The sequence below is a fragment of the Amycolatopsis sp. WAC 01376 genome (genome assembly GCF_003947415.1).
Lineage (GTDB): Bacteria > Actinomycetota > Actinomycetes > Mycobacteriales > Pseudonocardiaceae > Amycolatopsis.
In genome coordinates this window covers 57672-114169 of sequence record NZ_QHKL01000012.1, presented here as the reverse complement: position 1 = coordinate 114169, position 56498 = coordinate 57672, and the positions used below count along the sequence as shown (strand labels likewise).

At 68.9% G+C, this 56498-nt stretch carries 51 protein-coding genes (1 of these 51 only partly in view); 23 read left to right on the top strand and 28 right to left on the bottom strand.

Annotated features, from left to right (window positions below; translation table 11 throughout):
- Window positions 1-67 precede the first annotated feature (67 nt).
- Window positions 68-889 carry a PaaX family transcriptional regulator C-terminal domain-containing protein gene (locus tag DMH03_RS39675; protein ID WP_125797148.1) on the bottom strand — a complete coding sequence of 274 codons (822 nt, stop codon included), beginning with the start codon at window positions 887-889 and terminating at the stop codon, window positions 68-70.
- 48 nt (window positions 890-937) lie between these two features.
- Here DMH03_RS39675 and DMH03_RS39670 point away from each other — a divergent pair, with 48 nt between their 5' ends.
- Genes DMH03_RS39670 through DMH03_RS39655 form a run of 4 tightly spaced genes read left to right on the top strand, consistent with a single transcriptional unit; the run spans window position 938 to window position 4675 of the window.
- Window positions 938-1663, top strand: a complete 726-nt coding sequence (locus DMH03_RS39670; protein ID WP_125797147.1) for a creatininase family protein — start codon at window positions 938-940, stop codon at window positions 1661-1663.
- Window positions 1660-3162, top strand: a complete 1503-nt coding sequence (locus tag DMH03_RS39665) for a benzoate-CoA ligase family protein (protein ID WP_125797146.1) — start codon at window positions 1660-1662, stop codon at window positions 3160-3162. Before DMH03_RS39670 ends, DMH03_RS39665 begins: the two co-directional genes overlap by 4 nt.
- Window positions 3159-3851, top strand: coding sequence for an SDR family NAD(P)-dependent oxidoreductase (locus DMH03_RS39660; protein ID WP_125797145.1), 693 nt, complete (start codon window positions 3159-3161; stop codon window positions 3849-3851). The genes DMH03_RS39665 and DMH03_RS39660 overlap by 4 nt, the downstream gene beginning before the upstream one ends.
- Window positions 3848-4675, top strand: coding sequence for an enoyl-CoA hydratase family protein (locus tag DMH03_RS39655; protein WP_125797144.1), 828 nt, complete (start codon window positions 3848-3850; stop codon window positions 4673-4675). Before DMH03_RS39660 ends, DMH03_RS39655 begins: the two co-directional genes overlap by 4 nt.
- A gap of 227 nt (window positions 4676-4902) precedes the next feature.
- Here DMH03_RS39655 and DMH03_RS39650 read toward each other — a convergent pair whose 3' ends face one another.
- Entirely contained in the window at window positions 4903-5859 is a 957-nt protein-coding gene (locus DMH03_RS39650; protein WP_125797143.1) for a YafY family protein, read from the bottom strand.
- A 62-nt stretch (window positions 5860-5921) separates the two neighbouring features.
- Here DMH03_RS39650 and DMH03_RS39645 point away from each other — a divergent pair, with 62 nt between their 5' ends.
- Entirely contained in the window at window positions 5922-6392 is a 471-nt protein-coding gene (locus DMH03_RS39645; RefSeq protein WP_125797142.1) for a VOC family protein, read from the top strand.
- On the opposite strand, the gene DMH03_RS39640 is transcribed toward DMH03_RS39645, so the two are convergent.
- From DMH03_RS39640 to DMH03_RS39620, 5 genes are all read right to left on the bottom strand, one after another.
- Window positions 6384-7301: an SMP-30/gluconolactonase/LRE family protein gene (locus tag DMH03_RS39640; RefSeq protein ID WP_125797141.1), complete on the bottom strand. Its 918-nt coding sequence runs from the start codon at window positions 7299-7301 to the stop codon at window positions 6384-6386. The two genes, DMH03_RS39645 and DMH03_RS39640, sit on opposite strands and share 9 nt — an antisense overlap.
- Window positions 7302-7321: 20 nt before the next feature.
- Window positions 7322-7978, bottom strand: coding sequence for a histidine phosphatase family protein (locus tag DMH03_RS39635; RefSeq protein ID WP_125797140.1), 657 nt, complete (start codon window positions 7976-7978; stop codon window positions 7322-7324).
- On the bottom strand, window positions 7979-9040 hold the full coding sequence (locus DMH03_RS39630) for a phosphotransferase family protein (protein WP_125797139.1): 1062 nt from the start codon (window positions 9038-9040) through the stop codon (window positions 7979-7981).
- Window positions 9037-9789: an SDR family oxidoreductase gene (locus DMH03_RS39625; RefSeq protein ID WP_125797138.1), complete on the bottom strand. Its 753-nt coding sequence runs from the start codon at window positions 9787-9789 to the stop codon at window positions 9037-9039. The genes DMH03_RS39630 and DMH03_RS39625 overlap by 4 nt, the downstream gene beginning before the upstream one ends.
- A 99-nt stretch (window positions 9790-9888) precedes the next feature.
- Window positions 9889-11139: a S8 family peptidase gene (locus tag DMH03_RS39620; RefSeq protein WP_125797137.1), complete on the bottom strand. Its 1251-nt coding sequence runs from the start codon at window positions 11137-11139 to the stop codon at window positions 9889-9891.
- Between the two features lie 261 nt (window positions 11140-11400).
- Between DMH03_RS39620 and DMH03_RS39615 the strand changes: the two genes are divergently transcribed.
- Window positions 11401-12351, top strand: coding sequence for a hypothetical protein (locus DMH03_RS39615; protein ID WP_125797136.1), 951 nt, complete (start codon window positions 11401-11403; stop codon window positions 12349-12351).
- Window positions 12352-12408: 57 nt separating this feature from the next.
- On the opposite strand, the gene DMH03_RS39610 is transcribed toward DMH03_RS39615, so the two are convergent.
- Window positions 12409-14046, bottom strand: a complete 1638-nt coding sequence (locus tag DMH03_RS39610; RefSeq protein ID WP_125797135.1) for an acyl-CoA synthetase — start codon at window positions 14044-14046, stop codon at window positions 12409-12411.
- Between the two features lie 150 nt (window positions 14047-14196).
- Between DMH03_RS39610 and DMH03_RS39605 the strand changes: the two genes are divergently transcribed.
- Window positions 14197-15903 (top strand): bifunctional 3'-5' exonuclease/DNA polymerase, encoded by a 1707-nt coding sequence (locus DMH03_RS39605; protein ID WP_199749203.1) that lies wholly within the window; start codon window positions 14197-14199, stop codon window positions 15901-15903.
- Between the two features lie 203 nt (window positions 15904-16106).
- On the opposite strand, the gene hrpA is transcribed toward DMH03_RS39605, so the two are convergent.
- From hrpA to DMH03_RS39575, 6 genes are all read right to left on the bottom strand, one after another.
- Window positions 16107-19937 (bottom strand): ATP-dependent RNA helicase HrpA, encoded by a 3831-nt coding sequence (hrpA, locus tag DMH03_RS39600; RefSeq protein WP_233611867.1) that lies wholly within the window; start codon window positions 19935-19937, stop codon window positions 16107-16109.
- Window positions 19938-20127: 190 nt separating this feature from the next.
- Window positions 20128-21291, bottom strand: a complete 1164-nt coding sequence (locus DMH03_RS39595) for a lactate 2-monooxygenase (RefSeq protein ID WP_125797132.1) — start codon at window positions 21289-21291, stop codon at window positions 20128-20130.
- A 13-nt stretch (window positions 21292-21304) separates the two neighbouring features.
- Window positions 21305-22522 carry a cation:proton antiporter gene (locus DMH03_RS39590; protein WP_125797131.1) on the bottom strand — a complete coding sequence of 406 codons (1218 nt, stop codon included), beginning with the start codon at window positions 22520-22522 and terminating at the stop codon, window positions 21305-21307.
- Window positions 22523-22733: 211 nt separating this feature from the next.
- On the bottom strand, window positions 22734-23045 hold the full coding sequence (locus DMH03_RS39585) for a hypothetical protein (protein ID WP_125797130.1): 312 nt from the start codon (window positions 23043-23045) through the stop codon (window positions 22734-22736).
- 49 nt (window positions 23046-23094) lie between these two features.
- On the bottom strand, window positions 23095-23655 hold the full coding sequence (locus DMH03_RS39580) for a GNAT family N-acetyltransferase (RefSeq protein WP_125797129.1): 561 nt from the start codon (window positions 23653-23655) through the stop codon (window positions 23095-23097).
- On the bottom strand, window positions 23652-25127 hold the full coding sequence (locus DMH03_RS39575; protein ID WP_125797128.1) for an APC family permease: 1476 nt from the start codon (window positions 25125-25127) through the stop codon (window positions 23652-23654). Before DMH03_RS39575 ends, DMH03_RS39580 begins: the two co-directional genes overlap by 4 nt.
- A gap of 188 nt (window positions 25128-25315) precedes the next feature.
- Here DMH03_RS39575 and DMH03_RS39570 point away from each other — a divergent pair, with 188 nt between their 5' ends.
- Both DMH03_RS39570 and DMH03_RS39565 read left to right on the top strand, forming a co-directional pair.
- On the top strand, window positions 25316-25957 hold the full coding sequence (locus tag DMH03_RS39570) for a GPP34 family phosphoprotein (protein ID WP_125797127.1): 642 nt from the start codon (window positions 25316-25318) through the stop codon (window positions 25955-25957).
- A 19-nt stretch (window positions 25958-25976) separates the two neighbouring features.
- Entirely contained in the window at window positions 25977-27152 is a 1176-nt protein-coding gene (locus tag DMH03_RS39565) for a trans-acting enoyl reductase family protein (RefSeq protein ID WP_125797126.1), read from the top strand.
- A 7-nt stretch (window positions 27153-27159) separates the two neighbouring features.
- On the opposite strand, the gene DMH03_RS39560 is transcribed toward DMH03_RS39565, so the two are convergent.
- A complete protein-coding gene (locus DMH03_RS39560) occupies window positions 27160-27564 on the bottom strand; it encodes a hypothetical protein (protein ID WP_233611860.1) in 405 nt (134 codons plus the stop codon).
- 154 nt (window positions 27565-27718) lie between these two features.
- Between DMH03_RS39560 and DMH03_RS39555 the strand changes: the two genes are divergently transcribed.
- Window positions 27719-28666: a helix-turn-helix transcriptional regulator gene (locus DMH03_RS39555; protein ID WP_233611859.1), complete on the top strand. Its 948-nt coding sequence runs from the start codon at window positions 27719-27721 to the stop codon at window positions 28664-28666.
- A gap of 429 nt (window positions 28667-29095) precedes the next feature.
- On the opposite strand, the gene DMH03_RS39550 is transcribed toward DMH03_RS39555, so the two are convergent.
- Genes DMH03_RS39550 through DMH03_RS39540 form a run of 3 tightly spaced genes read right to left on the bottom strand, consistent with a single transcriptional unit; the run spans window position 29096 to window position 31269 of the window.
- The gene (locus DMH03_RS39550) at window positions 29096-30088 is read right to left on the bottom strand and encodes a PHP domain-containing protein (RefSeq protein ID WP_125797123.1); all 993 of its coding nucleotides are present in this window, start codon (window positions 30086-30088) and stop codon (window positions 29096-29098) included.
- Between the two features lie 18 nt (window positions 30089-30106).
- Complete coding sequence (locus tag DMH03_RS39545; RefSeq protein ID WP_125797195.1) at window positions 30107-30610, bottom strand: metallophosphoesterase family protein; 504 nt, start codon at window positions 30608-30610, stop codon at window positions 30107-30109.
- Window positions 30610-31269, bottom strand: coding sequence for a GntR family transcriptional regulator (locus DMH03_RS39540; RefSeq protein WP_125797122.1), 660 nt, complete (start codon window positions 31267-31269; stop codon window positions 30610-30612). The genes DMH03_RS39545 and DMH03_RS39540 overlap by 1 nt, the downstream gene beginning before the upstream one ends.
- A 35-nt stretch (window positions 31270-31304) precedes the next feature.
- On the opposite strand from DMH03_RS39540, the gene araD reads away from it, so the two are divergent.
- The 4 genes from araD to DMH03_RS39520 all read left to right on the top strand — a co-directional run bounded on the left by araD (window position 31305) and on the right by DMH03_RS39520 (window position 37680).
- On the top strand, window positions 31305-33023 hold the full coding sequence (araD, locus tag DMH03_RS39535; RefSeq protein ID WP_125797121.1) for an L-arabinonate dehydratase: 1719 nt from the start codon (window positions 31305-31307) through the stop codon (window positions 33021-33023).
- Window positions 33024-33123: 100 nt separating this feature from the next.
- Window positions 33124-34977, top strand: a complete 1854-nt coding sequence (locus DMH03_RS39530) for a VanW family protein (RefSeq protein ID WP_125797120.1) — start codon at window positions 33124-33126, stop codon at window positions 34975-34977.
- A 136-nt stretch (window positions 34978-35113) separates the two neighbouring features.
- Complete coding sequence (locus DMH03_RS39525) at window positions 35114-36325, top strand: MFS transporter (RefSeq protein WP_125797119.1); 1212 nt, start codon at window positions 35114-35116, stop codon at window positions 36323-36325.
- 140 nt (window positions 36326-36465) lie between these two features.
- The gene (locus DMH03_RS39520; protein ID WP_233611858.1) at window positions 36466-37680 is read left to right on the top strand and encodes a GGDEF domain-containing protein; all 1215 of its coding nucleotides are present in this window, start codon (window positions 36466-36468) and stop codon (window positions 37678-37680) included.
- A gap of 79 nt (window positions 37681-37759) precedes the next feature.
- Here the strand turns inward: DMH03_RS39520 and DMH03_RS39515 are convergent, their stop codons facing one another.
- Window positions 37760-39112, bottom strand: coding sequence for a TrpB-like pyridoxal phosphate-dependent enzyme (locus DMH03_RS39515; RefSeq protein WP_125797118.1), 1353 nt, complete (start codon window positions 39110-39112; stop codon window positions 37760-37762).
- Between the two features lie 76 nt (window positions 39113-39188).
- Here DMH03_RS39515 and DMH03_RS39510 point away from each other — a divergent pair, with 76 nt between their 5' ends.
- The 3 genes from DMH03_RS39510 (at window position 39189) to DMH03_RS39500 (ending at window position 44488) form a co-directional block, all read left to right on the top strand.
- Window positions 39189-40073 (top strand): arginase family protein, encoded by an 885-nt coding sequence (locus DMH03_RS39510; RefSeq protein ID WP_125797117.1) that lies wholly within the window; start codon window positions 39189-39191, stop codon window positions 40071-40073.
- Entirely contained in the window at window positions 40070-40759 is a 690-nt protein-coding gene (locus DMH03_RS39505; RefSeq protein WP_125797116.1) for a dienelactone hydrolase family protein, read from the top strand. Before DMH03_RS39510 ends, DMH03_RS39505 begins: the two co-directional genes overlap by 4 nt.
- A 123-nt stretch (window positions 40760-40882) precedes the next feature.
- Complete coding sequence (locus DMH03_RS39500) at window positions 40883-44488, top strand: serine protease (protein WP_125797115.1); 3606 nt, start codon at window positions 40883-40885, stop codon at window positions 44486-44488.
- Between the two features lie 6 nt (window positions 44489-44494).
- Here the strand turns inward: DMH03_RS39500 and DMH03_RS39495 are convergent, their stop codons facing one another.
- The gene (locus DMH03_RS39495) at window positions 44495-44860 is read right to left on the bottom strand and encodes a CU044_2847 family protein (RefSeq protein ID WP_125797114.1); all 366 of its coding nucleotides are present in this window, start codon (window positions 44858-44860) and stop codon (window positions 44495-44497) included.
- A gap of 74 nt (window positions 44861-44934) precedes the next feature.
- On the opposite strand from DMH03_RS39495, the gene DMH03_RS39490 reads away from it, so the two are divergent.
- Window positions 44935-45729, top strand: coding sequence for a PIG-L family deacetylase (locus DMH03_RS39490; RefSeq protein WP_125797113.1), 795 nt, complete (start codon window positions 44935-44937; stop codon window positions 45727-45729).
- Window positions 45730-45732: 3 nt separating this feature from the next.
- The gene (locus tag DMH03_RS39485) at window positions 45733-46197 is read left to right on the top strand and encodes a YfbM family protein (RefSeq protein ID WP_125797112.1); all 465 of its coding nucleotides are present in this window, start codon (window positions 45733-45735) and stop codon (window positions 46195-46197) included.
- 97 nt (window positions 46198-46294) lie between these two features.
- Here DMH03_RS39485 and DMH03_RS39480 read toward each other — a convergent pair whose 3' ends face one another.
- Window positions 46295-46702, bottom strand: a complete 408-nt coding sequence (locus DMH03_RS39480) for a RidA family protein (protein WP_233611857.1) — start codon at window positions 46700-46702, stop codon at window positions 46295-46297.
- A 48-nt stretch (window positions 46703-46750) separates the two neighbouring features.
- Between DMH03_RS39480 and mtnA the strand changes: the two genes are divergently transcribed.
- Complete coding sequence (mtnA, locus tag DMH03_RS39475) at window positions 46751-47716, top strand: S-methyl-5-thioribose-1-phosphate isomerase (protein WP_125797110.1); 966 nt, start codon at window positions 46751-46753, stop codon at window positions 47714-47716.
- On the opposite strand, the gene DMH03_RS42755 is transcribed toward mtnA, so the two are convergent.
- From DMH03_RS42755 to DMH03_RS39450, 4 genes are all read right to left on the bottom strand, one after another.
- Window positions 47688-48575, bottom strand: a complete 888-nt coding sequence (locus DMH03_RS42755) for a nuclear transport factor 2 family protein (RefSeq protein WP_233611856.1) — start codon at window positions 48573-48575, stop codon at window positions 47688-47690. The two genes, mtnA and DMH03_RS42755, sit on opposite strands and share 29 nt — an antisense overlap.
- An 84-nt stretch (window positions 48576-48659) precedes the next feature.
- Entirely contained in the window at window positions 48660-49880 is a 1221-nt protein-coding gene (locus DMH03_RS39460) for a GNAT family N-acetyltransferase (protein WP_125797109.1), read from the bottom strand.
- A 53-nt stretch (window positions 49881-49933) separates the two neighbouring features.
- Window positions 49934-50149 carry a ferredoxin gene (locus DMH03_RS39455; protein WP_125785759.1) on the bottom strand — a complete coding sequence of 72 codons (216 nt, stop codon included), beginning with the start codon at window positions 50147-50149 and terminating at the stop codon, window positions 49934-49936.
- Window positions 50150-50151: 2 nt separating this feature from the next.
- Entirely contained in the window at window positions 50152-51342 is a 1191-nt protein-coding gene (locus DMH03_RS39450) for a cytochrome P450 (protein ID WP_125797108.1), read from the bottom strand.
- Between the two features lie 112 nt (window positions 51343-51454).
- Between DMH03_RS39450 and DMH03_RS39445 the strand changes: the two genes are divergently transcribed.
- The gene (locus DMH03_RS39445; protein ID WP_125797107.1) at window positions 51455-52021 is read left to right on the top strand and encodes a TetR/AcrR family transcriptional regulator; all 567 of its coding nucleotides are present in this window, start codon (window positions 51455-51457) and stop codon (window positions 52019-52021) included.
- 41 nt (window positions 52022-52062) lie between these two features.
- On the top strand, window positions 52063-52977 hold the full coding sequence (locus DMH03_RS39440; RefSeq protein ID WP_125797106.1) for a phosphotransferase family protein: 915 nt from the start codon (window positions 52063-52065) through the stop codon (window positions 52975-52977).
- Here the strand turns inward: DMH03_RS39440 and DMH03_RS39435 are convergent.
- Together DMH03_RS39435 and DMH03_RS39430 are read right to left on the bottom strand one after the other, a co-directional pair.
- Entirely contained in the window at window positions 52958-54160 is a 1203-nt protein-coding gene (locus tag DMH03_RS39435) for a cytochrome P450 (RefSeq protein ID WP_125797105.1), read from the bottom strand. The genes DMH03_RS39440 and DMH03_RS39435 overlap by 20 nt on opposite strands.
- A 77-nt stretch (window positions 54161-54237) precedes the next feature.
- Window positions 54238-54792, bottom strand: coding sequence for a TetR/AcrR family transcriptional regulator (locus DMH03_RS39430; protein WP_125797104.1), 555 nt, complete (start codon window positions 54790-54792; stop codon window positions 54238-54240).
- 51 nt (window positions 54793-54843) lie between these two features.
- Here DMH03_RS39430 and DMH03_RS39425 point away from each other — a divergent pair, with 51 nt between their 5' ends.
- Window positions 54844-55398 (top strand): hypothetical protein, encoded by a 555-nt coding sequence (locus tag DMH03_RS39425; protein ID WP_125797103.1) that lies wholly within the window; start codon window positions 54844-54846, stop codon window positions 55396-55398.
- Window positions 55399-55434: 36 nt separating this feature from the next.
- Here the strand turns inward: DMH03_RS39425 and DMH03_RS39420 are convergent, their stop codons facing one another.
- On the bottom strand, window positions 55435-56498 hold the 3' portion of the coding sequence (locus DMH03_RS39420; protein WP_125797102.1) for an FAD-binding and (Fe-S)-binding domain-containing protein. The gene runs 1702 nt beyond the window's last position; the window shows 1064 of its 2766 coding nt (coding positions 1703-2766); its start codon lies off the right edge, out of view; the stop codon is at window positions 55435-55437.

The following is a 56498-nucleotide window of genomic DNA, read 5'->3' as shown; positions in this document are numbered from 1 at the left end:
ATCACGGGGCCTGGCGGCCGAGAACGGCGCGACCCCGAAAAGATCAAGAGCCCCTCGGGGTCGCCTGTCATTTTTCTGTCACCTCATCGAAATGGCGTTGCGCGGCCCGGGCCAGTGCCTGGTAGAGATCGTGGAACAGTTCGACCGCGGCCGCCCGGCTCGGCGGAGCGGGTACCAGCTCGACCGGGAGTTCCGGATCGAGCGACGGGAAGGCGCGGAAGGTGTGCGTCAGCCAGGTCCGGACGGCGAACGCCTCCGCGTCGGGTAAATCACCCGAGTACCCGCCGAAATCCCGGACGAACGCGTCGTACCGCGCGGCGAGGCCGTCGAGGTTCCAGGCCCGGTCGGCGAACCGCCGGACGTCGAGGCCCGCCGACGGTTTCCCGAGCATCAGCCCGGCGTACTCGGAGACGTCCAGTTCGGCCAGCAGGGCGAGCACCTCGGCCTCGCGGTCGTGCGGAGCGATCCAGGTGCCGTCCTGCACCGGCCCGAAACCGAGGAAGCGCAGACGGCGCACCAGCCGTTCCCGGGCTTGGCGGCGGCTTTCGGGGATGCTCTGCCACAGCACGGTCCACTCCCCGGCCTCGCGTTCGCGCCTGCCGAGGGAGAAGATCCGGCGGTCGCCGTCCTCCAGCAGCGCGATCGTGCGGCGGGTCAGTGAGTAGTGGGTGAGCCTGCCCGCCTTGTGTCTCGCGAGCAGGTCGCGGCGGGCGAGCCTGGCCAGCGCGATCCGCGCGGCGCCATCGGAGAAGCCCAGCCCGGCGAGCACGGCGACCAGGCCGCCGGACCAGACACGACGGCTCTCGCGCGGCGACACGTAGCTGCCGAGCAGCGTCATCACCAGTTCCTGGGGACCTGGCTCGCCGTGTGGTGTGGCCGATTCGGGCATGCGCGCAACTCTATACACCTCAGGCCGCTGCGGTGTAGCTTGATTCGGGTGACGTACTTCGCGGAGTTGAGCTCGCGTCAGGTGGCCGCGCTCGCGTCCGATGCGCGCGTCCCCGTGCTGCTGCTGCCGGTGGGCGCGGTCGAACCACACGGGCCGCACGCGCCGCTGGGCACCGATCCCCTGATCTCAAGGGGGATGTGCGAGCGCGCCGCCGCCCGGCTGGCGGGTGACCCCGGCGTCCGCGTGCTGATCCTCCCCGAGGTGCCCTACGGCGTGACCCGGTTCGCGGCCGGGTTCGCGGGCGGCATCTCGATCGGCGAAGAGACCCTGTACGCGCTGCTGACCGAGATCTGTGGAGCGCTCGCCGAGCAGGGATTTTCCCGCATCCTGCTGGTCAACAACCATTTCGAACCGGCACATCTGGCCGTGCTGCGGCGTGTGGCCGAGACCGGCGGCGCCGGCTTCGTCGACCTGGTCCGCCGCCGGTACGCCACCCGGCTCACCGACGAGTTCCGCTCGGGCGAGTGCCACGCCGGGCAGTACGAGACGTCGCTGGTGCTCGCCGACCGGCCGGACCTCGTCGACGCCGCCGTCCAGCGCGCGCTGCCCGCGGTCCACGTCGACCTGGCGCGCGGCGGGGTCACGGACTTCGCCTCGGCCGGGATGACCGAGGCCTACTGCGGCACCCCTGCCCAGGCGAGCGCCGAAGAAGGCGAGAAGACCTTCTCTGTGCTCACCGACATCCTGGTCGAAGCGATCCGGGAGCTGGTATGACCTTCAACCTGGCGACCCATTTCGTGGACCGCCTCCCCGGCGAGCGGACGGCGTTGCTGTGCGGCGACGAGGAGGTCACGTACGCGGAACTGGCGGCATTGGTGAACCGCGCCGGGAACGTGCTGCGCGACCTCGGTGTCCGAAGTGGACAGCGGGTCCTGCTGGCGCTGAACGACAGCGTGGAGTTCGTGGCCGTCTGGTACGCGGCGCAGAAGATCGGCGCCGTCACCGCCGAGGTCTATTCCTTCCTCCAGCCCAAGGATTACGCGTACTACCTGGCCTACACCGAGGCCGTCGTCGTCATCGCGGACGGTTCGACGTTGCCCGCGCTGCGCGAAGCCGGGGCACGGAACCTGCTGGTCATCGGGGATGTCTCCCTGGAGCCTGGCGAGCACTCGTTCGACGCGCTGGTCGCGTCGGCTTCCCCCGGCCTGGAAGCCGCTCCGACCACTTTGGACGATGTCGCGATCTGGAAGTTCACCACCGGGAGCACCGGCTCGCCCAAGGCGTGCGTGCACCCGGCGCGCAGCGCGCTGGAGAGCTTCGACCGATACGCGCTCGGCGTGCTCGGGCTCCGCGAGGACGACCGCGTTCTGGCCGTGCCGAAGCTGTTCTTCGGCTACGCGCGGGACCTGACCGCGTTGTTCCCGTTCGGCGTCGGCGCGTCCGGGATCGTGTTCCCGCAACGCAGCACCGCCGAACTGCTGTTCTCCCTGATCGAGCGCTACCGGCCGACGATCCTCGTCAACGTGCCGACCATGATGAGCGCGATGATCGCGCATCCGGCGGCGTCTACTGTGGACATGAGCTCGCTACGGCTCTCGACGTCGGCGGGCGAGGCACTGCCGTCGGAGCTGCATCGCAAGTGGGACAACGCGTTCGGTGTCCCGGTGATCGACGGGATCGGCTCGTCGGAGGCGTACCACATCTACCTGTCCAACGTGCCCGGCGCGCAGCGGGCCGGCAGCCTCGGCCGTGAGGTCCCCGGTTACACCGCTCGCGTTCTCGACGAAAGCGGCGATCCCTTACCGGATGGGGAGATCGGCACCCTGGAGGTGACCGGCCCGACCATCGCGCGCGAGTACTACGGCGACGCGGAGAAGACCGCGCGGACGTTCCACGGCGACACCCTGCGCACAGGTGACCTCTTCAGCCGCGACACCGACGGGTACTTCCACCACCACGGCCGCGCCGACGACCTGCTGAAGGTATCCGGCGTGTTCGTCGCGCCGAGCGAGATCGAAGACTGTCTCATCGGTCATCCCGCCGTCGTCGACTGCGCGGTGCTGGGGGTGACCGTCGACGGCCTGGTCGTCCCGCGGGCATGCGTCGTCCTGGCGGAGGGCGCTTCCGTGACCGCCGACGAGCTGAAGGACCACGCGCGGGCGCAGCTGGCGAAGCACAAGTATCCGCGCGAGGTGGTGTTCGTGACCGGACTTCCCCGCACGGCCAACGGAAAACTCGATCGGCGCGCGTTGCGCCGGGTGGAGGCAGAGTGAGCAGGATCGTCGTCGTCACCGGCGGGACGCGCGGGATCGGCGCGGCCATCGCCGCCCGGTTCCAGGCCGCCGGGGACAAGGTGCACGCACCAGGCCGGGCCGACTGCGACGTCACCGACGAAGACGCCGTCGCCCGGTATTTCGACGGCCTCGGCCCGGTGGACGTGCTGGTGAACAACGCCGGGATCTCGGCGAGCGCGCCGCTGGCGAAGACGTCGCTGGAGCAGTGGCGGAGCCAGTTCGAAGTCAACGCGACCGGTGCTTTCCTGTGCACACGGGCGGTTCTGCCCGGTATGCGGTCGCGTGACACCGGCCGGATCGTCACCGTCGCCTCGACCGCGTCGCATATCGGCTACCGCTACACGGCCGGATACACCGCGTCGAAGCACGCCGCCGTCGGCCTCATGCGGGCCACCGCCGCGGAACTGGCGGGGACCGGCGTCACCGCGAACGCCGTCTGCCCGGCCTTCGTGCGCACGGACATGACCGCCGCCTCGGTCGCCCGGATCCAGGAACGGACCGGCCGCGACGAAGCCGGCGCGGAAGCCGCCCTCGCCGCCGCGTCCCCGCTCGGCCGCCTGCTCGAACCCGACGAGGTCGCCCACGCGGTGACCTTCTTCGCGGCGCCCGAAGCCGCCGCGATCAACGGACAGACACTCGTCCTCGATGGAGGTGGGATCCAGTCATGAGCCCGTTCCGCGCCACGCCGCCGATCACGACGGACTGGGAGCACTTCGAGTTCACCGTGGACGACGGCGTCGCCACGGTCACCTTGGACCGCCCCGAAAAACTGAACGCGCTCACCTTCGACGCCTACGCGGACCTGCGCGATCTGCTGGCCGAATTGCCGCACCGCGGCGACGTCCGGGTGCTGGTCGTCACCGGCCGCGGGCGCGGCTTCTGCTCCGGCGGCGACGTCGAAGAGATCATCGGCGAACTGCAGAAAATGGAGTCCGCGGAACTGCTGGACTTCACCCGCATGACCGGCGCGGTGGTGAAAGCGCTGCGAGAGTGCCCCATCCCGGTGATCGCCGCGGTGAACGGCATCGCGGCCGGCGCGGGTTCGGTGATCGCGCTGGCGAGCGACTTCCGGCTGATGGCGTCGTCGGCGAAATTCGCTTTCCTGTTCACGAAAGTCGGCCTGGCCGGCGCCGACATGGGCTCGGCGTACCTGCTGCCGCGGCTCGTCGGTCTGGGCCGCGCGACGGAACTGCTGATGCTGGGCGACAAGATCGACGCGGCCCGCGCGGAGGCGATCGGCCTGGCTTCGAAGGTGGTGCCCGACGCTGAGCTCGCTTCCGAGGCTTCCGCTTTGGCCCGGCGGCTCGCCGACGGACCCGCGTTGGCCTACAGCACGACGAAGGTGCTGTTGACGCGGGAGCTCGACATGGACCTGGCGAGTTCCATCGAGCTCGAGGCGATCACGCAGGCTTTGCTGATGACGGCGAAGGACCACGGGGAGTTCTACGCGGCCTGGTCGGCCGGGCGTTCGCCTAAGTGGACCGGGCGGTGAGCTCCGCTGGTGAAGTCAGTTGCGAGTGACGATTCGGGGCCTGGTAACGGTGGCGGCCCGTCACAGTGGCCGGATTCGGGCGTTATGTGAAGGGGTCGTGAGTGGCAAAGGTCGTTCTAACGACCATTACCACTCACGACCCCCCTCGAGTAGCTCACGACCCTCAACCGAACAGCGATTATGCGACTTTGCCGGAACCCTGACCCTGAAGGCAGGGAAGGAGGCCATTAGTCACCTACTTGCGCAGGAGCCGCGGCCCCGAGTAAACGTTCGGCCAGGACCCGGCACCGCTCCCCCAGCTCCGCCGGTTCGAGCACCTCGAACGCGTGCCCCAGCACCACCACATGCATCAGCAGGAAGTCGAGATCCCCGGCCCCGCTCAGCACCTCGCACCGCGAAGGCCCCCGCTCCCGCACCACGGCCGCCGAAGCCGGGATCTGCGCCCGCACGACCGGAGCGGGCGCGTGCACCAGGAACCGCGCCTGGTGCCGGTAGACCCGGCTGGCGATGTTCTCCTGCACGTAGGCCGCCGCGTCGGGCGCCGGGCGCGGGCGGAAACGCCATGACCGCGCGGAAACCTCGGTCATCCGGTCGACGCGGAAGGTGCGCCAGTCGTCGCGGTCGAGGTCGTAGGCGAGCAGGTACCAGCGCCGCCCGGAGGCCACCAGCCGGTACGGCTCGACCCGTCGCAGCGTAGATCCCGAAGAGGACGGATACCCGAAGCCCGCCTCGACCTCGTCGCGGCAGGCTCGGGCCAGTGTCATGAGGACGTCAGGGTCGATCGGCGCGCGGCTTCCGTCGAAGGCGACCACCGAGCCGGACAGCGCGCTCACCTCGTGCCGCAGTCTGGTCGGCAGCACGCGGTCGAGTTTCGTCAGCGCGCGGAGGGTGGCTTCACCGCTGCCCGCGCCGGCGAGCAGCGAGACCGCGGTGGCGATCGCCTCCTCGTCGTCCAGCAGCAGCGGCGGCATGTCGTGACCGGGGCCGAGCTGATACCCGCCGCCGACGCCGTTGCTGGCCTGCACCGGATAGCCGAGCGCACGCAGCCGTTCGACGTCTCGCCGGATCGTGCGCGGGGTGACGCCGAGCCGTTCCCCCAGCTCCGGGCCGGTCCACACCGCACGCTGCTGGAGCAGCCCGAGCAGGGTGAGTACCCGCTCGGTCGTCCCGCGCTCGTCCTCCATGTCACCCACTGTGCCAGAGATAGCGGACCGATCCTGTCCGCTAGGCATGACAGAGTGGTCCCATGAACCGCAAGAGCCGCGAATTCCAGGTCAGCTTCGACGCCCTCGACCCGAAAGCCCTCTCGATCTTCTGGCGTGACGCCTTGGGCTACGTCCACCCCGGTCCTCCCGGGGTCGAGGTGCCCGAGGGCACGGATCCGCTGGACGCGTGGGCCGAGTTCCTCGAGCGGGTCGGCGTGCCCGAGGATCAGCGCAACACCAGGTCGGCCCTCGAAGACCCGGACGGCGAAGGGCCGAAGATCTTCTTCCAGCAGGTCCCGGAGGACAAGATCGCGAAGAACCGCGTCCACCTCGACATCCGCGCCGCTCCCGGACTGGTGGGCGACGAGCGCATGGCAGCGCTCGAAGCCGAGTGCGACAGGCTCGTCGCGCTGGGGGCGAAGCGAGTTCAGCGCTTCGAGCCCGAGGAGCCCTTGAGCCTCGGCTTCATCGTGATGAACGACCCGGAGGGCAACGAGTTCTGCCTAGACTGAGGTGACGGCGATCGCGTTGTCCTCCAGGGAGCCGAAGTAGAGGGTCCCGGCCCGCTCGCGGACGCCGACGAGCAGGTGGAACCCGTCGATCTCCCCGCGTAGTTCGCGGACCTGTTTCCCGTCCGGGGTCACGCCGCGCACCCCGCATTCCCGTGCGGGTGCGGGTTGCAGGGCCGTCGGCAGCGCCCGGACACCGGCCCGCAACGGCGCGGGGAGCTTCCGCACCAAGGAAAGCGCGGGCACCTTCGGACTCGCCACGGTGATCCAGATCAGCCCGTCGCTGCCGGTCGAGATGTTGTCGGGATACCCCCACAGATCGTCGACGAGGTAGTCGCGCGTACCAGCTTTGTCGCCAGTGAGCCACACTCGCGCGACCCGGCAGGCGCCGGTCTCGGCGACGGCCACATAGGACTCATCGGGCGGCAGTGCGACGCCGTTGGCGAACTGGAAACCGTCGGCGAGCTGCTCGATCTTCCCGTCCGGCGTGCGCCGCAGGAGCCTGCCGCCGCCGGTCTGCTCGATCAGGTCGTCGCGCCAGTTCTCGATGCCGAAGCGGCGCGACGAGTCGGTGAAGTACACCGTGCCGTCGGAGGCGACGGCGGCGTTGTTGCAGAACACGAAATCGAGGCCCACGGCCGAAGTCGCCAGCGTGGTCACGGGACCGCCCGCGAGCGGCATGGTGAGCAGACCGGCCTTGGCGTCGCAGATCAGGAGGTCGTCGCCGTAGAACTCCAGCCCCAGCGGACGGCCGCCGGTGTCGCCGAGGACGTCGATCCGCTTGCCGTCCGGCGTGACGCGCAGGATCCGCCCGTCGTCGACGCCGGTGTAGATCCGCCCCTGGTCGTCGACCACGACGTCCTCGGGACCGTGCCCGTTGACCGGGATGACCGTGACCTCGCCGAACACCATCGGGTTTCTCCTAGTGTCGCCTAGCGATAAGTGAGTAGTTCCGCGGCTTCCGCTTCGAAATGCGGATGTTCGTTGAACGACAGCAGGGTCACGCCGCCGCGGCCGGACACCAGTTTGGTGATGCCCGCGTTCACGGTGACCCGGTTCAGTTTCAGCAACCCCACCTCGGGCGTGCCCATGAGCGCGCCGCAGACCGTGGCTATCACGCCGCCGGAGCTGAAGACGACGGCGTGCTCACCCTTGCCCAGCGACGCCACGACGTCGGCCAGCGCACCCTTGACCCGCTCCAAGAACCGCGGCCAGGTTTCCGCGCACGGACTGTCGTCACCGGCGGAGACCCAGGCGTTCAGCGCACCGTCCAAAGCGGCCTGATACGCCCGCGAATCGGTCTGCTGGACGCCGGCGGCGTGGTACTTCGCGATGTCGACGTGGTCGTACTCGTTCCAGCGCTCGTCCTCGACGACGGCGATCCCGGAGCCGAGCACCTTCAACGCCGTCGCGGCCGTGTCCCGTTGGCGGGCAAGGGAACCCGCTCGCGCCTGGGTGAATGCGACACCCCGCCGCAGCAGTTCTTCACCGACCACAGTGGACTGTTCGAAGCCGCGCGGCGAGAGCTGGTCGTAGTTCTCCGCGCCGAACGACGCCTGCCCGTGCCGGACCAGGTAGATCGCACCCATCTACGCGTGTCCTCCTCCGATGATCCGGCGGCAGCGGCCGTCCAGATAGCCGACGAACTGCCACAGATCCTTGAACGCCGGATTGGTCGTCTGTCCACTGTGGAACCGGTAGTAGATCTGCTGGATCACCACCGCGAGCCGGAACAGGCCGTACACCTCGTAAAAGGTCCAGTCGCCGATTTCGAGCCCGGATCGCTCCGCGTACCGCCGCACGAACTCCTCGCGCGTGTACATCCCGGGCACGTGCGTCGGCTGACGACGGCTGAGCTTCATGACGTCGTCATCGTCGTCCTGCACCCAGTACGCCAGGGTGCTGCCCAGTTCCATCAGCGGATCGCCGAGGGTGGCCATCTCCCAGTCGAGCACGCCGATGATGTCGAGGTCGTCGTCGAGCACCAGGTTGTCGAGCCGGTAGTCGTTGTGGATCAAGCAGATCTTGACCTCGGACGGCTGGTTCTCCTTCAGCCACGCCATCACCTCGGCGCAGTCCGGGACGTTCTCCGTGCGTGCCTTGAGGAACCGCTCCGACCAGCCGCGCACCTGACGCTCGACGTAGCCGGCGCCCTTGCCGAGGCCGGCCAGCCCGGCGGCCTCGACGTCGACGGCGTGCAGTTCGACCAGTCTGTCGACGACCTTGCCGCACAGCTCGCGCGCGCCCTCGGGCGGCAGTTCGAGACCGGCGGGCAGATCTCCGCGCAGGATCAGGCCTTCGAGGCGTTCCATCACGTAGAAGTCGCCGCCGAGCACGGTTTCGTCGTCGCAGAAGGCGAGCATTTCGGGCACGTAAGGAAAGACCGGCCGCAATCCTTGCTGAACCCGGAACTCGCGGCGCATGTCGTGCGCGGACGCGGCCTTGTGCCCCAGCGGCGGGCGCCGCAGGATCAGCTCGCGATCCGGATAGGTCAGCAGGTACGTGAGATTCGAGGCGCCGCCGGGGAACTGCCGGACCTCGGGCGGTGAGTCGCCGAGCCCGGGCACCTGACCGGCCAGCCAGGCGTGCACCGCGGCCGGGTCGAACGAGTCCTCTCCGCGTACCTCGACGGTCTTGTCCGCAGTGGTCATCCGAACTTCTTCAGCAATCGCGCCGGGACGAACGGGAAGAGCTTCGAGAGCACGCTCCACGGCCACGTCGGCACGAACGCCTTCGCCGTCTCGGATTCGATCGCCTTCACCAGCGCCTGCGCGCCGGCCTCCGCCTTGACCGCACCCGGAAGCTTCGAGATGTCCGGGTTCATCCCCGATTCGATGAACCCGGGATGCAGCGTGGTGACCTTGATCGGCGTCTTCAGCAGCTCGATCCGGGTGCCCTCGGCGAACGCCGAGATCCCCGCCTTCGAGGCGGCGTACGCGGTGGTGTTGCCGGGGACACCGCGAAGCGCGAGGAAAGAGGAAACGACCACGAGGTGGCCGTTCTTCTGCTTGCGGAAGATGCCGACGGCGGCCTCGATCTGGGCGGCCGCGGCGAGGAAGTTCGTCTGGAGCGTCTGACGGTTGGCGTCGAAGCGGCCGGTGCCGACCCGCTGCCCCTTGCCGAGCCCCGCGTTGACGATCACGCGGTCGAGGGAGCCGAGTTCCTCGCGGAACTCCTCGAAGACGGCGAAGACCTGGTCGTGATCGTTCACGTCCAGCTTCCGGGTGACCACCCTGATGCCGGGATAGGCCTTCTTGAGTTCCGCGGCGAGGGCTTCCAGCCGTTCGACACGGCGGGCGGCCAGCGCCAGGTCGCGGCCTCTGGCGGCGTACTGCCTCGCCATTCCCTCGCCGAGTCCGGAGCTCGCCCCGGTGATCAGGATGTTCTTCCGCAGGACCATGGGCTGGAGCTTACCGGTTGGTAACAAGTCTGGTACCCCTCGGACAGGGGCTGCCCCCGGCGCCTGGAGTACGCCGGGGGCAGCCTGTCCGAAAGGGTCTTACTTGACCTGGAGCAGCTTGTTCGCCGTTCCGCCCGTCGGGTTGGTGATCTTGCCGTCCGCGGCGGCGCCGACCAGGCCTTCGGCGACCTGGGCCGGGGTGGCCTCGGGGTTCGCCGCGAGGTACAGCGCGGCGGCACCGGCGACGTGCGGCGCGGCCATCGAGGTACCGCTGATGGTGTTGGTGGCGTCGTCACCGGTCGCCCACGACGAGGTGATGTCGACACCCGGCGCGTACAGGTCGACGACCGAACCGTAGTTCGAGAAGCTGGCCTGCTTGTCGGTCTTGTCGCTGGCGGCCACCGTGATGGCCTCCTTCACCCGGGCGGGCGAAGTGGTGCCGGCGTCGGAGGACTCGTTGCCCGCCGCGAGCGCGAAGGTCACGCCCTTGTCGATGGCTCCCTTGACCGCCGCGTCCAGGGCGTCGTCCGCGCCGCCGCCCAGGCTCATGTTGGCGACCGACGGGCCCTTGGCGTTCGCCGCGACCCAGTCGACACCGGCGACGACACCCTCGGTGGTGCCGCTGCCGTTGGCGTCCAGCACGCGGACGCCGACGATCTTCACGCCCTTGGCAAGGCCGTGGTCCGTGCCGCCGATGGTGCCGGCGACGTGCGTGCCGTGGCCGTGCTCGTCGTTGGGGGTGTCGTCGTTGTCGACGAAGTCCTTGCCGCCGGTCGCGCGGTCACCGAAGTCCTTGTGCGAGCCGCGGACACCGGTGTCGATGACGTAGGCGGTGACGTTGTCGGCCTTCGTCGGGTAGGTGTACTTGTTGTCGAGCGGCAGGTCGGCCTGGTCGACGCGGTCAAGGCCCCACGAGGGCGGGTTGTCCTGGGTCTCGCTGATCTTGAACTTCTTGTTCTGGACGACGTACGCGACCTGCGGGTCGGCGGCGAGACGCTTCGCGGCGGCCTCGTCGGCCTTGATCGAGAAGCCGTTCAGCGCCGAGCCGAACGTGCGGGACAGCGTGGTGCCGTACTGACCGGTGAGGCCCTGCGCCTTCGAGGCGACGTTCGCGGTGATCTCGCTCGCCGCGGCCACGCCCTGGCCGACCGCGGTGGGCTTGAGGACGACGATGTAGCTGCCGCCGACCGCGTTGGCCGCACCCGCGCCGCGGATCTCGCCCTGCTGGTCGGCGTTGGCGGCGCCCGCGCCGAACGTGGCGACCGCCGCGGTCACACCGGCGAGGGCGACTCCCGCCACCAGGCCGCTACGGGTCTTTCGGGACTTCAGGTTCTTCCGGGACTTGCTCACTGGTTCCCTTCCTGCCGCGCCATGCGGATCACCCGGGAGGATGATCGTTGCTGAGAGCCATGCAAGCCGGTGCGCTGGTGGCCGGGCAATGATTCACAGTTACCAGTACTAGGCCATCCGGCGTAACGGCGCTCGTCCGGAAAGTCGTTTTCTCCTGGCAGAAGGCGCCCCTGAAGCGTTACCTCAGACTGTTAAAGTTATTCGTGTTGTTATCAACCGGGCGGTGTCAGGGAACGGCAGACGGGGGCGGTCGGGCAGCATATGGTGGCGGGGAGCGCGGCGGACCGAGTGACCACGGACGATGAAGACCAGCCGCGTACCGCGTTCGCCACCGCGTTGAGATCGGCCATCGCCACCAGCGGCCTGAGTCTCGACCGTATCCAAGCCCGGCTGCTCGCGCGCGGCGCGTCGGTGAGCGTGACCGCGCTGAGTTACTGGCAATCGGGCAAACGTCAGCCGGAACGGCAGAGTTCGCTGTCCGCGGTCCGGGTCCTCGAAGAGGTCTTGGCGATCCCCGCCGGTTCGCTGCTCAGCCTGCTACCGCCGCCGCGTCCGCGCGGGGCGTCGTCACGCCGCAGCCGGGCCACCACCGAGCAGCCGCTGACCTTCCCACTCGAAGCGCTCCAGGCGTTGCTGGAGAAGGTCGGCGCGCCCAACGCGCTCGAACAACACCATCAGCTGAAACTGGTCGGCCTGCACGACCTCTGCGAGATCGCCGAGGACGGCGGGCAACGCGCGGTGACCGCGCGGGCGGTGTTCCAGGCGGGCGCGGACGGGCAGGACCGCTGGCTGCTGGTCTACGCCCAGGGTGATCCGGAGGCCGGGCCACCGGCGCTGAACACGCTCCGCAACTGCCACGTCGGCCGCGCCGAAGTCGACGACGAACACGGGCTCACGGTGGCCGAACTGCTCTTCGACCGGCCCATCGACCGCGGCGAGACACATCTGATCGAGTACTCGCTCACCAATCCCGGGCCGCCGTACCCGGAATGCCGGAACACGCATTACCGCGAGTTCCGGCGTCCCGTCCGCGAGTACCTGCTGGAGGTCCGGTTCGACCCGGGCACCGTCCCGGCGAAGTGCTGGCAGTACTCCAGGCAGGGGACGTCGCCGCTGGACCGGAAGGAACTGAAACCGGACCAGGGCAACGGTGTCCACGCCGTCGCGCTGGACTTCGGACCCGGCGTCTTCGGCATCGACTGGGAGTACTGATCGCCTCGTGAGTGGGCGGCTAGCCGTGACCGTCCTCACCGCTCACGAGACCGGCGTTCAGTGCAGCTTGTTCCGGAGCACCTTCCCGGTCGCGTTGCGCGGTAGCTCGTCGAGGAACTCCACATCGCGTGGCACCTTGTACCGGGCGAGGTTGGCCCTCACGTAGTCCCGCACCCCCTCGACGTCCAGATCCGACTTCTCGGCCCGCACCACGAACGCCTTCAGCCGCTGCCCGAATTCGGGGTCCTCGACGCCGACGACCGCCGCTTCGAGCACGTCCTCGCGTTCGACCAGGAGGTTCTCCACCTCGATCGGGAAGACGTTCTCGCCGCCGGAGACGATCATTTCGTCGTCGCGGCCGTCGATGAACAGCAGGCCGTCCTCGTCGAAGTGCCCGACGTCGCCGCTGGAGAGCAGCCCGTCGATGATCTCCTTGTTACGCCCGTCGGTGTAGCCCTGGAAGCTCAGCCCGCTGCCGACGAACACCCGGCCGGTGACATGCGGCTCGGTGATCTTGCCGCCCTTTTCGTCGTACAGCGCCACCTTGCAGCCCACCGGGGCGCGGCCGACCGTGCCCGGCGCCTTGCGCCAGTCCTCGGGGGTCGCGACCGTCGCGACCGCGACCTCGGTCGAGCCGTAGAGGTTGTGCACGACGTCGCCGAACGCGGCGGTCGCGCGGTTCCCGAGGTCCGGGGACAGCGCGGAGCCGGCGACGAAGATGATCCGCAGGCACGAGGTGTCGTACTTGGCGCGGACCTCCTTGGGCAGGTCGACGATCCGCTGGAGCATCGTCGGCACGAGGACCAGCGTGGTGCAGCGGTTCTCCGCGACGCCGCGCAACGTCTCCTCCGGCACGAACTTGCGCCGCATGACGACCTTCGAACCGAGCGCGAAGGACAGGATGAACTGCGACAACCCGGTGCCGTGGAACAGCGGCGCGCCCATGTAGGTCGCCTCGCCGGTCCGCAGCGGGATGCGGTCGAGGAACTGCGCGGAGGCCAGCGCGGAAGTGTGCGGCCGCGGAGCGCCCTTCGGCGTCCCGGTGGTGCCGCTGGTCAGCAGGATGAACCCGCCCGGTTTGGCGGGCGCGGGCCACGGCCGGTCGTCGGTGCTGGCGACCAGTTCGGTGACGATCGGGATCTCGTGCCCGGAGAGCTCGGCGTCCGAATCGACCCAGGCGAGGTAGTGGTCGACGTCGCCCTCGACCGCGTCCAGCAGATCGGTGAACTCCTGGTCGTACACGAGCGCCGTGACGCCTTCGCGTTTCGCGACGTCCGCGAGCTGCGGTTTGGCGAACCCGGTGTTCATCAGCAGCAGCTTCGCGCCGAGCTTGCCCGAGGCGAGCATCGTCAGCACGAGACCGCGGTGGTCGCGGCAGAGCGCGGCGATCACCGAGCCCGGGCCGAGGCCGCGTTCGGACCATGCCCTGGCCAGCGCGTTCGACTGCGTGTCGAGCTGCTTGAAGGTCAGCGGGCCGAGTTCGTCGATGATGCCGGTCGCGGTCGGGTCCCGGCGGGCGGCGATCATGTTCGCCCCGGCGAACGGACCCCACTTCCGCACCATGACCAGCGAACGCAGGCCCTCGTCGACTCGCGGGATGGGGAGCAGGCCCGCTTGGCGCATCACGTCGATGCTGCGCACGGTCTCGGTCACCTTGCCCGCCACCAGGGTGGCGAGGCCGGTGGGGTTTCTCATCCGGGCACCTCCGTTGCTGCTGCGGCGAGACACCATGCCGACGGCGGTTCGCGTACCGGCGGTATGGGGTTGCTACTCGACAGTAGCCGACCGATAGCGCAGGCGCACTAGCCGTCTGGTGACAGAAATGTCGGGGGGAACCACCACAATGTGAGTGTGCAGGCGATCGCAGGTCAAGAGGAGGACGGCGACTTCGTGATCGCTCTTTCCGGGCAGCCGCCGCGGCGGGGTATGAAGCTCCCGGCGTTCGTCGACGAGGTACGGAGCCTGGAAGCGGAGCACTCACCCCGTTGGGTGTTCCCGTCGGTCGAAGGGACGTACCCGGCGTTGATCAAGGCCGGCGTCCGGGTGCGGCGCTGTCATGACCTGGCGCTGACCGAGGGATTGCTCCTGGCCCACGAAGGCCGTCCGCAGGAGTCGCGGAGCCTGCGTGCCGCGCTGGCCAGGGCGAACGGGCAGGAGGCGCCCGCCGACGAGGCGCCGCTCTGGGCCGAGGACGACCAGCCGACGCTGTTCGAGACACGCGGCCCGCGGCTGCCCTCCGGCGTCACGGTGCTCGACGCGGCGCGCCGGGTGCTGGCCGAGCAGGAGAAGCGGGTCGCCGTCACCGATCATCCGGAGCGGTTACGCCTGCTCTTCGCGGCGGAGTCGGCGAGCGCGCTGACGGCCGCCGAGATGTCGGCCGACGGGCTGCCGTGGCGGGCCGACCTGCATCTGGCGTTGCTCGCCGACCAGCTCGGGCCCCGCGTCCCGGCCGGGCATCGGCCGAAGCGGCTGGTCGAGCTGGCGGCGAAGATCAGCGACGCGTTCGGGGGACGGCCGGTCAACCCGGACGCCCCGGCCAGCGTCGTCCGGGCGCTCGGACGGGAGGGTATCGAGGTCACGTCGGCAAGGAAGTACCTGCTGCGCGACATCGACCACCCCGCCGTCCCGCCGCTGCTGGAGTACAAGGAACTCGCGCGGCTGCATTCGGCCAACGGCTGGACGTGGCTCGACGAGTGGGTGCACGACGGCCGGTTCCGCCCGCATTACGTCGTCGGCGGGGTCGTTTCCGGTCGCTGGGCGAGCCGGGGCGGGGGCGCGCTGCAGATCCCGAAGATGCTGCGGACCTGCGTCCGCGCCGATCCTGGCTGGAAACTGGTGGTCGCCGACGCCGCCCAGCTGGAGCCGCGGGTACTGACGGCGTTGTCCGGAGACCGCAAACTGGCCGAAGTCGCCGCGGCCACGGATCTGTACGCGAGCCTCGCCGAGGCGATGTTCTCCGGAGTGCGCCGCGTGCCGGTGCCTGCTTGGGACGACAGGGACGACCGGGACCGCGCGAAGATCGCGATGCTGTCGGCGATGTACGGCGGCACGTCCGGCGAGGCGGGGCCGCTGCTGGCGTTGCTGCGGACCAGGTTCCCCGACGCGGTGTCCTATGTGGAGCGTGCCGCGCAGGCGGGGGAACGCGGTGAGCGCGTCCGCTCGCGGCTGGGCCGGACGTCACCCGCGCCGTCGGAAGCCTGGCGCGCGCTGACCGGCGGCGTCGCGGAGGACGAGGCCGGTGAGCTCAAGGCCCGGCAGGCGTCCCGCAACTGGGGGCGCTTCACCCGCAACTTCGTCGTTCAGGCGAGCGCCGCGGACATGACCGCGATCCTGCTGGCGACCCTGCGGAGCAGACTCCCCTCCCCCGCGCACCTGGTGTTCTTCCAGCACGACGAGGTACTGGTGCACACGCCGGCCGAGTTCGCCGACGAGGTCTCGCAGTCCATTGTGGACAGCATGACCGAGGCGGCGCGGATGATGTTCGGCCCCGCTTGCCCGGTCCGGTTCCCGCTGCACATCGCCGCCGTGGACACCTACGCCGACGCCAAGTGACCCCGCATTTAGTCCTCTAAATGCGGGCGGCGTCGTCATCACGTGAGTTACGCCCCCAATCACGCGAGTTACGCCTCCAAGCACGTGAGTTCCGTCTTCACGCCACGGAGCGCGTGTGATGGGGCGGCGAACTCGCGTGATCAGAGAGCGAACACGCGTGATTGAGCGGCGAACTCGCGTGATTGAAGGCGTAACTCGCGAGGTCAGGAGGCGGCGGCGTCGTCGAGGGCCTTGATGACCCGCTTCAGGGAGACGGGGTGGGCGGTACCGAGTGTCTGGGCGAAGAAGCTGACCCGCAGTTCCTCGATCATCCACCGGATCTCCCGCAGCGCGGGTGACGACGTGCCGGGCGGCAGGGCGTCGAGCGCCGCCTGGTACTCGTTGCGGAGCCAGGCGATGTCGCCGGTGCGCTGGATGTCGCGCGTGGGTTCGGTCGGGAGTTTCTCCAGCCGCCGTTCGATCCCCCGCAGGTACCGGACGACGTGCTTCAGCCTGTCCTGCCCGGTTTCGGTGACGAAACCCTTGTGCACCAAGCCGTCCAGCTGCGTGCGGATGTCGGCGAGCGAATCCGCCGGGCCGCGGGTGTCGGCCAGCCGCGTTTCGACGTCGTTGGCCGCACGCAGGATCTTCTCGACGTTGGCGAGCACGTCGAGCACTCCGGGGTTCAGCCCGGCGCGCACCTTTTCCAGCAGGACGGCGAAGCCGGCCTCGTCCCAGCGCGGGCCGCCGTTGTCGGCCACGAGTTTGTCGACGGCGCAGTCGACGCAGTCTTCGAGCAGTGCCGCCACGGAGCCGTGCGGATTCCGGTTCAGCACGAGTTTCGACGAGTTGCCGAGGTTGCGGGTGATGAACTTCATCGGTGACGGCAGATTCAGCCGCAGCATCCGCCGCGTGCCCGCCCACATCGACTGTTCCTGCTGCCCCGGTGTGTCCAGCAGCCGCACCGCGACGGTGCCGCCTTCGTCCACCAGCGCCGGATACGCCTTGACGTCGTGCCCGCGCTGCTTGCTCGCGAACACCTTCGGCAGCTCGCCGAACGCGGGCGTCGTCAGGCCCTGGCGCTCGATGCTGTCGGCGGCCTTCGAGATCGTCGCGCGCACCTGGCCGCTCAAGTCTCGTTTGAGTGCCTCGATGTCCTTGCCCTCGGACACCTTCTTGCCGCGGACGTCGACCACGCGGAAGGTCATCTTCAGATGTTCGGGGACGGCGGAGAGCTGCCAAGCGTCGTCGGGGATCACCACCCCGCGCAAGGCCTCCAGTTCGTCGGCCACAGCGTGCAGCAGCGGACCGTCGGCCGGGCCGACGCGCGACAGCACCAGTTTCGCGTGGTCGGGCGCCGGCACGAAGTTGCGCCGGATCGCCTTGGGCAGCGACTTGATCAGCTGCGTCACCAGTTCTTCGCGCAGGCCCGGGACCTGCCAGTCGAAGCCGTCCGGGGTGACCTGGTTCAGCACCGGCAGCGGGATGTGCACGGTGACGCCGTCCGCGTCCGCGCCCGGCTCGAACTGGTACGTGAGCTTGAAGGTCTGGCTGCCCTGCGTCCAGAAGTCGGGGTAGTCGGCCTCGCGGATGCCGCCCGCGGTCTCGTTGATGAGCATCGTCTTCTCGAAGCTCAGCAGGTCGGGCTCGGTGTGCCGCGCCTTCTTCCACCAGCTGTCGAAATGCCGTGCGGAGACGACGTCGGCCGGGACACGCTGGTCGTAGAACTCGAACAGCGTCTCGTCGTCGACCAGGATGTCGCGGCGGCGCGCCCGGTTCTCCAGGTCTTCGACCTCGTCGAGCAGCGCACGGTTCTCGCGGAAGAAGTGGTGCCTGGTCTCCCAGTCGCCTTCGACGAGCGCGTGCCGGATGAACAGCTCGCGGCTCACCTCGGGATCGATGCGGCCGTAGTTGACGCGGCGGTCGGCGACGAGCGGGACCCCGTACAGGGTCACCTTCTCGAGCGCCATCACCGCGCCCTGTTTGCGTTCCCAGTGCGGCTCGGAGTAGTTCCGCTTCACCACGTGGCCGGCGAGCGGCTCGACCCATTCCGGCTCGATCCGCGCGTTGACCCGGCCCCACAGGCGTGAGGTTTCGACCAGCTCGGCCGACATCACGAACCGCGGCTGCTTCTTGAACAGCGCCGAACCCGGGAACACCGAGAAGCGTGCCCCACGCGCGCCGAGATAGTCGCCCTTGGCCGGATCCTTGAGGCCGACGTGCGACAGCAGCCCGGCGATCAGCGACGTGTGCACCCGTTGCGGATCGGCAGGACCGTCCGTGCCGAGGGTGATGCCGAGCGGTTTGGCCAGCTGACGCAGCTGGCTGAAGATGTCCTGCCATTCGCGGATGCGCAGGTAGTTCAGGTACTCGTTGCGGCACATCCGGCGGAACTGGTTGGTGGACAACGCCTTCTGCTGCTCGGTGACGTACTCCCACAGGTTCAGGTACGCCAGGAAGTCCGACGTCTTGTCCGCGAACCGCGCGTGCTGCTCGTCCGCCGCCTGCTGCTTCTCCGCCGGCCGCTCACGCGGGTCCTGAATGGACAGTGCGGCGGCGATGATCATCACTTCGCGGACGCAGCCGTTGCGGGAGGCTTCCAGCACCATCCGCGCCATCCGCGGGTCGACCGGGAGCAGCGCGAGCTTGCGGCCGGTCTCGGTGAGCTTCTTGCCGTCGGTCATGTCGAACGCGCCGAGCTCCTGCAGCAGCTGGACACCGTCGGCGACCTGGCGGCGATCCGGCGGCTCCACGAAGGGGAACGCCGCGATGTCGCCGAGGCCGAGCGAGGTCATCTGCAGGATGACCGACGCGAGGTTCGTCCGCAGGATCTCCGGATCGGTGAACTCGGGCCGGGCGTCGAAGTCGTCTTCGGAGTACAGCCGGATGCAGATACCGTCGGACGTCCGGCCGCAGCGGCCCTTGCGCTGGTTCGCCGACGCCTGCGACACCGGCTCGATCGGCAGCCGCTGCACCTTGGTGCGATGGCTGTAGCGCGAGATGCGCGCGGTGCCGGGGTCGACGACGTACTTGATGCCCGGCACGGTCAGCGACGTCTCGGCGACGTTCGTGGCGAGGACGACGCGGCGCCCGGTGTGGCGCTGGAACACGCGATGCTGGTCCGACGACGAAAGCCGGGCGTACAGCGGCAGGATCTCGGTGTTGCGGAGGTCTTGTTTGGACAGGGCGTCCGCGGCGTCGCGGATTTCCCGCTCGCCGGAGAGGAACACCAGGATGTCGCCCGGTCCCTCGTGCTGGAGTTCGTCGACGGCGTCGCAGATGGCCTGCGTCTGGTCGCGATCCTGGTCGGCGTCCGGGTCGTCGGGGTCGATGATCGGCCGGTAGCGGACCTCGACCGGATACGTCCGGCCGGAGACCTCCACGATCGGCGCGTCGCCGAAATGCTTGGAGAACCGCTCCGGATCGATCGTCGCCGAGGTGATGATCACCTTGAGGTCGGGGCGGCGCGGCAGGAGCTGTTTGACGTAGCCGAGGATGAAGTCGATGTTGAGGCTGCGCTCGTGTGCCTCGTCGATGATCAGCGTGTCGTACTGGCGCAGCATCCGGTCGGTCTGGATCTCGGCGAGCAGGATGCCGTCCGTCATCAGCTTGACCAGCGTGTCCTGGCCGGAATGGTCGGTGAACCGGACCTTGTAGCCGACGGCCTCGCCGAGTTCGGTGTTCAGCTCGGAGGCGATGCGGTCGGCGACCGTGCGCGCGGCCAGCCGCCTCGGTTGCGTGTGCCCGATCTGGCCGCGGACGCCGCGACCGAGTTCGAGGCAGATCTTCGGCAGCTGGGTCGTCTTCCCGGAGCCTGTCTCCCCCGCGACGATCACCACCTGGTGGTCGCGGATGGCCGCGGCGATCTCGTCCTTGCGCTGGCTGACGGGCAGCTCTTCGGGGAACGAGATCTTCGGGACGTTGTCGCGCCTGCGGGTGACCCGCAGTTCGGCGGCCTCGATGTCGGCCTCGATCTGCGCGGCGAGCAACTCGGCGTTACGCGTTTTCCGGGCACCGTCGAGCCTGCGCCGGAGGCGGTGCTCGTCGCGCGACATGAGTTCGGGCAGGCGAGCGCGCAGGGCGCCGAGCGGGGAAGGTTGAGAAGCCATGACCGGCACCAGGATAGCCGTGCGTCACGATCCCGGCCTCCGAATATGCCGGAGGCGACATCACCCGGGCATTTCGTCCTCTGAATGCGGTAGTCGGCAATGCGAACTACCGCATTCAGAGGACGAAACGCGGAGGTCAGGAGCGCGTGAGGGAGCCGGGGGTGAGGTCGGCCAGGGTCCGGTGCCCGGACAGGCCCATGGTCAGGTCGAGGTCGGCGAGCAGGCTCCGCAGCACGTGCCGGACGCCGTCCTCCCCCGCGTGCGCCAGGCCGTACACCCACGGCCGCCCCACCAGCACGGCCTTCGCCCCGAGCGCGAGCGCCTTGGCGATGTCGGCGCCGGTGCGGATGCCGGAGTCGAACAGGATCTCGAGCCGGTCGCCGACCGCGGCCACGATCTCCGGGAGCGCGTCGAGCGAGGCGATCGCGCCGTCGACCTGCCGGCCGCCGTGGTTGGACACGACGATCCCGTCCATCCCGGCCTCGACGGCGCGGCGCGCGTCGTCGGGGTGCTGGATGCCCTTGAGCACGATCGGCCCGTCCCAGTGCTCACGCAGGAACGGGAGCCGGTCCCAGGTGCTGTCCGTGCCGGTGATCATCGAGATCCAGCGCAGGATCGCGGTGGGCGGGTCCTCTTCGGGCGTCTTCTCCAGCAGGCTGCGGAACACCGGGTCGCTCAGCGGGACGCCGAGCCCGATGCCCTTGATGAACGGCAGGTACGCGTGGTCGAGGTCGTTCGGGCGCCACGCGAGCGTCCAGGTGTCGAGCGTGACCACGAGCGTGGTGAAGCCCGCGGCCTTCGCTCGCGCCAGGATGCTCGCGCAGACCTCGTTGTCCGACGGCCAGTACAGCTGGAACCAGCGCGGCCCCTCGCCACTCGCCTCGGCGACGTCCTCGATGCTCGTGGACGACGCCGTCGACATGACGTACGGCAGGCCGACCGACGCCGCCGCGCGAGCGGCCGCCGGTTCGGCGTCCTCGTGCACGATCGACTGGACACCGACCGGCGCCATCAGCACCGGCGCCGGCACCGGGGTCCCCAGCACCGTCGTCGACAGATCGCGTTCGGTGGCGCCGGTGAGCATCCGGGGCACCAGGCGCCAGCGGTCGAACGCCTCCCGGTTGGCGCGGGCCGTGGCGCCGGAACCGGCCGAACCCGCGACGTACCAGAACGGCCCCGGTTCGAGGATCTCCCGCGCCGATTCCTCCAGCTTCGTGGCGTCGGTGGAGCACGGCGGGAAGGTCCCGCCGAGCCCCTGCAGGTAGATCTCGTTCTGGTAGCCGCCGAACCGTTCCGTCACCCAGGCCTCCTAGTCACACCGCCCGGGCCGGCGTTTCGCGGCCTCGGCTGGTCGGATCATCCCGGACGATACTCGCCGGTAGCAACCAGGTGAGTTTCTCCGAGCGGATGACCGCGATCGGGCCGATCACGGCGAGCAGCAGGACGTAACCCGCGACGAACGGCGCGACCCGCGAGTCCAGCCCGGCCGCGGTCGCCATCGCGGCGAGCACCAGTGAGAACTCGCCACGGGTGAGCACGGTCAGCCCGATGTTCACCCCGGATTGGCGATCGAACCCGTTCAGCCGCGCGGCGAGCGCACCCGCGCCCAGGTTCAGCACGATCGTCAGCGCCACCGCGATCAGCACCGGCACGACCACCGAACCGACGGCGTTCGGGTCGATGCTGAGCCCGAAGATGAAGAAGAACAGCGCGCCGAACGCGTCCCGCAGCGGGAGCACCAGTTTGTGGATCCGCGGCGCGACCTTCGACCCGCCGAGCATCATGCCGACCATGAACGCGCCGATGGCGTCGGACACCCCGACCTCTTCGGCGACGGCGGCGCCCATGACCGCGACACCGACGAAGCAGACGGTCAGCAGTTCGTCGTCGGCCGAACCGAACAGCTTCGACACCACGCGGCCGCCCCAGCGGGCGAGCGCGGCCATCACGAGCAGGAACCCGAAGGCCTTGCCGAAGTCGGCCATCGCCGAACCGAAACTCCCGGCGCCGGACAACACCGGCTGCAGCAACGCCAGGTACAGCGCGAGGAACAGGTCCTCGATCACGATGATGCCCATGATCAGCCGGGATTCGGGATTGTTCATCCGGCGGGATTCGAGCAGGAGTTTCGTGACGATCGCGGACGACGAGATCCCGATGGCCCCGGCGATGACCAGCGCTTCCCTGGTCCCCCAGCCCAGCAGGAAACCGAAGCCGAGCCCGCCGCCGATGTTGAGGATCAGGTAGATCAGCCCGGACCAGACGAGTTTGCGCCCGCCCTTGGCCAGGTCGTCGAGGGAGAATTCGAGGCCGAGGTAGAACAGGAGGAAGACGAGACCGAGCCCGGCGAGCACACCGAGTTCGGCCGGATCGTCCACAAGGGACAGTCCGGGGGTGTTGGGGCCGAAGACGAAACCGGCCAGCATGAACAGGGGGATGGTCGGCAGCCCGATACGGGCGCCCGCTCTGGCGATGACGCCGGCGGCGAGGAACGCCCCGCCGACGGCCAGCAGGGCATGACCGGAACTCATGGAGACCTCCGATAGTGGCTGATGCGGCTTGAGGCCTGTTGGCGGAGCTGCGACGAGTTCGCAAACTCGGCCGGACGCGTGAACCCGCCCGGCCGAAGGCCCCGCTATCGCGGTGGCAGGGCGCCTTTCCGCCCCGGCGAGGTGAATAACCAAGCCTCGCCCTGCCGACGTCGATCGCGGCGCGGGTTCACCAACAGACGTTGAGACCGGGTCAGCGCGGAGGTGCCCGTGCTGGAGCCTGGGGCACCGCACGGGTGACGACGACGGATTCGCCCTGTTCAGGGGCTTCACCGGCGTCGGGGAGGTCGACGGTCGCCGTTTCGGCGGGCACGTCGGCGAGGGGGACGGCTTGCCCGCCGTGGAAGGCGGGCAGCGGATGGGTCGCGAAGACGGCGACCGGATCCTCCGTCGCCGCCCGGCCGTGCCCGTGGGGAACGGTCGGCGTGACGAAGGCGAAGACGAGCAAGATCAGGAGAAAGAAGACGGAACGGTGCCGTGGTGCGGGGGCACGATTCGTCGTCATCTGGCCGCTACTTTACCAGTCCTTTATAGACAAATTGACGAGGGATCCGTCACGGCTCCCGCCACATGGGCAGCATCGGCGGCCCGCCCTCGGCCGCGAACGCCGGGCCGTGATCACGGAAACCCAGCCGCCGGTACAGTTTCGCGCTCTCCGGACTGCTGGCCTCCAGGTACGCGGGCACCGCGCCGTACCTGTCGAGCCCGTGCTTCAACACCCGCGCGCCGATCCCCTGCCGCTGCGCGCTCTTGCGGACGCCGACGAACTGCGCGTGGTGGTACTCGCCGCCGGGGGCGCGCTCGGTCATCAACTCGAACAACGTCGCGAGCCTGCCGAGTTCTTCCCCGGTGAGCCCGGCGAACGTGTCACCGTCCATGTCCTCCTCGCCGCCGGGCGACCAGAGGACGGCCGCGGACAGGTCTCCGGTGACGTCGACGTGGCCGCCCGCGGCCAGCGTCCCGAGCAGGACCGCCCGGTGGAAGATCGGCAGCGCCACCGCGCGGCGCTCGTCACCGGGAAAGACCCAGACGCTCACGGGGTCGTCGTGGAAGGCCTCGGACAGCACGTCGACCACGATGTCCATTTCGGACGGTTCGACGGCGCGGACGATCATCGGACCGCCCTCAGCCCGGCGGGTTCGGCGTCCTCGTCCTCAGGTGGACCGCCGATGGCGGCATACGTGGCGGGATCCTTGGTCCGCAACACTTCCGCGCGCAGGAAACCGACCAGTGCCGCGACGAGCACGAGACCGGGCAGGCCCCAGCGCAACAGGAACGTCCCGGCCGGGCCGAGCAGCAGATCGAAGTTGACCAGGATCAACGCGAGGACGGCCGACAAGGCGAGGATCGCCAGCGCCGGCGCGATCCAGCGGCGCCAGGCGTTTTCGGCGTGACGGCGCCGTTTGAAAAAGCCGATCACCGAAAGCGAGACGGCGATCATGATCACCACGACGCCGGTGGACGCCGTCGTGCCGAGCCAGGTGAACAGTTCGGTCACCGGGTCGCGGTCCGCGATCGCGAACAGCGACACGACCGCCAGCGCGAGGGCGGTCTGCGTGAGCGAACCGGCCACCGGCGCGCCGGTGCGTTTGCTGGTCTTGGCCAGCGAGCGCGGCAGCAGCCCTTCCCGGCCCAGCGCGAAGAAATACCGGGCGACGGCGTTGTGGAAGCTCAGCAGCGCCGCGCACTGCCCGGTCACGAACAGCGTGTACGCGACGTCGGAGAACGTGCCACCGAGATGCTCGCCCGCCAGGTTGAACAGCAGGTCCGGGCCCTGGGCGGCCGCGGCGGTGATGATGACGTCCGGCCCGGTGCCCACGGCGAGCGCGAGCGACGAGACGACGTAGAGCACCGCGGTGAGACCGATCGCCGCGAACGTCGCCCGGCCGACCGTGCGGCTGGGTTCCCGCGTCTCCTCGCCGTAGGTCGCCGCGCCCTCGAAGCCGATGAACGCGGCCGCGGAGAACGCGAACACCGCGCCCACACCGGTCGTGAACAGGCTCGACGGTTCCAGCGGAACCCAGGAGACACTGCCGCCCGCCGGATTCGCGAACAACGCGATGTCGACGATCGCGACGACGGCGACCTCGAGGCACAGCGCCACCCCGAGCACCTTGGCGTTGAGGTCGATCCGCAGGACACCGAGCGCGCCGACGATCAGCACCATCACCAGCGCGCACAGCCACCACGGCGGCGGGGATCCGGTGAGGGTGCCCAGCCACGTCGACACCGACCAGCCGAACAGACCGTAGATGCTGATCTGGATGGCGTTGTAGGAGAACAGCGTGACGAACGCGATCCCGGCGCCGGTGGATTTGCCGACGCCGTTGGCGACGTAGGGGTAGAACGCGCCCGCGTTGGTGATGTAGCGGCTCATCGCGGAGTAGCCGACCGCGAACAACCCCAGGATCGGGGCGAGCAGGAGAAACGACAGCGGCACCCCGACACTGCCGGTGACGGCGTAGTTCGTCGGGACCCCGCCCGCGATGGCGAAGAGCGGACCCGCCGCGGCCACCACGAAGAAGACGATCTGCGCGGCTCCGAGCCGTCGATGGCCGAGACCGCGCCGCGGTCTTTGCGTACCCATGAACCGTCCCCCCGGACGTCGGTTTGGCGCTGAAGGCTCTTGATCTTGCGAGAGCCATCCCACCCTAGGGCCGGGCACCCCGGCGAGGTACGTCCGTTCAGGCTAAAAACGGACCTCGGGTCGCAACGGTCCACCCGCTACCGCTACCTTGGCCGTCCCGCACCACAACGCCGGAGGGCGTGCCATTCATGCGTCGGCTGACCTTGGTCGATTCCCTGTTCTTCCTCGCCCACGACGAGTTCACCGGAAAACCCGCGCTGCGCCGCACGGGGCTCGGCATCGGAATGGCCGGTTCCGCGCTCTGTGATCTCCTCCTCGCCGAGCGGATCACCGTGGAACGCAAGCGAATCCGCCCGCTGACCCGGCGCGGTCTCGCGCATCCACCGCTGGATCGGGTGTTTTCGGAAATCCTCCGCGAACGCGAGCCGCAGACCGTCCGGGAATGGGTCTCCCATCTGCGGCATGAACTGGGTGAAACGGTCGCGGAGAATCTGCTCGCCGCGGGCGTGATCGACCGCGAGACCGACCGGATGTTCATGCGGAAGAATCACCGGTACCCGCCGCGTGATCTGCTGATGTCGACGGCCGCGCGCAGCAAGTCGAGGGCGGCCGTCCTCGGCACCGAACAGCCGGATCCGCATTCGGTCTGCCTGGCCCTGGTGGCCTGGACCATCGGTCTCGACGACTTCTGCGAACCGGAACTCGACCGCGCCGGCCTGCGGACCTGGGCGGAGTCCACGCACCGGGACCTCCCGAGGGCGCTCGCCGAGCTGATCACGGGGGTGGACGCGGTGAGCGCCGCCGTCGTCTACACCGGCGACAGGCGATGACCGGCGGTAGCCTGACGCCATGCCCACCGACCGTGACCACGACGTCGTCCTGTTCGGCGCCACCGGGTTCACCGGTGGCCTGACGGCGGAATATCTCGCCCGCGCCGCCCCGCCCGGTCTGCGCCTCGCGTTGGCCGGACGTGATCCGGTCAAACTGGAAGCGTTGCGGGAAAAGCTTTTCTCGATCAACCCCGCGCTTTCTGGGATGTCGTTGTTGCGCGCCGACGTCTCCGATGCGGACTCGCTGCGGAAGGTCGCGGAGTCCGCGAAGGTCGTCGCCACCACTGTCGGCCCGTACGTCCACTACGGAGAGCCGCTGGTCGCCGCCTGCGCCGAAGCCGGGACCGACTACGCCGATCTGTGCGGCGAGCCCGAGTTCGTCGACAGGATGTATGTCGCCCACCATGCCCGTGCCGTCGAAACCGGCGCCCGGCTGGTGCACGCGTGCGGATTCGATTCGATCCCGCACGACCTCGGCGCCCTCTTCACCGTTTCCCAGCTGCCGCAAGGGAAACCGATCCGGATCGACGGCTACGTGCGCGCCGGCGCGATGCCGTCGGGTGGAACCTTTCTTTCGGCGCTGACAGCGTTTTCGCGGCTGCCGTCAAGTATCCGTGCGGCACGGGACCGCGCGGCGGCCGAACCACGGCCGGAAGGCCGCCGGGCGCGTACCACGCTCGGCATCCCGCACCGCAACCCCGACGGTTTCTGGGCGGTGCCGCTGCCGACCATCGACTCGATGATCGTCGAGCGGTCCGCCGCGGCACTCCCCGCGTACGGCCCCGACTTCACGTACCGGCATTTCGCGGCGGTCAAACGGCTTCCGGTGGTGGCCGCCGGTGCCGCCGGGATGGGCCTCGTCTTCGCCGCCGCCCAAATCCCGCCCGCGCGGCGGGCGCTGTCGAAACTGGTGAAGCCCGGCGGCGGCCCGGACGAGCAGCGGCGCGCGCGGTCGTGGTTCTCCGTCCGGTTCCACGCCGAAAGCGGCGGTGAACGCGTCGGGACCGAGGTGTCCGGCGGCGACCCGGGCTACGGCGAGACGGCGAAGATGCTCGGCGAGTCCGCCCTGTGCCTGGCGCTGGACGACCTGCCCGCGACGGCCGGGCAGGTCACCACGGCGACCGCGATGGGGCAGGCGCTGATCGACAGGCTGAGCGAAGCCGGCCTGCGGTTCGCGACTCTGCCCACCGCGTGATCGAGGGCTAGCCCGCCGCGACCGAGGACAAGTGCGCCCACGGGTTCGCGGCCTTGAGGCCGGTGAAGGTGAACTTCTGATTCGTGCCCTTGGGGCAGGCCTTCCGGCTGCTGTCCCAGCGGTTCTCGCTCGGCCAGTACACCTTGAGCACGATGCAGCGGTCGTCGGCCGCGCTGTCGTAGACCTTGCCCTTGATCGTGACGGTGTTCCCGCTGCAGCTCACCCAGAACTCGGTCCACCCGCCGGGGATGGACTCGTTGAACTGGAAGTCCCGGCACTTCAGCTGCCAGCTCTTGGTCGCCGCCACCGAAACCTCCCCGCTGGTCGCCGCGGTGGCGGGAGTGGCCGCGAACAGCGACCCGAACGCCATCGCCGCACCCGTGGCGGCGAGACCGAATTTCCTGATGTTCATGTTCATCCCCTCAGTAGTGGACCTTGCTCCACGAACCGTCCCAAGCGCCCCGAGCCGTCCGGCGCAGTTTTAGTTCTGGCTGAAACATCGCCAAGACGCGCGTTTCGTGCGTTAATTCCTCCGGGGACCTGGGGAGGGGGAAGCTGTGCTGCGCGTGCATTTTTCCGGAGAGGATCTTGGTCGGGTCAGGGTCGCGACGAGGCCGGATCCGTTGTGGGAGACGACGCTGAGCCTGCATCGGCTGCAGCGTGGGGACGGTGGCCTGCCGGTACGGAAGTGGCGCGGCGCCGTCCGCAGCCGTCTCCCGAAGGCCGCCGGGCCGTTGCTGACGCTGGTCCCGCCCAGCGGGTACTTCCCCGACTTCCTCACGCCGTCCGGCGAAGACCTCGAAGAGCAACTGGAACTGGTGAGCGGCACCAAACGCTGCGCCCTGCGCCGGGATCTGACGATCTTGGCCCGATCCCGGCGGCCGACGCCGTGGGCACGGGATCTGGGTGACGCCAACCCGGCGGCGCTCGGCGCGCTGACGCGAGCGGTCCGGTCGTACCACCAGGCGGCGATCGAGCCGGTCTGGAACGACATCGTCGCTACCTTCGACCGTCAGCGCGTGAGACAGGCGCGGATTCTGCTCGCGGACGGCGTCGAAGGACTGTTGCGCGGCCTCTCCTCCGCGATGCGGTGGAAGGCACCGGTGCTCGAGGTCGACTACCCGGTGCACCACGACCTGCATCTCGACGGGCGAGGGCTGCTGCTCATCCCGTCGTTCTTCTGCTGGCGGACCGGGGTGACCCTGGTCGAGAACGACCGGGTGCCGGTGCTCGTCTACCCCATCGAAGAGCAACTTCCCGAAGTCGTGCCCCACGACCACGGCTCCGCCCTGTCCACACTGCTGGGGCACACCCGTGCCGCCGTTCTGGAGACGATCGAAGACGGCGGGCGGACCTGCGATGTCGCTCGACGCGCCGGGATCTCCATGTCGTCGGCGAGTCAGCACGCCACAGTGCTGCGTGAAGCGGGTCTCGTGCTCAGCGTGCGTGAGGGCAACACCGTGCGCCATCACCTCACGCCGTTGGGGTCCGCCTTGCTGCGCAAGAATCTTTGACCGTCTTGTCCCCTTGCACACCCCGCTGAAGTGGGCGGTGTACGGGGACCCGTACGAGATCAACTAGCGCGTCACTGCCCGGCCCGGATGTCATGAAAGGGTCGTTCAGGACATCTTTTGTCCTGAACGACCCTTTCATGACATCCGGAGGGCGTGGTTCTGGACCGGCCGACGGGAACAGCCGCACCCGAGTGTCCACAAGGGACACTCCACGGCGGCTGAATGTCCGGTTGATGGCTATATGCGCGGTTCTCGACGGGGGTCGTGAGTGGCAAGTAGCGTTCTAACCCTCTTTACCACTCACGATCCCCACGCGAAGCTGCGCAAATAGCCCAAATCGGGCGCAATCATCCCAGAGAGTGACCTTTATGGACAGTCAGGACTCGTTCAGGCCTCTGTGGCGAGCCCGAGCCGCGAACACGACAACACTCACGAAGCCAGCAGTTCCTCGGCGGTCCGCGTGTTGATCACCCGGTCCGGCTCGATCCCCAGCTCGTTGGCCCGCGCGCAGCCGTAGACGAGCCAGTCCAGCTGGCCGGGCGCGTGCGCGTCGCTGTCGATGGCGAAGTCACAGCCCAGGTCCACGGCCAGGTTCAGCAAGCGCGTCGGCGGGTCCCGGCGTTCGGGACGCGAGTTGATCTCGACGGCGACCCCGTTGTCCCGGCAAGCGGCGAACACCGCCTCCGCGTCGAACTCCGATTCGGGCCGTCTCCCGCGGCCGCCCATCACCAGCCGCCCGGTGCAGTGTCCCAGCACCCGGACCCGCGGATGCTGGACGGCGGCGAGCATCCGCGGCGTCATCTCCCTCGCGGGCATCCGCAGTTTCGAATGCACGCTCGCGACGACGAAGTCCAGCTGCTCCAGCAGCTCTTCCTCCTGGTCGAGCGTGCCGTCGAGATGGATGTCGACCTCGATGCCGTGCAGGATCCGGAACGGCGCCATCGTCTCGTTCAGTTCCGCGACGACGTCCATCTGCCGCCGCAGTCGCTCGGGCGAAAGGCCGTTGGCGACGGTGAGGCGCGGCGAGTGGTCGGTCAGCACCATCCATTCGTGGCCCAGCGCGCGGGCGGCCTCGGCCATCTCCTCGATCGGGCTCCCGCCGTCGGACCAATCCGAATGGATGTGGCAGTCGCCGCGCAACGCCGCCCGCATCGGACCGCCGTCGGGCAGTTTCGGCTCGCCGATTTTCTCGAAGTACGCGGGCCGGCGTCCGGCGAGGACGTCTTCGACGACGGCCGCTGTCGCCTTGCCGATATTCGGTAACGCGGTCAGTGTGCCTGCCTCAGCGCGTTTGCGCAGGTCATCCGGCTTGACCTTGGCGATCACCGAGGCCGCCTGCCGGAAGGCCCGCACCCGGTAGGTCGGCTCGCCCGCGCGCTCCAGCCGGAACGCGATCTCCCTCAACGCCTGCGCCGGTTCCATGGCTACCTGTCTACCCCGTCAGCGTCGAAGAGGCAGCTCATGCAGAACGACGTCGCGTAACTCGCCGTCGCGGATCTCGGCGGTCTGATACGTGCAGAACGGCTGCCGCCGCCGGTCGGTCGGCGAGCCGGGGTTCAGCAGCCGCAGCCCGTTCGGCGTGACCGTGTCCCACGGGATGTGGCTGTGCCCGAACACGAGGACGTCGGTGCCGGGGAACTGTTCGTCGCAGCGACGCTCGCGCCCCTGTTTGCCGCCGGTTTCGTGGATGACGGCCAGACACACGCCGTCGAGGTCCGCCCGTGCGATCTCGGGCAGTCGCGCACGCAGGTCCGCGCCGTCGTTGTTGCCGTAGACCCCGATGAGCCGCTTGCTGCGGGCCTCGAGTTCGTCCAGCAGGGTGACCTCGACCCAGTCGCCGGCGTGGACGACGACGTCCGCCGCTTCGACCTCGCGCCAGACTTGATCCGGCAGCGCCTTCGCGCGCAGTGGCAGGTGTGTGTCGGCGATGAGCAGCAGCCGCATCATTCGTCTCCGATCGCCCCGAGGATCCGGTCCAGGAAGTCTCCGATGTGCGCGCGCAACAGCCCCGCCGCGCCCTCGGCGTCACCCTTCTTCGCCGCCGCGAGTACCGCTTTGTGCTCGGTCCATTCCTTGCGCCAGCTGGGATTCGTCTCCCAGCCGACCACGGAGATCAGCGCGGCGCGATCCCTGAGGCCGTCCAGCATCGAGACCATCAGCGGATTGCCGCAGCCACTGTAGAGCGCGCGGTGGAACCGGCGGTTGAGCAGGCTGAGCGCGGCCTGATCCTTGTCCGAGATCGCCGCCGACGCCTCCTTCAACGCCTCCGCCGCGTCTTCGAGCAAGTCCGGTGAACGCCGTTCCACCGACCGCCGCACCGCTTCGGGCTCCAGCACCATGCGGACGTCGTAAACGGACTTCGCCAGCTCCGCGTCCACCACGCACACCGAAGCACCCTTGTACGGGCTGAACATCACGAGTCCCGTGTTCGACAGCACCTTGAGCGCCTCGCGCACCGGCGTCTTCGACACGCCGAGCCGGGCCGCGAGTTCGGCTTCGACCAACGGCTGGCCGGGCTTCAACTCCCGGGTGAGGATGCCGCGGCGGATCTCCTCGAGCACCACTTCGGTGCGGGAGGCGGGCAGGCTGAAGGTCGAGGACATGAGCGGATCATATATGAGATGTCATACTTGCGGTCATGAGGAACCCCGAGGAACTCCGCAGCCACCGCAGGTTCGGCGGCGACGAACTACGCGGCTTCAGCCACCGGGCCCGGAGCAGGCAACTGGGGTACAACCCGGAGGAGCATCTCGGGAAACCTGTCATCGCGATCCTCAACACCTGGAGCGACATCAACCCGTGTCATATGCATCTGCGCGAACGCGCGGAACAGGTCAAACGCGGGGTGTGGCAGGCGGGCGGTTTCCCGCTGGAGTTCCCGGTCGCGACCCTGTCGGAGACCTTCCAGAAGCCGACACCGATGCTCTACCGCAACCTGCTTTCGCTGGAGACCGAGGAAATCCTGCGGTCCTACCCGATCGACGGCGCGGTCCTCATGGGCGGCTGCGACAAGACGACACCGGCGTTGCTGATGGGCGCGGCGAGCGCGGGCCTGCCCGCCATCTTCGTTCCCGCGGGGCCGATGTTGCGCGGGCACTGGCGGAACGAGGTGCTCGGCAGCGGCACCGACATGTGGAAGTACTGGGACGACAAGCGGGCCGGGCTGATCGGCGACGAGGAACTGTCCGAATTGGAGCGTGGGCTCGCGCGTTCCCCCGGAACCTGTATGACGATGGGGACCGCGTCCACGATGATGTCGGTCGCCGAAGTACTCGGGCTGACCTTGCCGGGCGCCGCGTCGATCCCCGCCGTCGACTCGGCGCACCACCGGATGGCCGCGGCGAGCGGTGCTCGCGTGGTGGACATGGTGTGGGAGGACCTCACCATCACGAAGATCCTCGACGAACGCGCGTACGCCGACGCGATCACCACCGTGCTGGCGCTGGGCGGCTCCACCAACGCCGTCATCCACCTGATCGCGATGGCCGGTCGCGGGCGGATTTCGTTGTCCGTCGACGATTTCGACGCGATCGCGCGCCGGGTCCCCGTACTGGCGAACATCCGCCCTGGCGGCGACTGGCTGATGGAGGACTTCTACTACGCGGGCGGGCTTCCCGGCCTGCTCTCGCGGCTGACCGATCTGCTGCACACCGATCGCGTCACCGTCACCGGCCGGACCCTCGGCGAGAACCTGAAAACGGCGCGGGTGCACGACGACGACGTCATCCGCACCCGCGAAAACCCTGTCGCCACCGAAGGCGGAGTCGCTGTGCTGCGCGGCAATCTCGCGCCGTCGGGCGCGGTGATCAAGCACCTCGCCGCCGATCCCCGGCTGCTCGTCCACACTGGACCCGCGGTGGTCTTCGACGACTACCGGGACTTGAAGAACCGCATCAACGATCCCGCACTCGGCATCACCGAGGAGTCCGTTCTGGTGCTGCGCGGATCCGGTCCGCTCGGCGGCCCCGGCATGCCCGAGTACGGGATGCTGCCGCTGCCCGATCACCTGCTGGCCAAGGGGGTCCGGGACATGGTCCGCGTGTCCGACGCCCGGATGAGCGGCACCAGTTACGGCGCGTGCGTACTGCACGTCGCGCCGGAGTCCCATGTGGGCGGACCGCTCGCGCTGGTCCGCGACGGCGATCCGATCACCTTGGACGTCCCGTCGCGACGACTGAGCCTCGACGTCGATGATGCGGAATTGCAACACCGCCGGGAACGGTGGACCCCACCGCCCCCACGCTTCGAACGGGGTTACGGCGCGTTGTACTCCGAACACATCACGCAAGCCGATGAGGGCTGTGACTTCGACTTTCTCGCCAGAGTGGGCGAAAATCCGGAACCTGACGCCCAGTGACCACCCGACGGAGTGACCCGCTCACCCAACCGGGCGAGTTGCACGACCACAAAACGCGCCCCGTATCTTGAACCTACGTCCGGACATGTGGAAGGCCCGGATGTTCGATCACGACGCCCGGCCTCGCCGGACCGTGGAGGGTGGAGAGTTGCCGCAGGAACCGCGCTGGCCCGAGTCCCATGCCGAGCAGACGGACATTCTCCCGGTCGTCGCGCCCGGGTTCGCGGAGTCTGCCACGCCCGAGGAACCCGCGCCACCGAAGCGCCGCCGCAGCTACCGCAAGGCCGCCTTCATCGGCGGCGGCGTGTTCGGCCTGCTGGTCGTCGCGTACGCCCTCGACGTTCTGGTCTCCCAAGGCAGCGTCCCCCGCGGCGTCACCGTCGCCGGGGTCGACGTCGGCGGGATGGACCGCGCGGCGGCCGAGAAGGAGCTCCGCGGAGGCATCGAGCCCCGGCTGACCCGGCCGGTGAAGATCGTCGCGGGTGACGCCGAGGAGTCGCTGGCGCCGAACAACGCGGGCCTCCGCCTCGACTGGCCCGCCACCCTGGACCAGGCGGGCGATCAGCCGCTGAACCCGTTCACGCGGATCGCGTCGTTCTTCTCGACCACCGAGGTCGGTGTCGTCACGCAGACCGACGACGCCAAGCTCACCGCCGCGCTGGAGAACTTGCGCGGCAACGTCGACCGTGACCCCATCGAGGGCACCGTCCGCTTCGAAGAGGCCAAGCCGGTCGCCGTCGAACCCAAGACCGGGCAGAAACTCGACGTCGAGGCCGCCAAGCAGACGATCCTGGACCGCTGGGCAGGCGGTGAGCCGCTGACGCTCGCGGTCACCCAGACCCCGGTCAAGGTCTCGCCGGAAGCCGTCCACGCCGCCCTCGAACAGGTCGCCAAGCCCGCCGTGGCGTCGCCGATGGTCATCAAGGGCGAGGGCAAGGACGCGGTCGTCAAACCCGCGGACATCGCGGGCGCGCTGACCTTCGAACCCGCCGACGGCGGCGTGCTGAACCCCAAGGTGGACAACAACAAGATCATCGAGGCCGCTGGGCCTCAGCTGAAGTCCACCGAGAAGGAGGGCAAGGACGCGCAGATCGTCTTCGAAGGCGGCAAGCCGACCGTCCAGCCCTCCGAGGACGCCAACGTCGTCGACTGGGAGCCCAGCCTCAAGCCGGTACTCGACGTGCTCAAGCGTGCGGCGCCCCGTGAGCTGCCGGTGACCTACAAGAAGACCCCGGCCAAGGTGACCACCGAGCAGGCGAACCAGCTCGGCATCAAGGAGGTCGTCAGCGAGTTCAAGACCGGCGGGTTCGCGCCGGACTCGGGGACGAACATCCGGGTCGTGGCGCAGAAGGTCAACGGCGCCATCGTGAAGCCGGGCGAGACGTTCAGCCTCAACGGGTTCACCGGGCCGCGCGGCGCGGCGCAGGGTTACGTCGAGGCCGGTGTCATCAAGGACGGCGCGCCCGGCCGCGAGGTCGGCGGCGGGATCTCGCAGTTCGCGACCACGCTGTACAACGCCTCGTACTTCGCCGGCATGAAGGACACCGAGCACAAGGAACACAGCTACTACATCAGCCGTTACCCCGCCGCGCGTGAGGCGACCGTGTTCCAGAACCACAACGGCGGCAGCGTGATCGACCTCAAGTTCACCAACGACACGGACACCGGCGTCGCGATCCAGGCCATCTGGTCGCCGTCGGACATCACGATCCGGATGTGGGGCACCAAGAAGTACACCGTCGAGTCGATCCCGGGCGGCCGCACCAACCCGTCCGAGCCGCCGACGAAGCCCGGCCCCGCCGAGAACTGCAAGCCCAGCAACGGCGCGCCCGGCTTCACCACGTCGGACACCCGGGTCATCAAGGACGCCGCGAGCGGCCGCGAGGTCCGGCGCCACACCCGGAACGTGCACTACAACCCGCAACCGAAGATCACCTGCGGCACGAAGCAGTAGTCCCCAGCGCGTGAAGGCCCCCTTGCCTCGGCTCAGCCGAGGCAAGGGGGCCTTCACGCGCTTTCCGAGGCTTCACCACGCGCGTCCGGGGCGGTACGCTGAGTGACTCACCCGACCGAGCGGGGGTGGTCACCTCGTGCGTTCCCAGGCGACCTTCCGGCAGATCCTCGCGGTCGGTGAACTGCGGGCGATCTGGTTCGCGGAACTCCAGTCGATCCTCGGGGACCAGGTGGCCAGGGTCGCCCTGTCGGTGCTGGTGTTCGAGCGGACCGGTTCGGCGACGTGGCCCGCGCTGACCTACGCGCTCACGTACCTGCCCGACCTGGTCGGCGGGCCATTGCTCGGCGGACTGGCCGACCGGTTCCCGCGTCGCGCGGTGATGGTCTGCTCCGACGTCGTCCGGGCCGTCCTGGTCGCGGTGCTCGCGATCCCCGGGATCCCGTTGCCCGCGCTCGCCGTCGTGCTCGTGGTGGTGCAACTGGCCAACGCGCCGTTCACCGCCGCGCAGGCCGCGGTGCTGCCGTCGGTGCTCAGCGGGGATCAGTACGTCCTCGGCCAGTCACTGCTGAAGATCACCAACCAGATCGGCCAGCTCGCCGGGTTCGCCCTCGGCGGCGCGGTGATCGCCGCGGCCGGGACCGGCAGGGGACTCGCCCTCGACGCGGTCACGTTCGGTGTTTCGGCGATCGTCCTGCGCCTCGGCGTCCGCGCCCGCCCCGCGACGGGTGCGCGCGGTCCCGCGACGTCGACGTTGCGGCGGCTTCGTGCGGGCGCCCGCACGATCTGGCACGACCGACGGCTGCGCGCGCTGGTCGGTCTCGCGTGGCTGGCCGGTTTCGTGATCGTGCCGGAAGGGCTCGCCGTGCCGTACGCCGCGGAGATCGGCGGCGGGGCGGTGACGGCGGGGCTGCTGCTCGCGGCGCATCCCGCGGGGATCGTGCTCGGGGTGTTCGTGCTGGGCCGCCTGGTGCGGCCCGAAGTCCGGTTGCGCATGGTCGGACGGCTGGCGCTGGGTGCGATCGTGCCGCTCGCGGCGTTCTGGTTCCGGCCCTCGCTCCCCTACGCCGCCGGACTGCTCGTGCTGTCCGGGATGTGCGCGGCCTACCAGGTCACCGCGAGCACCACGTTCATGCGGTTGGTGCCCGACACCGAACGAGGCCAGGCTTTCGGCCTCGCCGGGTCGGGACTCATCGCCGTGCAGGGAATCGGGCTGATCGCCGGCGGCCTGCTCGTCGGCGTACTCGGTTCACCCGCGACGACGGTCTCGGTCATCGCACTCGCCGGTGTCGTAGTGGCTGTTCCGGCCACCCGGGCTTGGCGCCACGTGGCCCCGCTTCACCCCCTTTGACCGGAACCGGATGTTCACCAGTTCTGCCCGCGCATGGAGCTCACCCCCTCCACTTCCCCGATGCCGGTCACGCGTGGTGCACCCACGCCTACCCATACAGCGTAGTGACACCTAGTATCCAACCGATTACGTTCGACTCCGTGGCGCTAACGAATTGGGCGCTGTGGCGGCTACCCCACCGCGGTTTGATCGGCTTCGTCCTCCTGGTGGACGTCGCGGCGATCGCCGGATCCGCCTGGTCTCTTGTCCGCGTCCCGTTCACCCAGGGCGACGCGATCCCCTTCGCGATCCTGATCATCAGCGCCGTGCTGTACACGGAGTTGTCACGTCCGGTGGAGCGGGTGCGGGAACGGTTCGCCGGCACGCCGCACATCTCGCTCGACAGCGTCTGGACCTTTGCCGCCGTCCTGCTGGTGCACCCGGCACTCGCCGCGCTGGTCATCGCCGTGTCGTTCTTCTACCGCTGGTTCCGCGGGCAGCCGAGCCCGTTGTTCCGGCGCACGTTCTCCGCCTCGGCGACCGTGCTCGCGGGTTTCGCGGCCGCCGCCTTCCTCTCCCGGTACGCGGCCCCGTTCGACGTCCTCCCCCGCGACGAGTCCTCCTTCGGGTCGGTGGTCGCGGCGGGCGGGGTGTTCCTGCTGGTCAACACCGCGTTGATGACGATCGCGGTGCACTACGGCACCCCGCACGAGCGGTTGCGCGACGCGCTGGCGCAGCCGTTCGAGTACGCGCTCGAAGCGGCGACGATCGCGCTCGGGATCATCGTGGCGTGGGCGCTGCGGGACTGGCCGGTGGTGCTGCTGCTCGTCGTCGGGATCACCCTGGTGCTGCACCGCGGCGTGCTGCTGCGGCAACTGAAACGGCAGGCGCGCAGTGACGCCAAGACCGGGCTGCTCAACGCCAAGGCGTGGCGCGAGGCCGCGGCCGACGAACTCGACCGCGCGCGGCGCGCGGGGCGGCACACCAGCCTGCTGATGGTCGACGTCGACCGGTTCAAACTGATCAACGACCGCCACGGGCACCTGGTGGGCGACCGGTACCTGGCGGCGATCGCGGAAACCCTGCGCACCGAGGTGCGCGGCACGGATCTGGTCGGGCGGTTCGGCGGGGAGGAGTTCGTCGTCCTGCTGCCCGGTACGTCCGCCGTGCACGCCCACGCGATCGCGGAACGGATCCGGTCGAGCGTGGCTTCCCGCGCCGGCGACCTGCCCGAGCACGTCACCGTGTCGATCGGGCTCGCCGACCGGCCGGGCGTGGCCGACCTGGACGCCGTGCTCGCCGCCGCGGACCGGGCGCTGTACGAGGCCAAGAACACCGGGCGGAACCGGACGTCGGGCTACCAGGTGACCGGCTGACTCCCGACCCCGCGTGCTATGAACGGACCGTTCCTTGCAAATTTTGCAAGGAACGGTCCGTTCATAGCGCTCGCGAGGGCTAAGGGAGGCCGGCGAGGGACTTCGCGAGGACCTCGTCGGACAGCGCGTGGTCGGAGATGTCGCCCGCCAGGTACGCGCCGTACGCGGGAAGGTCGAGGTGCGCGTGCCCGCACAGCGCGGTCAGTATTACCTTCTCCTCCCCGGTTTCCTTGCACCGCAACGCTTCCTCGATGCACGCGGCAAGCGCGTGAGTCGGCTCGGGTGCCGGGATGATGCCCTCCGTTCGCGCGAATCGCACGCCCGCGGCGAAGCAGTCCTCCTGCCCGACAGCGATCGCGTCGATCAGCCCGAGTTCGTAGATATGCGAGATCAGCGGCGACATCCCGTGGTAGCGCAGGCCGCCGGCGTGGATCGGGTCGGGGATGAAGTCGTGACCGAGCGTGTGCATCTTCAGCAATGGCGTCAGCCCGGCGGTGTCCCCGAAGTCGTACGCGTACTTCCCGCGGGTGAGGGTCGGGCAGGCGGCCGGTTCGACCGCGCGGATCACCGGGTCCATCCGCCCGGCGAGTTTCTCGCGCAGGAACGGGAAGGCGAGCCCGCCGAAGTTGGAGCCGCCGCCGGTGCAGCCGACGAGCACGTCCGGGGTGTCCCCGGCCAGTTCGAACTGCTTGAGCGCCTCTTCACCGATGATCGTCTGGTGCAGCAGCACATGGTTGAGCACGCTGCCGAGCGCGTAACGGGTGTTCTCCGCCTGCGCCGCCTGCTCGACCGCCTCGCTGATCGCGATGCCGAGGCTCCCGGTCGAGTTCGGGTCGGCGGCCAGGATCGCGCGGCCGGATTCGGTCAGCTCGGACGGGCTCGGGTGCACCGTGGCGCCGAACGTCTCCATCATCAGCTTGCGATACGGCTTCTGGTCGTAGGAAGCGCGGACCTGCCACACCTCGCATTCCAGCCCGAAGGTGGCGCAGGCGAACGCGAGCGCGCTCCCCCACTGTCCGGCGCCGGTTTCCGTGGTCAGCCTGGTGACCCCCTCCGCGGCGTTGTAGAAAGCCTGCGGCACGGCGGTGTTGGGTTTGTGCGAGCCGACCGGGCTGACGCCCTCGTACTTGTAGTAGATGCGGGCGGGAGTGCCGAGCGCCTTCTCCAGCCGCCTCGCGCGGTACAGCGGCGACGGCCGCCAGAGCCGGTAGACGTCGAGGACCTCTTCCGGGATGTCGACGTACCGTTCCGTGGTGACCTCTTGAGCGATGAGCGCCTGCGGGAACAACGGCGCGAGATCGTCCGGGCCGATCGGCTCGCGGGTGCCCGGATGCAGTGGCGGCGGTGGCGGCTCCGGCAGATCCGGGACGATGTTGTACCACCTCGTCGGCATGTCCTGTTCGTCGAGGATGTATTTCGTCCGCTCCGCCATTGAGCCTCCTCTGTCCGTCCCTTCAACCTAAAGGGACGGACGGCGTGACACCAGGCGTCACTACTACGGTGTGGGCATGGGGAATTTCGTACTGCTCGACGCGCCGTCCAATCTCGGACTGCGCCCGCCCGCCGAAGGTGTGGTCCCGGGTTGCCACAAGGCACCGGGCGCGCTGCGTGACCACGGTCTGCTCACCCGTCTGGGCGCGAGGGACGGCGGTGTCGTCACCCCGCCGCGGTATCTGCCCGCCCGGTCGCCCGGCGGCGGCGTGCGCAACGCGGCCGGGATCGCGACCTACACGGAGGCACTCGCCGGACGGCTCGCGAAGATCCGCGCGGACGGCGGCTTTCCGGTCGTGCTCGGCGGCGACTGCTCGATCGCGCTCGCCGCGATGCTGACCCTGCGTCGCGAAGGACGCTTCGGCATCGTCTACTTCGACGGGCACGACGACTTCCGGCACCTGGGCAACTCCGATCACGTCGCCAACGTCGGCGGCGAAGCGCTCGCCGTCGTGACCGGCCCCGGCCAGCCGGAACTGGCCGATGTGGACGGTCTGCGCCCGTACGTCCGCGACGAAGACGTCCTCGTGCTCGGTGTTCGCGCGGAGGAGTCCGCCGAGGCGAGGGAAGCCGGGCTTCGCGTCGTGACCAGCCAGGAGATCATGGCGTCCGGCACCGACGGCGCGCTCGCCGCCGCCCGGGAGATTTTCGCACCGCTGGACGGTTTCTGGATCCACATCGACATCGACACCCTCGACCCGGAATTCGTGTCCGCTGTGGACAGTCCCGATCCCGGTGGACTCAGCCCGGACAAGCTCGTCGAGCTGCTCCGGGGGCTGCTCGCGATCCCCGGCGCCGCCGGGCTGGAGCTGACCATCTTCGATCCCGACCTCGACCCCGACGGCACGCAGGCCGCCCTCGTGGCGGACTGTCTCGTGCACGCGCTGGAAGGAACCCGATGACCAAGGTGACCGTCGCCGACGGCTCGTTCGACGCCCCGCTCTGGCTGCCCGAATCCGGATCCGGCCCGGGCTTGGTGCTGATCCAGGAGATCTTCGGCCTCGACGACTACCTCAAATCGGTCGCCGCCGACCTGGCCGCCCTCGGCTACGTCGTCGCCGTGCCCGAACTGTTCTGGCGGATCGCCCCCGGCTGGTCGGCCACGCACGACGAAGCCGGGGTCTCGGCGTCGATGGAGGTCTCCGGCAAACTCGACCCGGCACGCGCCGTCACCGACGTCCTCGCGACCCTGACGACCCTGCGCGGGCTGCCCGAAACCGACGGCCGCGCCGGCGTCTTCGGCTTCTGCCTCGGCGGCTCGATGGCCTACGCGGCCGCCGCCGAAGGCGACCCGGACGTCGCGGTCTCGTACTACGGCTCCCGGGTGCCCGGGCAACTTCCGTTGCTGGACAAGATCACCTGCCCGATCCAGTTCCAGTTCGGCGGCGCGGACCCGTACATCCCCATCGAAGGTGTGGGGAAGCTGGCCGACGCGGTGGCTTCCCATGACGGCGCGGAAATCCACATCCACGAAGGCGCGGGACACGCGTTCCACAACCATGTGGCGCCGATGTTCCATCAGCCTGAGCCCGCCGCGGCGGCTTGGGCGCTGACGCTGGAGTTTCTCGGGCGCGTCTTTCCGGCTTGAGCGCCCACGAAGTCGGTCAGCAACCGGGAAACTCCAAGCGTGGAACGAATGTTCCCTCTTTGATATTGACAAGTGGTTCGGTCGGCCTAGGTTTGTATCCTCGACAGAACCCGAGGGGGGTGCATGTCCGGCCGACGCGCCGCGCTCGCCGCTGCCGCGCAAGCTTCGACGGTGCCATTGACGACACCGTCGGGAAAGAGCAAGGGCACCGGCTTCCACGTCACTTCGACGATGCTGCTCACCTGCGCGCACGTCGTGACGGACGCGGGTCGGCCGGTCGAGTACATGGAGGGCCCCGGTGGCCCCTTCGAAGTCCTGCGGGACTGGCTGCTGCCGGGTGGCCCGGAAGGACTCGACCTCGCCCTGCTGCGAGCGCCCGCGGGCGCCTCGGCTTCGCCTGCTTATCTGTCCGAAGCGACCGCGCCGGGCGACGACCTCTGGGTATTCGGATACCCGGACGGGAACTACCGGGCCGGTGACTCGGTATCGATCCGCCACGACGGAACGTCCGAGCACGTCGCCGGACCGGTACTGCTGAAAGGGACCCAGGGCAGGATCCGGCCGGGAATGAGCGGCGGCCCGGTCCTGAACTGGCGGACCGGCGCGATCTGCGGCGTGGTCCGTTACCGCGACGGAACCCACGAAGACACCGCGCGTTTCGTTCCGATGAGCACAGTCCTCCAGGCCTACCCTGGTCTTTCCGCGGCAAACTCCGCCGAGGCCGCACCATGGCTGCGCCTGCTCGACGACGAACAGATCGACGCGGCGGGCGCCTGTTTCCCCGGTCCGCGGATGCGCCGCTATCTCAAGGCCGCGAGTACGGCCGACGAGATCCATCCGTACGCGGCGATGCTCGACGTCCGGGCGCCGCTGTCGAAGGTCTACCTCCGCCAAGAGGCTTCACGGGGCGAAGCGACGGACGAACTCGCCGAACGCATCGACGGGAACGACCTCCTGCGGCGCTACGAAGGCGCGCAGGTACTCGGCGGTCCCGGCGCGGGCAAATCCAGCCTTGCCAGGTATCTCACCGCCTTGTCGGCACAGCAATGGCTGGACGGTACAGTCGCAGGCGGAGTGCCGATCCTGATCACTGCGGACGCGCTCACCCAGAACGAGGGTCTCGTCGAGATGCTGGCGAGTGGCGTCGTCCAGACCGTCGACCTCGATCTGGACCGGCCGACGCTGACGTCGATGTTCGCCAAGCCGCCGTTCCCCGGCGCGCACTGGCTCGTACTGGTCGACGGGGTCGACGAAATCCTCTACCCGTACCTGCGGGAAGCGGTCCTTTCGAAGATCAGCCGCCACCGATCGGGGGGACGCTACCGGTTCCTGCTGACGACCCGTCCGCTTCCGACCTACCTGCTGAACAAGGTCGCCGACGGCGATCGGTACCCGACGTTCACGATCGAACCGTTCGGTCGTCACGAGCTGCAGACGTTCGCCGCGAAATGGTTCACCCAGCTCGGCCTCCCCGATCCGCGGGCCGCCGCGCTCGACTTCGACCAGCGCGTCGCCCAGGTGGGGATCGGCCATCTCGCGACGATCCCGCTGATCGCGACGATGCTCTGCATCCTCTACGCCAACGCACCGGATCAGCGGCTGCCAGGCAATCGCGCGGAACTCTACGCGGAATTCGTCGAACTGCTGCTGACCAAACGGAAGATCCTCAACGTCCGCGAAATGCTGACGGCCTGGACCAGCCGCAGCGGCCCGCAGGCGGTCGCCGCGAGCGAGGAACTCATCCAGCGCACCCCCGAACTCCTCAAACTCATGGCCTACCAGCAACATCTGGCCGCGATCGACCCGTTCCGCTCCGGCCGGAAACCGGACGCCGTCGCCATTGTCACGGGGGTGGTCCCCAAACCTCCGGACCTGTCCTCCGCCGAGTGGGCCAGTGTGATCCGCGAGGTCCTGCGAAGCTGCGGCCTGCTCGTCGAACGCCGTGGCGATTTCCACTTCCTCCACCAGACCGTGCAGGAATACCTCGCGGCGGCCTACCTCGCCGAGCACTACCCGGACCCACGCAAACGAGCCGCGCGGCGCCAGCTTGTCCCGGGACGGTGGCCGAGACAGGATCTCGAAGTCATGACGTTCCTCGCCGCACTGTGGGCGAAGGACGGCCACGACCTGCATCCCGTCTTGAAACGCCTGCTCGGCCGGAAACACAGCCGGGACAACCACCAACTCGTCCTGGAACTGCACCGGCAGGGAATCCTCCTCCCGGACAGGACGACGGTGAGGCTGACCGACGTCCTCGTACAGTGGCTCCAGGACAAGGGACTGAGCAATCACGAGTGGCGCACGGCGGCGGGCGCGCTCGTCGAGATCAGTCCCGCGCGGGCCACGACGACCTTCGAACGGATTGCGGGGCCCGGCCACAGCTGGCAGCGCCGCTTCGATTCGGCGACCTTTTTGATCGGGATCCTGCCTGAGCTGGGCATCGAAACCTTCGCCGCCCTCGCGAACGACCGAAGAATCGGTGGTGCTGAGCGCTTGAAGGCGGCGAAGCGGCTTCACGATCACGAGCCGGTGCAGGGCATGGCCGCGTTGGCGGACATCGTCAATCGGGGCGAGCCCGACAATCTCAGGGTCGAAGCCGCGCTGTTCGTCGCGGAACACGACCTCCGGACCGGACTGGGACTCCTTCGGACGATCGCCTACAGCAAGCATGTCGAGCCGGCCACGAGGCTCAACGCCGCCCGGCATCTCGCACGGCACGACTCGGCCGAGGCCTTGCTCATGCTGAGCGGCTCGCCCGCGATCCCCGGCGAGTTCCGCTTGGACGCAGCACTCGAGGCGGAGCAATGGGCGGCCGACAGCGCGAGAGCGCAGCTGATCGATCTCGTCGTTAAGCAGCCACTCGGCGTCGCCATCCGGTTCAAGGCGGCGGATCACCTCGCCCGGCAAGGTGACGCCTCCGGGGTGGCCGGATTCCTGGCCATCGCCCGCACCAAAACCGGCGACAGCACGATCAGGGCGAAAGCCGCCGCACGCGCCGCGGAAGCCGACTTCGCCGATGGCCGGCGACTGCAACTCGATCTCATCAGCGATCGTACGATGGGCGACGACCGGATCACGGTCGGCCTTTCCGCCGGTCTTAGGGACCCAGCAGGAGCGGCACGCTCGCTGGCACGCCTCGTCGGAGATCGGGAAGCGGTCCAGGACCGGTACGGCAGAGAGTTCGAAGAAGACAGTATCGACTTCTGGACGAAGGCCGGGCTGGGCGCGGCCGAACTCGATCGTGAGGTCGGCCTCGCCGCACTGGAAAGGCTAGCTCTGGCTTCCGAGTATTCCGCGGTCGAGCGGACGCAAGCGGCCGCGGCCGTGGCGAAGGTGAATCGTGAGAACGGCGTCGCACTTCTTCACAAGCTGAATGGCGATGCTGGTGCTCGCTCACCGGTCCGAATCGAAGCCGCGATCGCGCTCTACGAACTCGATCCGGAGTACGGCACGAAGGCGACTCGGTCCCTGCTTGCGCCGATGGGATCGTTCAGTCATGACGCGCGCATCTCCCTCGGTACGAAGATCGGCCGGAAGGATCCGCAGCTAGGTATCGAGGTTCTGCGCGGCGTCGCCCTCTCCACCCACGTCGGACCGAGACAGAGGCTCGCCGCCGCCACCGCGGCCACTCAGCTGAATCACGCCGCGGGCACGGAGCTCACGGACGCAGTCAGAGACGATCCGGCCGTTCGCGACTACCTGAAGAGCATCGACCGCAGGAAAAGATGAACCCGGTCAACCTTGTTCGGACGGTTCGGTCTCCCCCGGCTTCCATTCCAAGGTCACTTTCACCGTGGCCTTGGCCGTGCCCTTGACGAGGATCGCCGTGAGCTTGCCGCTCTCGACGCCCAACTCGCAGCCGAACTCCACGGCGACCTTGGCGGGTTTGGCCTTCCCCAGCCCGCTCATCACAGCGTCGGTGACCGAGCGCGTCACCGAACCCAGCGCGGCGGAGAACTCACCGAACGCCAGCAGCCTGGAGGCGACCTCTTGGTCCTCCTGCGCCCCGACCATCGCGGCTTCCACCAGGATGGGGCCGTTGTCGGCCTCTACCTGCAAGTACACCGAACGCCCCGGCGTGGTGTGGTCGTCGATCGTCACAAGTCCTCCGCTCAGTGGGTTTCGCGCCGGAACGCTACCGGAATATGTCGGTGCCTCCCGGTAGTTTCCCCACCATGGCCACATTGGTGAGTTTTCACGCCCACCCCGACGACGAGTGCATCGTCGCGGGGGGCGTCATGCGCAAGGCCTTCGAGGAAGGCCACCGTGTCGTGCTCGTCGTCGCGACAAGGGGGGAGGTCGGCGAGGTGCCGGACGGGTTCCTCGACGACGGAGAGGAGTTGTGGCAGCGCCGCGTGCAGGAGACGCACGCTTCCGCCGAGGTCCTGGGGGCCAAGCGGGTGGAGTTCCTGGGGTACACCGATTCCGGCATGATGGGCGAGCCGCGCAACGACGTGCCCGGCACGTTCTGGCAGGCCGACGTCGAGGAGGCCGCGCAGCGGCTGGCCGAGATCCTGCGCGAAGAGCAGGCCGACGTCCTGACCATCTACGACGACAACGGCGGCTACGGGCATCCGGACCACATCCAGGTGCATCGCGTCGGCATGCGCGCGGCCGAGCTGGCCGGCACGCCGCGGGTCTACGAGGCGACGAGCAACAGTGACGAGATGCGCCGCGGCATGGAGGAGGCGGTGCGGACGGGGCAGCTGAAGGCCGAGGACCTGCCCGATTTCGAAGACGGTTCCGAGTTCGGCAAGCCGGAAGAGATCCTGACCGCGAGGGTCGACGTCACCGCGTACCTGCCCGCCAAGCGGGCGGCGATGCGCGCGCACGCCAGTCAGATCAGTGAGGATTCGTTCTTCCTCGCGATGCCGGACGAGGCTTTCGCGGGGGCGTTCGGCGTCGAGTGGTTCATCCGTGCCGGGCAGGGTCCTGGCATCACGGAGACCGACCTCATGGCCGGGCTCTGACCGATGGGCATGTGCGGCGCGTATCTGCGGGTCACGCCCGGGGAATTGCGTGAACTGAGCGAGAAACCCGAGCGGTACTGGGAGTACGCCGAGAAGGCCGCCGGCACCGAACGGGCGGTGGACATCGACAAGGCGTGGCACGCGCTGTGGTTCCTGGTGGGGCGTGCCGGGTTCGAGGTCGACTTCGTGCTGGGCGGGACGCTGCTGGGGGAAGCCGACAGTGACGGGCCGCCGCGACGGTTCACCGCGGACGAGGTGCGGACGATCTCGGCGGAGATGACACGGACCGGGTTCGATCAGCTCTCGCAGGGCGTCGAGGTCTCGGAGCTCGAGGCCGAGGGGATCTACCCGTCGATCTGGGACGAGCCCGACGCGCTGGACTACGTGCGGGGGTATTACGACGAGCTGGTGACCTTCTTCGCGGGGGCCGCGAAGGCCAAGGAGCCGGTCGTCACGATCATCACCTGACGCGGGCGCGCCCTGAAGTCCGTGAAGGCCTCCTTGAGGGACCCAGAGTCCCTCAAGGAGGCCTTCACGGAACTTCGCAGACTCGGCGAGCGAGAGATCAGGCCGTGGCGGCGGTGACGTCGAGCTCGACGAGCTGTCCGGGGTAGCCGAGCTGCGCGACGCCGAGCAGCGTGCTCGCGGTCGTGAAGGCCTCTCCGATCTCCGACTCCACGAACCGGTCCCATACGGCTGAAAGCACCTCGGCGTCCGGCGTGACCACGTAGATCACCGTGCGGACGACGTCGGCCGGGGTCGCCTTGGCGAAGGCGAGCGCGGCGGCGGTGTTCGCGACGACCTGGTCGACCTGGGCGAGGACGTCGCCGTCGACGACCTTGCCGTCTTCGGCGAGCGGGCATTGGCCGGCGAGGTGGACGTCCCGTCGTCCTTCGACGATGGTCACGTGGTGGTAGGTGGGCGTGGGGTGCAGACCGGGCGGATGGTGGCGTTGAATGGTCACGAGCCGCATCCTCACCGAGGCGGTCGCGACGGGACAACCGGATTTCACGGGGGAGCCATGCGCAGGACGATCGACTGGACCGGCGACGCGGTCACGATCATCGACCAGACCGCCCTGCCCGCCGAGTATCGCGTGCTCGAACTGCGCACGGTCGGCGAACTCGTCGGCGCTGTCCAGCGGCTCGCGGTCCGCGGGGCACCGGCTCTCGGCGCGGCGGGGGCGCTCGGCGTGGTGCTCGCGACCCGCGCGAAGGGTGACGTCGAGGCCGAGGCGCGCCGGGTCGCGCAGGCCCGGCCGACAGCGGTCAACCTGAGCTGGGGTGTCTCCCGCGCGCTCGCGAAGCTCCCGGAGGGGCCGGAAGCGGTTCTCGCCGAAGCGCTGGCGATCCTCGACGAGGACGAGCGCATCAACCACGAAGCCTCCCGGCTGGCGACCGAAGTGGTGCTCGAACACTGCGAGCGGCGGCCGTTGCGGCTGCTCAGCCACTGCAACGCGGGCCATCTCGCGACGGTCGGCTGGGGCAGTGCGCTCGGCGTCGTCTGGCATCTGCAAGCCCGTGGCCTGGTCGAATCCGTGCTGGTCGACGAGACCCGCCCGTTGTTGCAGGGTGCCCGCCTGACTGCCTGGGAACTGGCACAGGCCGGTGTCCCGTATCGGATCCAGCCCGACGGCGCGGCCGCCGCCGCGATGGGCCGCGGCCTGGTGGACTGCGTGCTCGTCGGCGCCGACCGGATCGCCGCCAACGGCGACGTCGCCAACAAGATCGGCACTTACGGCCTGGCGATCGCGGCGAAGCACCACGGAGTCCCGTTCGTGGTCGTCGCCCCGTCGTCCACTGTGGACAGCGCGATGCCGGACGGCGCCGGGATCGTGATCGAGGAACGCGATCCCGGCGAGGTCCTGAGCTTCGGCGGTACGAAGGTCGCGCCCGAAGGCGCGGAGGTGTTCAACCCGGCCTTCGACGTCACACCGTTCGACCTGGTCACCGCGGTGGTCACCGAGCAGGGGGTGCTGAACCCGTGAGCAGCTTGGTGAACAGGGCACCCATCTCCGCGTCGTCGTAATTCAGCGGGAGCGTGTCGAAGTAGTAGCGGACCATGCCGGGCTCGGTGCCCACGATCACCCCGAAGTCGATCGTCCGCCCCTTCGCCCGCACGGTCCCGCGGTACTCCTGGAACTTGGTACGCGGACCCGCGGCCGCCTGATCAGCCGTCAGCCGGACGCCGGTCATCGCGCCCGAAAGCCTGCCGAGGTAGGCGAGATGACACTTCGGGTCGGTCACCGGTGCCGTCAGCCCCGGTCCGGTGAAGGCGGGCCCTTGCCGAGGACAGTTGTCGGCGACACCGGCGAACAGTTGCCGAAGTGCCTCCTTTTCGATGGGGCGGAACCATTCCGTCCGATCGTGATAGCGACGCCCCTCGGTGACCTCACCGTTCTCGAGCACCACCCGGTAGACGGCCGGATAGCGCACCATCTGTCCGTTGATCACCGCTTCGTTGGCCGCCTCGTAAAAGACGGCGTCGCCGTTCACCACGATCTTCACCGGGGTGAACCGGAAGGTCGGGAAGGCTCCCAGCAGGGTCCGAAGGTTGTTCTCGATGCCGGCCCTGCCGCGCACCGGCGCGGCGCTGCCCGATTCGGCGAGCGTCCCGTCCGCGGCGAAAACGGTGCCGTACAACCGAACGCGGGCTTCCCGCGCTTCGGGCGTGTCCGAACGCATCGCCCCGAACTCGGTCTGTTTCGTGATGAAGGCACAGGCACTCGGGGACACCTCGCCTTCGACCCGGTCACCCAGCTGATCCAGGATCGGGCAACCCTCGTTCGTCTCCGCCACCGCCTGCCCGCTTCCCATCACCGTCGCACTGACCAGAACCGCCGCCACACCAAGGAATCTCTTGATTTTTCGCACCTGTTCACCCTGGCAAGGGAGACCGTGCGAAGTCGATTACCCGCCAGGTAATGCGGCCTAGAACGATTCGAGACAGGACGGCTCACGGTCGGAGGCGAAGGCCGCCGTCGCCCGCGAAACCGCGCCGGCGGTCCGCTCCTTGATCCGTCCGGCCGCAGCCAGCGTGCTCGGCCGGGTGCCGCCGAGGAAGATCGCGCCGAGGTCGATCACGTCCAGTTCGAGGTCCGGCGCGTCCTCCACCCTGGTCACGTCGGCGTTCCCGCCTTCGTCGGTGACGAGCCGCCAGTTCCCGGTGTTCCACGGGCAGAAGGCGTCGCGCACGCCGAACACCAGATCCACCGGAATGCCGTAGCGGCGCGTCTTCAGCACGCGATCGACGTCGACGAGCCGGACCCAGAGGGAGTCACCGCCGGATCGGCTGATCCTGCGGGGATCGGCGAGGAGGTGGATGAGCGGTTCGTCGAGCGCCGCGAAGGTCTCCACCGTGCCGATCAGGTCGTAGTCGAGCAGGAAGCGGTACAGCGTCGCGTACGTCTCCGGCGTGGTCGCGACCAGTTCCTGCACGATCAACGTCCCTCGCGGGCCTTCTTCGTGCCAATCGCTCTTCACCCGGTAGATCGCGTAACCGTCCGGCAGGACGGCGAACTTCAACGCGGTCGCGCCGTTGCGCCGCCCCTCCGGATCGTCGAGGTTGAACTCCCACGTCGCGCCCGGCCGGTCCAGCGCGCCGACCCGCTGTGGCGCTTCCTTGTCGTAGATCGCTTTGATCAGCGGGATCGCCTGCTCACGCCCGACTTCGCGCACGCGTTCGGCTTCCAGTTCGACACCGGGCTGGTACGCCGCCTTCGCCCGGATCTTCGCGCGGTAGAACTGCGCCGCGAGGCCGTACCCGAAGCGAGGGTAGATGACCGATTCGGACGCCCACAGCGCGGCGATCGGTTCGGCGCCGTCGTCGTGCAGGCCGTGCAACTGCGCCCGCATGACGCGGGTGAGCGCGCCCCGCCGCCGATGTCCCGGAGCGACGCCGACCGACGTGATCCCCGCGAACGGCGTCGGGCCGGCCCCGGGGACGGTGATCTTCCGGCTGAGGATCTCCCCCATCCCGATCAGCTCGTCTCCGTCGAAGACGCCGTGCGAACGGTCGGGCTCGAACACCAGCCCCTCGCGGTGCCGGAACCCCTCCGAGGGGTCGGAGAGGAACGCTCGCGCGAGCATGTCCGAAAGTGCGGGCAGGTCGTCGGTGGTCAAGGTGCGGAGGGTCAAGCCGTCGTCGCTCACCCTGTCGTCCTACGCCTCTTCACCGACGACCGCCACGCATTAACGAGCGGTCATCAGGGCCGCGGCCCGATCACCTCGCCCTTTTCCGTCACCTCGATGGCCATCGCGGGACACGAATCCGCCGCGTCCAGCACCGTCTCGTCCGGATCCACCTCCCCCTTGACCACCGTCGCCGTGGCGCCTTCGAGTTCGAAGACCTCCGGCTTCAGCGCGGCACACATCCCCGAGCCGATGCACGTGTCGCCATCGACGTCGACTTTCCAGCTCATGCTCACCATCCGATCGGCATGGAACGGGGCCCCCGCACCAGCATCTGTGTCTTCCACACGATATCGCCGTCGAGGTGCAGTCCGGGGAGATCTCGCAGCAATGCCCGCATGGCCTCCTGCAGTTCCAGCCTGGCCAGCGGGGCGCCGAGACAGTGGTGCACGCCGTGGCCGAAACCGAGGTGGGGATTGCTCTCCCTGCCGAATTCGAGGGTTTCCGCCGAGGTGAACTGGAGCGCGTCCCGATTGGCGGCACCGATGGCGACCATCACCGGCTCCCCCTCCTTCACCAGCACGTCACCCACGTGGATGTCTTCGGTGGCGTAGCGGGCGAAGCCGGCTCCGGCACCCAGCGGGATGAACCGCAGCAGCTCCTCGACCGCGGCCGGGATCAGGTCGAGGTCCGCGCGGAGGCGGGCGAGCTGGTCCGGCTGTTCGAGCAGGGCGTAGACGAAGTTGGGGATCTGGCTGGCGGTGGTCTCGTGCCCGGCGATCAGGATGCCGATGCACATGTCGACCAGTTCCAGCTCGCTCAGCCTGTCGCGGACGTCGCGCGCTTCGATCAGCGCGGTCATCAGGTCGTCCTGCGGCTGGGCTCGGTGCTGCTCGACGAGCACGTGCATGTACGCCCGCAGCTCGTCCTGGTTGGCCATCATCTCTTCGGTGGTCAGCGGGCTGGTCGACAGCGCGGCGTCGCTCCACACGCGGAACTTCGGCCGGTCCTCGACGGGGACGCCGAGCAGTTCGCAGATCACCGCGACCGGGATCGGCAGCGCGTAGTCCTCGACCAGGTCGGCGGGCTGCCCCTTGGCCTTCATGTCCTCGATCAGCCCTGCCGCCAGCTCGGCGACGCGCGGTCGCAGCAGTTCGACGCGGCGCATGGTGAACGCCTTCGCGACCAGCGTGCGCAGCCGGGTGTGATCGGGCGGGTCCATGCTCAGGATCCCGCCCGGCCGCCTGCCCGGTGCCATCCGCGGCTCGTCCTTCTCCGCGGCCATCGCCCGCGAGAACCGCTTGTCGCCCAGTACGAAGCGCGCGTCGGCGTATCGGGTGGCGAGCCAGGCCGGCTCACCGTGCGGGAGCCGGACGCGGAGCATGCCCTTGGTGGCGCGGGCGGCCGCGTACGCCTCGTCGAGCTCGAGACCGGCGTCTTCGTTGAAGGGATAGGCGGTGAATTCGGTGTCGGTGGTGGTCATTGTCCGGAAACCCCCCGGCTCGGCGGTTTGTAAGCAACTGCTTACAACGCTAACCACGACCACGCTGAGCGTCAATGCGCCTACCGTGCGACGTCCGGCTAGCCTTTGCCCGATGACGGAAGAACCGCAGGTCCGCAAGCGTGACGCGGCCGCGACCCGAGCCTCCCTGCTCGACGCGGCGGCGGCACTCTTCGCCGAGCGCGGCTTCGACCGGACGACCGTGCGGGACATCGCGAAACGCGCCGGGGCCAACCAGGCGCTGCTGTTCCGCTACTTCGGCTCGAAAGACGCCCTCTTCGAGGAAGTCCTGGCACGCGGCGGGCGCGAGCAGCTCGCCACCACGCCACCGGACGAACTGCTCGGGACGGCGTTGCGCAGCATGCTGAAGGCCGACACCGGACGCGACCGCACACTCGACGCGTACCTGCGCTCGACCGGCCACGACAGCGCAGCGGCCGCGGTCCGACGCCGGGCCGCCGAGGAGTACGCGCAGGTGCTCGCCACGCTGACCGACGCCGACGACGCGGACCTGCGGGCCGACCTCATCCTCGCCTGGCTGCTCGGGATCGGCCTGGTCCGCGACATCACCGGCAAGGAGCCGCTGGCCAGCGCGGATCCCGACGATGTCTGCCGCCTGGTGCTCGGCGCGGCACGGACGCTCCTGGAGCGCAGCGGTTAAATGCGTCGCCGCCCGCGCTTCGCTGCTTTACGGTCGGCTCCGTGATCTCGTTCCCGCCCGCCGGCACCGAAGCCGAGTTCGACGCGCTGACCAGGCAAGACCTGCTTCCGGAGGTGACCTCGCTGACCGGTTCGCTCGGTCTCGGCGAAGTCGTCCCGTTCACCGAGGGCTCGCTGCCGGTCTACGCCGTCGGCGACGATCTGGTGCTCAAGCTGTTCCCGCCGGTGCACCTCGACGAGCTCCCCACCGAGAGGACGATGCTCGAGGTCTTGCACGGAAAGCTGCCGATCCCGACCCCCGCCGTGCACGGCGTCGGCGAGCGGGACGGCTGGGGCTACGTGCTCATGGAGCGCCTGCGCGGCGAGACACTGAAGGACGCCTGGCCGAAACTGTCCACAGAGGACAAACAGCGGCTCGCTCCCGAACTCGGCGAGGCGCTCGGCGCCCTGCATTCGCTGCACGACCCGCGTCTCGACGTCCTGGATCCGGCGGACTGGGCCACGTTCGTCGCCGGGCAGCGTGAAAAGGTCGTCGAGCATCACCGCCGGACCGGCCTCGACGAAAGCTGGATCGCGCAAATCCCGGCGTTCCTCGACTCCGTCGATCTCGGCACACCGCCCGTCGTCCCGCTGCACACCGAGTTCATGCGCGACCACCTCATGGTCGTCCACGACGGCGGACGTCCGCGGCTGACCGGGCTCTTCGACTTCGAACCGGCGATGCGAGGTGCGGCCGAGTACGACTTCGTCGCCGTCGGCCTGTTCGTTTCGGGCGGGGACAAGGACTTCCTGCGGCGGCTGCTGGCCGGATACGGCGCCGAGCCGGACGAGCAGTTCTCCCGGCGTTGCCTGGCTTACGCGCTTTTGCACGTGTACAGCAATTTCACCTGGTACTTCAAGGTTCTTCCGGCGCCGGAAGAACCGACGCTGGAGAGCCTCAGCCGCGCTTGGTGGTAGTCCACGTCACCGGCACCGTTTCGGGACCGCGGATCGAAAGCGGCGGACGCCAGACGATGTCCGACGCCGGGACGGCGAGGTCCAGTCCCGGCAGGCCGTCGAGCAGGGACCGGAACGCGATCTCCCCTTCGAGCCGGGCGAGCGCGGCGCCGAGACAGAAGTGGATGCCGTGCCCGAAGCCGAGCTGCGGCGCGTTCCGGCGCCGGATGTCGAACCGCGAAGCGCCGGGGAAAGCGGTTTCGTCACGGTTCGCCGCGCCGGTGTGGGCCAGCACGGCCTCACCGCGCCGGACCAGGCCGCCGCTCAGTTCGACGTCCTCCAGCGCGACCCGGAGCAGCGAGGCGTCGGCCGGTCCGTCGAAGCGCATGATCTCCTCGACGGCCCCCGCCGTCAGCCCGGGATCCGAGCGCAACGCCGCGAGCTGAGCCGGATTCCCCGCCAGCAGGACGATCCCGGTCGCGATCAGGCTGACCGTGGTCTCGTGCCCGGCGAGCAGGAGTTGCGTGGCCAGATCGATCAACTCGGCCTCGGTGAGCCGGTCACCGTCCTCGTCGCGCGCATGCACGAGAGCGCTGAGCAGGTCCTCGCCCGGCTTCGCGCGTTTAACAGTGACGAGTGCCGCCATGTCTTCGGCCCCGTCACGCCGGGCCTGCGCCACTTCCGCCGGGGTGTACGCCATCGGCGTGACGATCACCCGCGACCACTGCCGGAACCGTTCCCTGCCTTCGAAAGGGACGCCGAGGATCTCGCACATGACCGCCGTCGGCAGCGGAAAGGCGAACATCTCCACCAGATCCACCGGCGGACCGTGCTCGGCCAGCTCCCGCAGCAGCGTGTCGGCGATCTCCTGGATCCGCGGCCGCAGCGCGGCGATCCGGCGGACGGTGAAGGCCTGCGCCGTCAGCTTCCGCAGCCGCGTGTGATCCGGCGGGTCCATGTTCAGGATGCTGTGCTCGCCGGTGGAGAAGTCACCCGGTTCGATGAGGCACGGCGCGTCCGGGGCGAGCAGGTTCCGGGAGAACCGGGTGTCCGAGAAGATCAGGCGGACGTCTTCGTACCTGGTCACCAGCCAGCCTTCGCAACCGCTGGGGAAGACGACCCGGGACATCGGCGGATACTCGGCGTAGACCGCGCCCATCGGGGTCGCGGCGTCGTCCTTCGCCGCGGGATACGTGGCTGTCATGGAGCCGATGATGAGTGGCGTGAAGCGCCACTGGAAGGCTCCGGCGGCTCACCCGCCCGAAGAGCCGAAGATCCCTCTCACCCGGTGATAATTCCGCGCAGGAACTCCAGATAGCCCGGCCTCTCGGCCGCGGACAGCAGCGTCCCGCCGCTCGCCCGCTGAGCCTGGATCAAGCCGATGAAAGCCGTGTACGCCAGCAAACCCCGATGCCGGGCCTCGGTTTCCGGGCAGTCCATCTCCAGGAAGCAGCGGACGATGAAGTCGACGCGCCGCGCGGTGACGTCGGCGAGCAGCGGACCGATCACCGGATCGCCGGCGTGGGCGAGCAGCGCCAGCTCGGCCCGCTCGTCGTCCTTGCCCCCGAAGACGAGTTCGAAGAGCTCACGCAGCCTGCGTTCCGGGTCCGCGATGCCGTCCAGCAACGTGATCAGCGCCTCGGTGTCCTGCTCGGCCCACCGGCGCACGGCGGCCTCGACCAGCGCGTCCCGATTCGCGAAATGCCAGTAGAAGCTGCCTTTCGTCGTCCCGAGCTTCGCCGCGAGGGGCTCGACGGCGATCGCGGCGACCCCGCCTTCGCACAGCGCTTCGAGCGCCGCGTCCGCCCAATCCTCACGTGCGAGCTTCCTTTTCACGCCACGTACGCTACCGTACGGAAAACCATACGGCACCGTACGGAGGCGGCCATGACTTTCGGCTCACCCGCGAACTGGGGCGCGACCCCGGAAGAACGCCGCCGCGCGCAGCCGGCGGACACCCTGCTCGACGGCCCTGTCGCCCGCTTCGACCGCGCGGTCACCGTGCACGCGCCCGCCGCGCTCGCCTACCGCTGGCTCTGCCAGATCTCGGTCGCGCCCTACAGCTACGACCTGCTCGACAACCTGGGACGCCGCAGTCCCGGCACACTCACCCCCGGCGCCGACGAACTCGCGCCCGGCGACACGCTGATCGTGTTCGAGCTGACCGAGGTCGAACACGGACACCACCTCACCGGCCGCACCTTCGCCAAGTCGGAGAACCTGTTCGGCCCCGTGGCCGCGACGTACTCGGTCGAACCGATCGACGAGCGGTCGTGCCGGATGCTGTGCCGCATCGTCGTGACCTCGAAGGGGTTTCGCGGGCGCCTCAAGGAGTTCCTGCTGGGCTGGGGCGACCTGATCATGATGCGGAAACAGCTGCTGACGTTGAAGAAACACGCCGAACAGGACGCACGCCTCGGTCGCGGGGGTCGTGAGTGGTAATGAGCGTTCTAACGCTCATTACCACTCACGAGGCGTCTAGGGCAACGCTCGCTTCAACAACTCCGCCAGGTGCACGGCCCGCCGCCCGTCGAGTTGCTCGATCTGCGTCCGGCAGCTGAACCCGTCCGCGACCACCTCGGTGCCCTCGGCCGCGGCGCGGATCGCGGGCAGCATGCGGTCTTCGGCGCAGGCGACGGAAACGTCGTAGTGCCCGCGTTCGAAGCCGAAGTTGCCCGCCAGTCCACAGCAACCGGAGTCCATTGTGGAATTGTGGATACCCGCGGCGCGCATCACGGCCTCGTCGGCGTCGAAACCGAGCACGGCGTGCTGATGGCAGTGCACCTGGCTGAGCGCCTCGACGTCCAGTGGCCGGAATTCGAGCGGCGAGTCCTCGACGAGTTCGGCGAACGTCCTGGTCTGTTCGGCCAGTAGTTTCGCCACCGGGTCGTCGGGCACGAGAGCCGGGAGGTCACCGCGGAACAGTGCCGTGCAACTCGGCTCCAGGCCGGCGACCAGGTAGCCCGACCGCAGGTACGGTTCGAGTACGGAAAGCGTGCGGCGCAACACTTTCTTCGCCACGTCGAGCTGTCCGGTGGACACCCAGGTGAGGCCGCAGCAAACGCCACGATCGGGCAGGACGACGTCGTATCCCGCCGCGGTGAGCACCTCGGCCGCGGCGTCGAGGACGTCGGGGGTGAGGTAATTGTTGAAGGAGTCGGGCCACAGCACCACGGGCCGGGAGCCGGTCGCCCAGCGCTTGAGATCGGCGCGGCGTCGCGTGAACGGCGCCGGGGCGAAGGTCGACAGGTCTCGTTCCGGCGCGATCCCGCCGAACTTCTTCAGCAGCCCGGAGAACCGGCGCGACATCGTGTTCGCCAGCCGGGGCGCCAGCGAGGCCGCGCGCAGCCACACCGGCAGCCAGCCCATCGAATAGTGCGACGCCGGGCGCAGCCGTCCCTTGTGGTGCTGGTGCAGGAATTCCGCCTTGTAGGTCGCCATGTCGACGTCGACCGGGCAATCGGACAGACAGCCCTTGCAGGACAGGCAGAGATCCAGCGCCTCCGCGACCTCCTCCGAACGCCAGCCGTCGGTGATCAGTT

Coding starts and splice junctions, on each gene's coding strand:
- DMH03_RS39675 (WP_125797148.1), bottom strand. CDS start 889: ATGCCCGAATCGGCCACACCACACGGCGAGCCAGGTCCCCAGGAACTG.
- DMH03_RS39665 (WP_125797146.1), top strand. CDS start 1,660: ATGACCTTCAACCTGGCGACCCATTTCGTGGACCGCCTCCCCGGCGAG.
- DMH03_RS39655 (WP_125797144.1), top strand. CDS start 3,848: ATGAGCCCGTTCCGCGCCACGCCGCCGATCACGACGGACTGGGAGCAC.
- DMH03_RS39650 (WP_125797143.1), bottom strand. CDS start 5,859: ATGGAGGACGAGCGCGGGACGACCGAGCGGGTACTCACCCTGCTCGGG.
- DMH03_RS39645 (WP_125797142.1), top strand. CDS start 5,922: ATGAACCGCAAGAGCCGCGAATTCCAGGTCAGCTTCGACGCCCTCGAC.
- DMH03_RS39640 (WP_125797141.1), bottom strand. CDS start 7,301: ATGGTGTTCGGCGAGGTCACGGTCATCCCGGTCAACGGGCACGGTCCC.
- DMH03_RS39635 (WP_125797140.1), bottom strand. CDS start 7,978: ATGGGTGCGATCTACCTGGTCCGGCACGGGCAGGCGTCGTTCGGCGCG.
- DMH03_RS39630 (WP_125797139.1), bottom strand. CDS start 9,040: ATGACCACTGCGGACAAGACCGTCGAGGTACGCGGAGAGGACTCGTTC.
- DMH03_RS39625 (WP_125797138.1), bottom strand. CDS start 9,789: ATGGTCCTGCGGAAGAACATCCTGATCACCGGGGCGAGCTCCGGACTC.
- DMH03_RS39615 (WP_125797136.1), top strand. CDS start 11,401: ATGGTGGCGGGGAGCGCGGCGGACCGAGTGACCACGGACGATGAAGAC.
- DMH03_RS39610 (WP_125797135.1), bottom strand. CDS start 14,046: ATGAGAAACCCCACCGGCCTCGCCACCCTGGTGGCGGGCAAGGTGACC.
- hrpA (WP_233611867.1), bottom strand. CDS start 19,937: ATGTCGCGCGACGAGCACCGCCTCCGGCGCAGGCTCGACGGTGCCCGG.
- DMH03_RS39590 (WP_125797131.1), bottom strand. CDS start 22,522: ATGAGTTCCGGTCATGCCCTGCTGGCCGTCGGCGGGGCGTTCCTCGCC.
- DMH03_RS39585 (WP_125797130.1), bottom strand. CDS start 23,045: ATGACGACGAATCGTGCCCCCGCACCACGGCACCGTTCCGTCTTCTTT.
- DMH03_RS39580 (WP_125797129.1), bottom strand. CDS start 23,655: ATGATCGTCCGCGCCGTCGAACCGTCCGAAATGGACATCGTGGTCGAC.
- DMH03_RS39575 (WP_125797128.1), bottom strand. CDS start 25,127: ATGGGTACGCAAAGACCGCGGCGCGGTCTCGGCCATCGACGGCTCGGA.
- DMH03_RS39570 (WP_125797127.1), top strand. CDS start 25,316: ATGCGTCGGCTGACCTTGGTCGATTCCCTGTTCTTCCTCGCCCACGAC.
- DMH03_RS39565 (WP_125797126.1), top strand. CDS start 25,977: ATGCCCACCGACCGTGACCACGACGTCGTCCTGTTCGGCGCCACCGGG.
- DMH03_RS39560 (WP_233611860.1), bottom strand. CDS start 27,564: ATGAACATCAGGAAATTCGGTCTCGCCGCCACGGGTGCGGCGATGGCG.
- DMH03_RS39550 (WP_125797123.1), bottom strand. CDS start 30,088: ATGGAACCGGCGCAGGCGTTGAGGGAGATCGCGTTCCGGCTGGAGCGC.
- DMH03_RS39545 (WP_125797195.1), bottom strand. CDS start 30,610: ATGCGGCTGCTGCTCATCGCCGACACACACCTGCCACTGCGCGCGAAG.
- DMH03_RS39540 (WP_125797122.1), bottom strand. CDS start 31,269: ATGTCCTCGACCTTCAGCCTGCCCGCCTCCCGCACCGAAGTGGTGCTC.
- araD (WP_125797121.1), top strand. CDS start 31,305: ATGAGGAACCCCGAGGAACTCCGCAGCCACCGCAGGTTCGGCGGCGAC.
- DMH03_RS39530 (WP_125797120.1), top strand. CDS start 33,124: ATGTTCGATCACGACGCCCGGCCTCGCCGGACCGTGGAGGGTGGAGAG.
- DMH03_RS39515 (WP_125797118.1), bottom strand. CDS start 39,112: ATGGCGGAGCGGACGAAATACATCCTCGACGAACAGGACATGCCGACG.
- DMH03_RS39510 (WP_125797117.1), top strand. CDS start 39,189: ATGGGGAATTTCGTACTGCTCGACGCGCCGTCCAATCTCGGACTGCGC.
- DMH03_RS39505 (WP_125797116.1), top strand. CDS start 40,070: ATGACCAAGGTGACCGTCGCCGACGGCTCGTTCGACGCCCCGCTCTGG.
- DMH03_RS39500 (WP_125797115.1), top strand. CDS start 40,883: ATGTCCGGCCGACGCGCCGCGCTCGCCGCTGCCGCGCAAGCTTCGACG.
- DMH03_RS39490 (WP_125797113.1), top strand. CDS start 44,935: ATGGCCACATTGGTGAGTTTTCACGCCCACCCCGACGACGAGTGCATC.
- DMH03_RS39485 (WP_125797112.1), top strand. CDS start 45,733: ATGGGCATGTGCGGCGCGTATCTGCGGGTCACGCCCGGGGAATTGCGT.
- DMH03_RS39480 (WP_233611857.1), bottom strand. CDS start 46,702: ATGCGGCTCGTGACCATTCAACGCCACCATCCGCCCGGTCTGCACCCC.
- mtnA (WP_125797110.1), top strand. CDS start 46,751: ATGCGCAGGACGATCGACTGGACCGGCGACGCGGTCACGATCATCGAC.
- DMH03_RS39455 (WP_125785759.1), bottom strand. CDS start 50,149: ATGAGCTGGAAAGTCGACGTCGATGGCGACACGTGCATCGGCTCGGGG.
- DMH03_RS39450 (WP_125797108.1), bottom strand. CDS start 51,342: ATGACCACCACCGACACCGAATTCACCGCCTATCCCTTCAACGAAGAC.
- DMH03_RS39445 (WP_125797107.1), top strand. CDS start 51,455: ATGACGGAAGAACCGCAGGTCCGCAAGCGTGACGCGGCCGCGACCCGA.
- DMH03_RS39435 (WP_125797105.1), bottom strand. CDS start 54,160: ATGACAGCCACGTATCCCGCGGCGAAGGACGACGCCGCGACCCCGATG.
- DMH03_RS39425 (WP_125797103.1), top strand. CDS start 54,844: ATGACTTTCGGCTCACCCGCGAACTGGGGCGCGACCCCGGAAGAACGC.